Genomic DNA, 56,432 nt, shown 5'->3' with positions numbered 1-56,432 from the left:
GCCCAGCACCGGCGCGGTCGTCCGGGTGTCGGGCTCGCCGTGCGCGGTCTACCGCGACGAGAACGGCGATGTGCACGCCGTCTCGGCGACCTGCACCCATCTCGGGTGTCTGGTGGCCTTCAACGATGCCGAGCGCACCTGGGAATGTCCCTGTCACGGTTCGCGATTCACCATCGACGGCGCCGTCATCCAGGGCCCGGCCACCCGCCCGCTCGAACGGAAGCAGATCGATTAGGCGCCGGCGATGGATTCCGATTCCGGGCACGACGCCCCGATTCTGATCGACGCCGCCGAGGACGACCTGCCCCGGTTGCAGGATCTCGACCAGCTCACCGAGTTCATCCTCGGTCACGACCAGATCTATCTGCGGTATTCCGAAGGGCCGTGGGCCGACCGCCGATCCGGGCCGAGTCGCGATTTCGAAGCAGGGGTCGACCTGCCCGGCCTGTCGGTGACGACCGTGGTGCCGGAGAACTGGTGGCCGCGGCCGGCTCGCGAGTGGGTGGCGCGCAGGCTGTGCAAGTACGCCGAGGTCGGCGAGCCGGGCGGACGTTATCCATGGCTGTTGACCGGTACGGTCGTCGGGCGCGGGCCCGACCACGAGCCGATCCTCGTACGGGCCAGGCCGCTGGCACGGATCGACGAAACCGTGGTCGACGAGGCGAAAGCGGTGTATGTCGAGAGGTTCGATGTCGGCCGGGATTCGACCGGCTGACACCGCGCACGGGCCCCGGCGCGGACGCCCGGAGTTCGCCGGGCGAAAACGTCAATTGCACCTGCACGGTGCAAATGTTCTTGCATTCGCACAATGGCATTCGGAGAATTCGAATTCTGCTCGCCCAGTTCGTAATCCACCCGCACGAAATATGGCGAGTCCGGCTCTCTGCGCCTACCGGATGCTGTAACCTTCAACTCCCAGTCGATGGAGAGGCAGAGCCGTGGCCCTGGCCCGCAGTAGCGCATCCTGCGCGGTGAACGCGACAAGAGAAAAAGTGTGGGCGTTGATCTCGCGTCCGGACCAATTGAAGGCATGGGTGCCGAACCATGACTTCTGGATCGGTGCGGTCCCAGCGACATTCGCCCTCGGCGTCACCGTCCGCGCCCAGACCACCATCGCCAGCATCATCCACGAACTCGATCTCACCGTCACCGAATGCATCCCGTTCGAACGACTGGAACTCAGCGGCATAGGACTCACCGGTAACCATTTCACGTATTCGATTTCCTTGACCGAGGCCAGGAACTCACCGACAGTGGTCACCCTGGAAACCTGCTACACCGGCGCCGCCCGCAACGGCACCGACTATTCCAAGATCATGCCGATCGTCGCCGACGAGATGAACCGCAGCGCAAAACTTCTCGCGGCCCAATTCCCGGCGGGCGGGCACCGCGATCACCGGCCGCCCGCGACCCTCACCCCGGCGCCGCGGGTGCTGCCCGAGGACGACGATCAGGTGGGCCGCACGATCATGAGCACCACCACGACGGTCCACAGCAGGTTGTAGATCCCGGCCAGCATCGACAGGGTGCGCAGGCGCCGCCCGTCGTCCGGGGTGCGCAACGCCTCGCGCTGCAATGGGTAGATCTGTGCTCCGAGCAGCCCGCCGGCGACCGCGGTGAGGATCATGGCCGCGGTGATCCACCCCTCCCCCATCCGCTGCTGCACCGCCGCGAGCACGATGCCGACGACCGGCACGATGATCGCGCAGGCCGCGTACCCGCCCGTGATCCGGTGTAATGCGCTCGCCACCGCGGAGTTTCGCACCGACGACTGGTCGGCTGCTGCCGCACCGCCGACGACAGGCGCGTAACGCGGAAACAGACTCGTCGCGATGGCCGAACCACCGACGAACACGATGCCCGCGAGAACGTGCACCGACAACAACACATGCTCCACCATCGACTCCACCCTTCAGACTGGTTGAAGAATAGCCACATCCTTCAATCAGGCTGAAGCACGAGTGGCGCAGCTCACACCCCGCCGCTCAGGACGACATCGCTTCGGAGAACGCCGCTATCACCGCCGACCCGATCTTGCGCTGGATCGGGTCGGCCTCCGGGCCGAACATGGTGTCGTCCACCGTCGCCACCGCCGTCCGCGCCTGTTCGAGCAGGCGTTTCCCTTTCGCCGTCAGCTCGATCGTCGACGCCGAACCCGCACGCGCGGTGCGATCGCGGACCAGTCCGGCGCCTGCCAGCGTCTTCACCGCTGTGTGCACGCTCTGCACACTGATGCCCGACATGCGCGCCAACTCACTGAACGACGCACCGGGCACGCCGGAAATATGGCCGAGCAGCCCGAGTCTGCCGACGGTGAGATCCAATGGCGCGAGCGCGGCGTTCAGCTCGGACTCCACCCGGCGCGCGAGCGTCAGCACCAGGATGGAGGCACTGGTCCCGGGCGGGCCCGGCCGGTCGTTATCGGAGGTCACCGACCCATCTTCGCGCACCCGGGCCGGCGACGAGGCGTGGCGTCCCGGCATTTCGCTACCCTGCGTGAGTGACCGAGCGATTCCGGCTGGTGCCTGCCGTGTACGTGCTGTTGCGGCGGAACACCGCCGACGGTGAGGAAGTGCTGCTGCAATTGCGGCACAACACCGGCTTCATGGACGGATTCTGGGCGCACGCGGCGGCCGGGCACGTCGAGCTCGGCGAGTCGGTGTTCACCGCGGGCGCGCGCGAGGCCGCCGAAGAACTCGGCGTCGACGTCGCTCCGTCGGATCTGTCGCCGCTCACCGTGCTGCACCGCCGCTACGGCGACGGCGCCGCGGATATCGACCACCGGGTCGACTTCTTCCTCGAATGCCGCACCTGGCGCGGTGAGCCACGGCTGATGGAGCCGGACAAGGCCGCCGACCTGCGCTGGTGGCCGATCGAGAAACTGCCCGAACCGCTGGTCGAGCACGAGGCGTTCGTGATCGAAGGCTGCCGCACCGGCGAGCTGCCGCGACTGGCCGCGATGGGTTTCTGACACCGCATCGCCGGGCGGATCAGCCCGTGACGGCGTCGGACTCGGCGATGGTGGACCGGGCGGTGAGATACCGCGCGGCGGCGGTGCAGATGTCGTCGAACACCTCCGCGACCGGCTGACTGCTGGTGACCAGGCCGATGCCCTGGCCTGCGTCGATCGGCTCGAGCCGCGGATCGTCGGCGTCGATGGCGGCGGCCAGTTCCGCGCGGGCGCGCGGGTCGGCGGCCAACGCGGCTTCGGCGCCCTCCCATCGGTCGGTGAAGTCGTTGCGCAGCACGCGCGCCGGATAGCGTGCCGGCCACGGCAGGCCCTGGCCGATATCGAAGACGCGGGTGGTGATGGTGTCGGTCGCGTCGGCGCGCAGCAACGCCGCTCGCGCGCGTTCGGTCGTGAGCGCTTCCGGGCACACGGCCAGCCGAGTACCGAGCCAGGCTCCGGCCGCGCCGGCGCCGAGCACCGCGGCCAGCGCATGACCGGTGGCGATCCCGCCGGCCGCCAGCACCGGCACCTCGACGGCCTCGCAGACGATTTCGAGCAACGGCAGTGTCGCCAGCGTGGGCTCGCCGTGACCGCCGCCTTCGGCTCCCCTGGCCACGATGACGTCGATGCCCGCGGCCTCGGCCCGCAACGCCTGCTCACGATCGTAGACCTGGGTGGCGGCGCGGATCCCGGCCGCGTGCACCCGCTCGACCCAGGACAGATCGGCGGTGAAACTGATCGAGATCAGTGCGGGGCGCGCCGCGAGGGCGGTGTCGAACAGATCCGGTTCACGGTCGAGGACCCAGTCGATCATCCCGATCCCGAACGGCCCGGGGTCGGTCCCGAGCTGTTCCAGTTCGGCCGACAGCCGTGCCGCCGAGCCGGCGCTGCCCATCCCGATCATGCCGAGTCCACCGGCCGCGGTGACAGCGGCGGCCAGCCTGCCGCCGGCCACGCCGCCCATGGGCGCGTTCACGATCGGAACCCGCAGGCCCATCGTGCGTGACCACGCTGTCGACAACATCCGGGTTCCACCTCCACTGTTTCCGGCCCGGGGCCGGACCGGGCTCCTCGTGACAGTAGCTCGCCCGCGGGCCGCCCATCACTCTGGCCGATGCGGGCACGCCACGGCCGGTTCGAGACGTACACACGCGAACGCGGCACCGCCCAGGGAACGGTGCCGCGTCGCTCATGCGCGCATCGTGCTCATGCGCGCCCGGTGTTCACTCGTAGGCGACTTCCCAACGCTTGATGCCGTTGAGCCAGCCCGAGCGCAGCCGCACCGGCTCCGACAGCTCGCGCAGGTTCGGCATCACATCGGCGATGGCGTTGAACATCAGATCGATTTCGAGCCGGGCCAGATTGGCGCCGACGCAGAAGTGGGTGCCGGTGCCGCCGAAGCCGACGTGCGGGTTGGGATTGCGCAGGACGTTGAACTGGAACGGATCCTCGAACGAGGCCGGGTCGAAGTTGGCCGCGCTGTAGAACATGCCGATGCGCTGGCCCTTCTTGATCTGCTGGCCGCCGAGCTCGGTGTCGGCCGTCGCGGTGCGCTGGAAGGCGGTGACCGGAGTGGCCCAGCGGACGATCTCGTCGGGCGCGGTGCGCGGACGCTGCTCCTTGTACAGCTCCCACTGGTCGGGGTTGTCGACGAAGGCCTTCATGCCGTGGGTGATGGCATTGCGGGTGGTCTCGTTGCCCGCCACCGCGAGCAGGATGACGAACCAGGCGAATTCGTCGGAGCCGAGCGCCTCACCGTCGAGGTCGGCATTGACCAGCGTGGTCACGATGTCGTCCATCGGACACTTGCGCTTTTCCTCGGCCAGGTTCCAGGCGTAGCCCATGACCTCGGCGGTGGCCATCTTGTGGTCGCCCTCGAAATCCGGGTCGTCGTAGGAGATCATCTGGTTGGTCCAGTCGAAGATCTTGCCGCGATCTTCCTGCGGCACGCCGATCAGCTCGGCAATGGCCTGCAGCGGCAGCTCGCAGGCGATCTGCTGGACGAAATCGCCGCGGCCCTCCTTCTTGGCCTCGTGCACGATGCGCTCGGCGCGCTCGGTGAGGGCCTCGCGCAGGCTGTTGACCGCACGCGGGGTGAAGCCCTTGGACACGATCCGGCGCATCTTGGTGTGGTTCGGCGGATCCATGTTGAGCATGAGCATGCGCAGCATTTCGATCTCTTCGCGGGCGATGTCGCCGTTGAAGCGGATGATCGCGGTGTTCTCCTCCGAGGAGAACAGGTCGGGGTTCTTCGAGATCTCCTTGATGTCGTCGAGCTTGGTGACCACCCAGTAGCCGCCGTCGTCGAACCCGCTGCGGCCCTTCTCCTGCGGGCACCACCACACCGGTGCCACCCGGCGCAGCTCGGCGAATTCCTCGATCGGCAAGCGCTGGGCGTACAGGTCGGGGTCGGTGAAATCGAACCCGGCGGGGATGGACGGTGCGGCCACGAGTACCTCCTTGCGGCCTGCTCCGGTGCAGACCTCACAGCGTTGTGTAGAACACGTTCCACCACCGATTAGATCACAGGAACCGGGTTTGTGAACAGGATTTAGTAATACCTGTTTAGCAGACGTCGGGTGCTGCCGATCGAACCGCGTCAGTCCTGCGTGAGTGGGTGCCGCAACGCGGTCACGGCGATCCGGGCGGCTTCGGCGATGGCGGCATCGACGACGGCCAGCTGCGGGTCGGCCCGCGCCGCCCGGGTGAACACCGCGACCGCTACCGGATACTCGCCAGGAAACTCCACCACGGCGACCTCGTTGCGGATGACGCCGATGGTGCCGGTCTTGCCCGCCACGCTGACGCCCCGATGCGGAAACGCCGCCGCGATGCGATGCGGCCACACCTGCTTGCGCATCACCGCGCGCACGAATCCGGTCTGCTCCGGCGACAGTACGCCGCCCGCCCAGACCAGGTGCAGAAACCGGGTCATCTCCTCCGGGGTGGTGGCGCTGGCGTAGGAGGGGTCGTAGGCCGAGACCGACCAGGCCTCGTCGTTGTCGGCGAGCGCGGCAAAGGCCTCGGCGGTGCTGTGGGTATCGGTGTCGCGGACCAGGCTGCGGTGCACGTCGGCGGTGCCGCCGACGATCCGGGTCTCGGTGAGCCCCAGTTCGTCCAGCAGGTCCTCGACCGCGCCGAGACCGATCTCGCCGAGCAGGACGTCGGCGGCGGCATTGTCGGAGACCGTCATCATCGAGGTGGCCAGATCGCGGCGGCTCATCGTCACCGGATCGTGCAGTGCGGCAATGCCGGTGGGGCCGGGAGTGCAGTCGGCCGGGTGCACGGTGAGCTGTGCCCGTGGATCGATCAGCCCGGCGTCGACCCGCCGGCAGAACGCCACGAACAACACGAGTTTGTAGACCGAGGCGGTGACCACACGATCACGGCCGTCGATCGAGATCTCCGCCGCGCCACCGCACCGGCGAGCGTGCAACCATCCGGTGCAGCCGGCGTCGGCGAAGACCGCCCGGATCCGTTCGGTGACCTCGCCGCCGGCATCCGCGCCCGGCCACCGCGAACCGGATCGGGCGCGGCTCACCGCAACCGCTCCCGGTACAGCACCCGGTCGAGTGCGGCGGCGTGCGGCTGCGCGTCGGGGCGGTGGACCACCCGAACCCGTAACGCGAGGGCCTGCGGGGCCATGGTCAACCAGGTCACGCCCGGAGTGGGAGTCGGCGCCATCGCGGTGAGCCCGAAACTGGCTCCGGCGGCGACCGCGGCCAGCACCGCACGATCGTCGCGGGCGGTGCCGAGTCGCACGTCGAGCCCGCGTTCCCGCAGCAGGTCGAGCACGGTGTCGATGGCGGGCGGATTGCCCGCGCGCGGCGGATGCGCGAACGCCAGGTCGGCGAGCATGCGGAAGGTGGGGCGTTCGGCGGTGGCGCTGCGATGATCCGACGGCACCACCAGCCACCGCGGGATCTTGATCACCGGCCCGGCCTCGACGCCGTCGACCAAGGCCGGATGGTCGATGACCGCCACATCGCAGAGGCCGGCTCGCAGGTCCCCGAGCAGGTCCGCGGTCGACCCGACCGTCGTGGTGACGGTCGCATCGGGGCCGGCGGAGCCACGCAATGCCGTCACGCAGGCGGTCACCAGCGCATCCGGTAGGGCCGCGGCCACACCCCAGTGGATGTCGCCGCGGGCGTGAGCGATGCGCTGGGATTCGGCCAGCAGCCGTTCGGCGTCGTCCACCAGCAGCCGCGAGCGCGGCAGCAGGTGCCGTCCGGCGGAGGTGAGCACCGCCCCCTGCGGCGTGCGGTGCACCAGTTCGACACCGAGGAACTGTTCGAGTCGCCGCAAACCCTGCGAAACCGGTGGCTGGGTCATCTCCAACGCGGCCGCCGCCCTCCCGAAATGCCCCTCGTCCGCGACGGCGACGAAGAAGCGCAGGTGGCGGATGAGGTCCATGGCGGTCATTGAACCAGTTGGTCGCTTCATCCCGGTTCCATCGCCCGTTGGCGGTGTGCATCTGTCCGCAAAAAGGGTTGACGAACTGCGGCGATATCGAACGCGACTCGGCGCAGCCGGTGACCGCTATTGGCTGCGACGATCGTCGCGGTGGTGTCCTTCAGCGGTGACTTTCTCAGTTCTCACCTTCCGCCGGCCCGACCGCAAGCGCATGCTCGCCGCCGCACTCGCTGTCAGCGCGCTGACGTCGATCGCGGCCTGCGACTCCGGCTCCGGTTCCGCTACCACTTCCAGCACCGGCACGGTGACCACCTCGGCGGTGGCCGGACCCCGGTTCGCCGAACTGGAGACGACCGCGGGAGCCCGCGTGGGCGTGTTCGCCGTCGACACCGGCTCCGAGCGCACGGTCGCCCACCGCGAGCACGAACGTTTCCCGATGGCATCCACCTTCAAGGGTTTGGCCTGCGGCGCGCTGCTTCGTGAGCATCCGTTGTCGACGGGCTACTTCGATCAGGTGATCCACTTCTCCGCCGCGGAATTGGTCGAGTATTCACCGGTGACCGAAACCCGGGTCGAAACCGGCATGACCGTCGCCGAGCTGTGTGATGCCGCCATCACCGTCTCCGACAACACGGCGGGCAATCAGCTGCTGAAATTGCTCGGCGGTCCGCAGGGCTTCACCGCGTTCCTGCGCTCCCTCGGCGACGACACGTCCCGGCTGGACCGCTGGGAGACCGAGCTGAACACCGCCATCCCCGGCGATGAACGCGACACCACCACCCCGGCCGCTCTCGCCGCCGATTACCGGGCGCTGGTCGTCGACGACGTCCTCGGCGAACCCGAACGCGCCCAGTTGACGTCGTGGCTGGTCGCCAACACCACCGGCGGCACCCGGATCCGCGCGGGGCTACCCGCGGACTGGACCGTCGGCGACAAAACCGGATCCCCGGCCTACGGATCGGCACTCGATGTCGCTGTGGCCTGGCCGCCCGGACGCGCGCCGATCGTCATCGCGGTGCTGACGACGAAGTCCGAGCAGGATGCCGAACCCGATAACGAGTTGGTCGCCGATGCGACCCGAGCGGTGGTCGGCGCACTCGGATAGCGCTCGTCGGGCCGGGCTCGGGTCCTCGCCTACTGCGTGATGCGGCAGGAATCGTCGATCGGCCGGGTGATCGACCAGATCCGATCGAAGCGGCAGGTCGCGATCTTCCAAGCGCCGTTCTCGATGACGTATTCGTCGGAGTATTCGCCGGTGGAGACGGTTTCGGTCTTCTCGACCAGGTTCACCTGCCGGAATTGCAGGGTCCACCGGCCCGCGGCGGTGGTGTCGTCGATGATCGTGATGTCGGGGTGCAGGCCGTGGTGCATATCGAGGATGACGTGTTTGCCGTCGACCTGCTTCAGGGCGATGGATTCGAAGACCGCGGCCATGCCATCCGCGTCGAAGGCGCCGAGCTCGCCGTAGTCCAGCGCCGAGCCCGCGGCGATGAAGCAGTCACGGAAACCCTTCGGGTCCTTGGCATCACAGGCCCGGAAATACCGGTGCTTGAGCGCCTTGATCGACTCGACGGCCTCCATCCTGGCCAGGCGACGCGCCAGATCGGCGTCCAGCGTTTCCGGCGACGGTGAAACGGACATCGATGTCCTCCTTGTCGGCTGTGCTCGGTCGCTGCCGAGACGCACTACCTGCGTGGGCTGAACCTAGCCGGGACCACCGTGTGGAAACAGTGCGTGTCCCGGAGAGCGGACGACACCCGGGCCACCTCTCCCGGCAGCCCCGGCGAGGCGGCGGGCGGCCTGCCGCGTTCCCGCGGCGGGCGGATCAGGGCATGCTGGACGGCATGGATCTGTCTCGTCGGCAGTTACTGCGTATCGGTGCCGCCGGAACCGCGACGGTGCTGGCCGGAGCCGCGGCGGCGAGCAGTGCGCGCTTCCCGGCGCCGCGCTGGCTGGGCGACCCGTTCTCCCTTGGTGTCGCCTCGGGCGATCCCACGCCGGACGGCGTGGTGCTGTGGACGCGGCTGGCACCGGATCCGCTCGCGCCCGACGGTCTCGGCGGCACGCCGCTGGCGCCGGTGAGCGTGGACTACGAAGTCGCCGAGGACGAACAGTTCCGCCGGGTGGTCAGCCGCGGGACGGCGGTGGCCACGCGCGAGCTCGGGCACAGCGTGCATCCGGAAGTTCGCGGTTTGGCCGCCGATCGCTGGTACTACTACCGATTCCGGGCGGGTTCGGCCACCTCCCCGGTCGGTCGCACCCGCACCGCGCCGGCGCTCGGGCAGCAGATGTCACGCATGCGGTTCGCGTTCGCATCCTGCCAGTCGTGGAGTTCGGGCTACTACACCGCCTACGACCACATGAGCGCCGAAGACCTGGATCTGGTGGTGCATCTGGGCGACTACATCTACGAGAAGTCCTGGCGCCTCGGCCGCGAGGGCGCGACGATCCCGCCGCAGCTGCGCGACGAGGCCTACGATCTGGCCGGCTACCGATTGCTGTATGCCCAAGCCAAATCCGAGCAGCCGTTGCAGGCCGCGCACGCCGCCTTCCCGTGGCTGGTCACCATGGACGACCATGAGGTCGACAACAATTGGGCCGCCGACGCGCCCGGCCTCGGCATCGATATCTACCGCATCCCGGCACTGTTTCGCACCCGCCGGGCGGCCGCCTTCCAAGCACTCTACGAACATCTCCCGCTGCGCTCGGCGCAGCTGCCGTCCGGGCCGGATATGCGCCTGCACCGGCGCTACGCTTTCGGCGATCTCGCCGAGTTCACCATGCTCGACACCCGTCAGTACCGGGATCGGCAGGTCTGCGGTGACGGCGGCCTGGTCACCGATTGCGCGCACCGTTTCGATGCCGACCGCACCATCCTCGGCCGCCCGCAACGGGATTGGCTGATCGACGGCTTCGGCCGGTCGCCGGCGCGGTGGCAGATCATCGGCAACCAGGTCGCCATGAGCCAGAGCGATTACGACCCCGGCCCCGACCTCGACGTCGGCACCGACGCATGGGACGGCTACGTCGCCGAGCGCGCGGCGGTACTCGGGGCCGCCGCCGATCAAGGGGTCCGCAACCTCGTCGTCATCACCGGAGACCGGCACGAGAACTACGCCGCCGATCTGCGCCGCGACCCCGCCGATCCGGCAACGCCGGTGGTGGCCGCCGAGTTCACCGGCACCTCCATCAGCACCGGCGGTGACGGCGCCGACCTCCCGCACCGGGGCCGCCTGCTCCTCGACGCGAACCCGGATATGAAGTTCTACAACGGGCAGCGCGGGTATGTGCGGGTCGAACTCGATCAACAGCTGTGGCGCAGCGACTTCCGGGTGCTGCCGTACGTACGCCGGCCCGGCGCGCCGATCGAAACGCGGGCGGCATTCGTGCTGGAAGACGGGCGCCCCGGTGTCGTCGAGGCGTGGCGGCCCGATGCCGAGGGGACCGGCGGGAACATCGCTCGCGCGGAACAGACGACAACCGGCGGGAATCGCGCAGCGCAACCATCACCGCCCGGCGAGCACGACGGGCCGCGGTGAAGCGAATCCCGGTGGTACGCCATGACGCGGGACCAGTGCCCCGACGCCTCGCGTCAGGTCAGCCGCGGTAACCGTCCTTGCCGTCCGTTCCTGCCCACACTCCCCCGGCTCCGGCCAGGGCCGGGATCCGCTCGTCCTCGGGGCCGGCGATCGCGGTGGAGATCTTCGGCAGGGCGTAGGGGTGATTGCGGCCGAGCCAGTCGAGCAGCTCCTCACGCACCGCGCACCGCAACGTCCATACGTCATCGGAATCGGCGGCCGACATCGCCGCGCGCACCACGATATTGGTCGGGGTCGAGTCGGTGACCAGCAGATTCCACGAGCGGCCGTCCCAATCGGGCCGCTGCTTCAGATATTCGTGCAGGTGTTCGCGCAGCAGCGGCACCGGCGTGCTGTGATCCAGGTGCAGGAACACCGTGCCGGTGAGTTCTGAGCCACCGCGCGACCAGTTCTCGTACGGCTTGCTGTTGAAATAGGACACCGGCATCGTCAGCCTGCGGTCGTCCCAGATCCGCACCGTCAGGAACGCGAGGGTGATCTCCTCGACGGTGCCCATCTCCCCCTCCACCACGACGGTGTCGCCGATCTTCACCGAGTCGCCGAACGCGATCTGCAGGCCCGCCATCAGGTTGCTCAACGTCGACTGCGCGGCCACACCGGCGATGATGCCGATCACACCGGCCGAGGCCAGCAGCGAGGTGCCGAGCGTGCGTAGGCCGGGAAACAGCAGCAGGATCGCCACTGCTGCCGTGGTCACCACCAGCACCGAAGTGACGATGCGCCGCACCAGCGCGAGCTGGGTGCGCAGCTGCCGCACCCGCGCCACGTCACGGGTGCGCTGGGCGTAGCGGCTCAACGTGTTGTCGGCCACCGCGTCGGCGGCCCGGATCACCAGCCACACCGCGGCCATGATCGCCATCGTGGCCAGCACATTGCGGATCACCGCATCCTGGCGTAATTCCAGCTCCGCCAACGGGTAGGTCGCGTGCAGCGCCACCGCACCGAGCAAGACCTGCAACGGCATCCGCACCCGCCGCAGCAGCAGTGGTAGCCGGGTGTCCGGGCGCTTACGTGCGGAAAAGCGCATCAGCCGATCGAAGAGCAGACCGGCAACCACGGTGAGCGCGATGGTCCCGCAGAAGACGATGAGCGGCCGTAATACATCCTCCAAGGCGAAAACTCCTTGTCGTTGGTCGTCAGGACGTCCAACGCACAGGCTACCGATGACGCGCGAGGACGCCATGACGGCCGACGACAGCGGGTGGGCGCGACCCGCCGACCTGCGAGGCAGCCCCGCCCGGTCGGCGTGCCGCGAATCGAATGCCGGTCAGCGCACTGGTATTACGGCGCTGCCTCCACGGTTTTCGCGCCACGGCGCTCGACCGCCGCCAATTGCAGACCACCGCCATCGGCATCCAAACGCACGGTGTCACCGGGCTTCAGATCGCCGTCGAGCAGCAGTCGCGACAGCTTGTTGTCCACTTCCTTCTGCACGGTGCGGCGCAGCGGCCGCGCACCGAATTCGGGTTGGTAGCCGTGTTCGGCCAGCCAGTCGACGGCCGGTTCGGTGACGTCGAGGTCGATGTCCTGGGCGTGCAGCAGCCTGCGGGTGCCGTCGAGCACCAGGTCGACGATGCGGTGGATCTGGGTCTGATCGAGCCGGTGGAAGACGATGGTGTCGTCGATGCGGTTGAGGAATTCGGGCCGGAAGTGTGACCGCAGCCGCTCGTTCAAGGTCGGGGTGATGGAGTCCAGATCACCGTCCGGCGCGGACAGGATCAGGTCGGAGCCGATATTGCTGGTCATGATCACGATGGTGTTCTTGAAGTCCACCGTGCGGCCCTTGGAATCGGTGACCCGGCCGTCGTCGAGCAGTTGCAGCAGCACGTTGAACACATCGGGATGCGCCTTATCGATCTCGTCGAACAGGATCACCGAATACGGCTGACGGCGAACCTTGTCGGTGAGCTGGGCCGCGTCGTCGTAGCCCACGTATCCGGGTGGGGCGCCGACCAGCCGCGAGACGGTGTGCTTTTCCTGGAACTCGCTCATGTCGAAGCGGATGAGCCGGTCCTCGTCGCCGAAGACGGCCTCGGCCAGCGCTTTGGCCAGTTCGGTTTTGCCGACTCCGGTGGGTCCGAGGAACAGGAACGAACCGATGGGCCGGTTGGGGTCCTTGAGCCCCGCCCGCGCCCGGCGCACCGCTTCGGCGACCGCGACGATGGCTTCGTCCTGACCGATCACCCGTTTGTGCAGCACATCCTCGAGCCCGAGCAGCCGCTGACGTTCCTCGGTGGTCAGTTCGGACACCGGGATGCCGGTCTGGCGGGAGATTACCTCGGCGATATCGGTGACGGTGACCTGCGGTTCTTCGGTGTGCCCGGCGTCGGCGAGTTGTTCTTCGGCGACCGCGATCTCGGATTTGAGTTCCTTGGCCTTCTCGTAGTCCTCGGCGGCGACGGCGGCGTCCTTCTCCCGGCGCAACCGCGCCACCTCCTCCTCGCGTTCGCGCACGTCGGGATCGGGGGTGCGGGTCCGCAACCGCACCCGCGCGCCGGCCTGATCGATCATGTCGATCGCCTTGTCGGGCATGAACCGGTCGGTGAGATAGCGGTCCGACAGTTCGGCGGCGGCGATCAGCGATTCGTCGGTGTAGTGCACCTGGTGGTGTTCTTCGTAGACGTCGGCGAGTCCGCGCAGGATCTCGATGGTGTCGGCCACCGACGGTTCGGACACCATCACCGGCTGGAAGCGACGCTCGAGGGCGGCGTCCTTTTCGATGTGGCGGCGGTATTCGTCGATGGTGGTGGCGCCGATGGCGTGCAGTTCGCCGCGCGCGAGGGCCGGCTTGAGCAGGTTGCCCGCGTCCATCGACCCTTCCGAGCCGCTGCCCGCGCCGACGATGGTGTGCAGTTCGTCGATGAAGACCACCAGTTCGTCGGAATGGGCGCGCACCTCGTCGAGGATCTTGGTCAGCCGTTCCTCGAACTCGCCGCGGTATTTGCTGCCCGCGACCAGCGAGCCGACATCGAGGGCGACGACGCGGCGATCGGCGAGGGTGGTCGGCACGTCCCCGTTGACGATGCGCTGGGCCAGCCCCTCCACGATGGCGGTCTTGCCGACGCCGGGATCGCCGATGAGCACCGGATTGTTCTTACGCCGCCGCGACAGGATCTCGACGGTCTGCTCGATCTCCTCGGCGCGACCCACCACCGGGTCCACCTTGCCCGCCCGCGCTTCGGCGGTCAGGTCGCGGCCGTATTCGTCGAGGGTGGGGGTGTCGCTGGTCTTACGCGGCCCGTCGGTGCCCGGCAGCTGCGCGCCCGCCATGGCCTGTGCGGCGGGGGTCTCGGTTTCGGCGATGCCGAGCAGGATGTGTTCGGGGCCGATGTAGCTGCTGCCTGCTTCGGCGGCGCTGCGCTGCGCATTGCGCATGGCGCGTTTGGCGGCGGGGCTGAGCGCGATGGCGCCGTTACCGTTGCCGTTGTCGCCGCGATGCCCGGCGACGGCGTCGCGCATCTTCATGCTCAGCTCGTCCGGGTCGTGGCCGAGTTCGGTGAGAATGCCGCGGGTGGGCTCGACCAGGGTCGCCGCGTAGAGCAGGTGTTCGGGGGTGAGTTCGGGATTGCGCCAGTCCTTGGCCGCGGCCTGTGCGGTCGCGACGAGTTGTTTGGCGTTATCGCTGAGCAGCCGGCCCAGATCGGTGCGTTGCACCGGCGGCCGGGCCGCCATTCCGGGTCCGAAGAAGCGCTGGAAGATGTCGTCGAACGAACTCATCGAACTGGGCCAGGACTCGGTCATGGTCACATCCCATCTCGGCGTTACCGACTGCGGTCATCCGCGCCGGCGGGCCGTGGCCGGCGCCTGCTGCACAACGCGACACTCCTTTCGGCTCGCACCTTCCGCTTGCCCTCGGGATCCGCACGGTGCCCGGCGCGATCCGGCTCCGCCGCGCGACTCCCCGGTAGCGGCGGGCGATCAGTGCGTTCGACGGCGCCCACCCACCCGGTGGGAAACTCTCGGCGACCGCGATCCGCAGGTACTCGCCCACCTGTGCCAGTGCTTCGGCAACTGGGCGTCAGCTTACGCGGTTCGTCCTCGGCGCGTGGCTATCCGGGAGCAACCGGGCAGGCATCCTCACTGCGCGTGCGGTGCGGTTTCGGCCAGCAGTTCGGCGAAATCCTTGGCGGGGTGGCCGGTGAGCCGGGGCACGGTATCGGTGACGACGTCCAGCTCGCCGGTGGCCATGGCCTGATAGGAGCTCACCCAGCCGGCGACCTCCCAGTCCTCGGCGCCGTAACCCGCCCGGCTCGCATACGCCTCGTCCAGGGATTCGGCGTGGTAGGTGACGGTGCGGCCGGTCACGTCGGTGATCATGGCGGCGGCTTCGGTCAGGGTGATGGCGCGCGGGCCGGTCACGTCGTAGGTGTGGCCGTCGTGGCCGGTGCCGGTGAGCACTGCCGTCGCGACGTCGGCGACATCGTCGCGGGCGACGGCGCCGATCCGGCCGTCACCGGCGGGACCCCGGATGACACCGTCCTCGCCGACCAGCAAGGGCAGCATGTCCTGGTAGAAGTTGTCCCGCAGGAAGGTGAAATCCAGGCCGCTGGAACGGATTTCCTGCTCGGTCCACCAGTGGTCGCGGCCGAAGGTGAAGGTGCACTCGGGCGCGGCGCCGACGAAGGAGACGTAGACGATGCGGCGCACACCGGCGTCGACCGCTGCGCCGACCACTGCCCGCTGCTGATCGGCTCGGTCGCGTGACTCGCTCGCCGAGACGAACAGGAAGGTGCCCACCCCCGCGAGCGCCTCGCGCACACTCGCCGGATCGGCGTAATCCGCGGCGACGAAATGCGCGCCGGGCAGCTGCGGCGCCCGGGCGGCATTGCGGCCGAGCAGCCGCTGCTCGATGCCTTCGGCCGCCAGCCGGCGCGCCACCCGTCCCCCGATCGCCCCCGTCGCCCCACTGACTGCGATCAGCTCGCTCATGGGGTCGATCGTATGGGTGGGCGGCGGCAAACCCGCGATCATCGAGGCGGCGGCGCGTCGACATATCGCGGTGCGGGCCCGCGGCCGGTTCTCGCTCGGCCTCTACTGCCGGTAGGTGGCCAGGAACCGCCCGATCCGCTCGATGATGGCCTCGAGGTCGTCGGCGTGCGGCAGGGTGACGATGCGGAAGTGATCCGGCCGCGGCCAATTGAAGCCGGTGCCCTGCACGATGTGCAGCTTCTCTTGCAGCAGCAGATCGAGCACCAGCTTCTCGTCGTCGACGATCGGGTACACGTCCAGGTCGATCTTGGGGAACGCGTAGAGCGCGCCCTTGGGCTTCACACAGGAAATGCCCGGGATGGCGTTGAGCGCCTCCCACGCGCGATCGCGCTGCTCACGCAACCGTCCACCGGGCAGGGTGAGATCGTAGATGCTCTGATGCCCGCCGAGCGCGGCCTGAATCACCTGCTGGCCCGGCACATTCGCGCACAGGCGCAGCCCGGCGAGCATGGTCAGCCCCTCCAGGTAGTTCGCGGCGTGCTGGGTGGGACCCGACACCACCATCCAGCCGGACCGGAAACCGGCGCAGCGGTAGCCCTTCGACAGGCCCGAGAAGGTCAGGCACAGCAGGTCGGGGGCAAGGGCGGCGGTCGCGGTGTGGGTGCCGCCGTCGTAGTAGATCTTGTCGTAGATCTCATCGGAGAACACGATCAGGTTGTGGCGCCGCGCCACTTCCAGGATCTCGCGCAGGACCTCTTGCGAATACACCGCGCCGGTGGGGTTGTTCGGGTTGATGATGACGATCGCGCGGGTGCGTTCGGTGACCTTGGACTCGATATCGGCGACGTCGGGGAACCAGTCGGCGGATTCGTCGCACATATAGTGCACGGCCCTGCCGCCGTTGAGCGCGGTGGCGGCGGTCCACAGCGGGAAATCCGGTGCGGGAACCAGCACTTCGTCGCCGTTTTCCAGCAGCGCCGTCATGGCCATCATGATCAGTTCGGAGACGCCGTTGCCGAGGAATACCTCCTCGACGTCGACATCGGGCAGTCCGAGCGTCTGGTAGTACTGCACGACCGCGCGCCGAGCCGACAGCAGCCCTTTGGAACTCGAGTAACCACTCGAATTCGGCAGCGTCCGCACGATGTCCTGCAAGATCTCGTCGGGTGCTTCGAACCCGAACGGCAGCGGGTTGCCAGTATTGAGTTTGACGACGTGATGCCCCTCGGCTTCCAGGCGCGCGGCATGCTCGGCCACCGGGCCGCGAATCTCGTACGACACTCCCGACAACTTGCTCGACTGCTTGACCTGCATGGACATCCTCTTCTCGAAACGGCTGCCGCTACTGTACTTGGAAATCCCAAGTATGCACTTTGATTTTCCAAGTCCTGCGTTAGAGTGGCCGGGTGCCACGCCGAAGTTACGACCACCACTGTGCGGTGAGCCGCGCGCTCGAGATCGTCGGGGACCGCTGGAATCTGCTGGTAGTGCGCGAACTCACCGCGGGCCCGCGCCGTTACAGCGATCTGTTCGCCGACCTGCCGGGCATCAGCACCGATGTCCTCGCCGCCCGGCTCAAGGACCTCGAACGCGACGGGATTCTCACCAAGCGCCGGGTCGGGCCGCGCGCGACGACCGCACTGTACGAGCTCACCGATACCGGCGCGGAACTGCGCCCGGTGCTGGAAGCGCTGTCGGTCTGGGGGACGCCGCTGCTGGGCGAGCGCCGCAGCACCGACGCGGTGCGCGCGCACTGGTTCGCGTTGCCGCTCGGGCGGGCCGTCGCGGAGGTGATGCCGAGCGGGACGGTCACCGTGCACATCGGCGACACGAGCTTCCACTACATGATCGACGAGACCGGTCTCACCCATCACGACGGCGCGGCCGACGATCCGGATCTCGAAGTGCGCCTGGACCTGGAGATGGCAACCGAGATCGCGAAAGGCACCCGCGCGCTGGCCGACGTACTCGCGGAAAGTCGTTCCTGAACCTCGACGCGGGCAGTCCGGCACGCGCGTTGTGATGCGACCCAGCCGGATTCTCGCTGTTCTGGCGAGGTTCCCAACAAATCCTCGATCGCCGTTCATCCGGCTCACGCTCCCCTACCGTCGGTGCCAGCGACAGGCCTATTCGGAGGTGTCCGGTGAGCATCGGTTCCAGCCGCATCCGGTGGCGGGCGATGAGCGTGCTGATGCCCTTGACGGTGGTCGCCGCGCTGTGCACGGCCGGCGAATCGGCGATTGCCTCGGGCGCGCCCGAGATACCGACTCCGTCCGCGACCCAGCAGGCACCCGATGGGTCCCGCATCGTCGCGATGAGCCGCGGCGACGGCGAATTCCTCGATGTGCGTGTGCATTCGACCGCGATGAACGCCGACATCACCGTGAAAGTGCGTCCGGCGCCTCGCGATTCCGAACCGGCGCCGGTGCTGTATCTGCTCAACGGCGCCGACGGTGGCGCCGACCGGAACTGGACCAACGCCACCGATATCGCCGATTTCTTCGCCACCGAACAGGTGACCCTCGTGGTCCCGATGGGCGGGCGCGGTAGCTATTTCACCGACTGGCGCGCCGACGACCCGGTGCTGGGCAAACAACGCTGGACCACATTCCTCACCGAGGAATTGCCGCCGATCATCGACAGCGCCTTCCACGGGACCGGTAAGAACGCCATCGCCGGAATTTCCATGGCGGGCACCGCGGTCTTCCAGCTGGCTCTCGCAGCTCCTGACCTGTACCAGGCCATCGGGTCCTACAGCGGGTGCGTGCAGACCAGCGATCTGAGTGGCCGCGCCCTGATCACCGCGGTGGTCGCCAGCAATGGCGGAAATCCGGCGAACATGTGGGGCGCCAGCCGCGAGGTCTGGGCCGCCAAAGACCCCTACCTGCACGCCGCCGACCTGCGCGACACCGCCATCTATGTCGCCACCGGCACCGGCCTACCCGGCCCGCTCGACAATCTGCCCGCCGCGGGCGACCCGCTCTCCCTCGCCTACCAGCTCGTGTTCGGCGCACCGCTGGAACAAGTCACCAACGTCTGCACCCAACGCCTGCGCGACCGCTTCCAGGAACTCGCCATTCCCGCCACCTTCGATTTCCGCGACACCGGAACGCATTCGTGGGGGTACTGGGAACAGGACCTACACCGGTCGTGGGAGTTGTTCCGCACCGCACTGGCCGAGTAGTCGCTATTCGGCCGCCACACCCCGATCCCGGGGATCGGTCCGCTAGGAACCGGCCGAACCGGAGCCGAGCAGCACGGGCAGGTCGATCAGCAGGAATTTCACCAGCGGGCTCGTGCATCCGTGCGCACCGCAGCCGACATCGGCGGAGCCGAGCATCGGGCCGTCGACGAACGCCTGGCGCGGTGCCGCGGCGGCGGGCGCCGAGGTGGCGAGCTGGGCCGCCGGCAGGAGTGCGGCGGTGACGGCTACCGCGGCGAACGTTCGTTTCAAGATGACCTCCAAGTCGTGCCGGATTCCCGACCACGTCGAAGGCTAAGGATGGCCAGCGGCCCGCGGAAGACCCCAATGCCCTGGGCCGCCGGCCGCTAGTCGAGGGGCCGTAGGCCGATCATGGTGCGCGCCGACGCGAAGACATAGCGGCCGTCGCCCGTCGCGGTGAGTTCGCCGTCGCCGGCGAGCGCGTCGAGGTCGGCGTCGATGGCGCGAAACGGTGTTTCCCAGACGATGTCGCCGGTGGCCGGGTCGACGGCGTAGATGCCGTTCGAGTCGGTGAACACCGCCGGGCCGTTGTCCGAGTCGTGGATGGTGCCGTGGCGGTCGTACGGGGTGCGCCACAGGAGTTTTCCGGTGCGCAGGTCAAGGCCGGACATGGTCGCGGCGACGGGGTCGTGCAGCAGGGCGATATCACCCAGAACGGCGATCGCGGTGGTGTCGACGGCGCTGCCGTCGGGTGTGGTGTAGAGCAGGTCGGGGCTGGTCCAGCGGAGGCTTCCGTCGCGGCGGTCGTAGGCGGCGTCGCCCAGCAGGATCGGCGTCGTGTCGGCGGGGCGGTCGAAGGTCACCGCCTGCACGCCTGGGCGGTCGGTGCTGACGAGGGTGCGGCCGGTGCGGTCGAGTAGGTCGGTGGTGCTGACCGCGTGCTCATCGCACGTGGTGTCGGTGCGCACAACGAGGGCGTCGGTCACCGGCGTGGTGTGCGAACATCCGTCGAGCCGCGCGGTCCAGCTGGTTTCGCCGGTGCGCAGGTCGAAGCCGGCCGCCTCGGCGCCGAGGGTGAACACGCCCTGGCCGTGCGTGACATCGAGCGCATCCCACGGCAGGTCTTCCCAGGAAGTGCCCATGGCGAACGGCCGGGACCAGTGGGCGTCGGGGTCGGCGATGCTGCCCGAATGCACCCGCACATCATCGGATTCGACGTCGCCCTCCGCGACATAGAGGCGATCTCCGGTGGCGGCCAGCGCGAAGACGGACCAGTCCAGCGGCGTGCGGATCACCGTTCCGTCGGCGATGTCGAACCCGATGAGCGCGGAATCCTGTGCGGAGAAACCGGTATGGCAGACGAGCATGCCGGCGACCGGTTCGCCGGCGCAACCGCCGAGACCGGCCGCGGGGGCCTCCCACTTCTTCGCACCGGTCGCGGCGTCGAAACCGTAGAGTTTCGGATCACCCAATGTCATCGCGTCGTGGTCGGCGACACCGATCACCGTCACCAGCGTGTCACCGCCGTCGACGAAACCCGGACCGGCATAGTCGAATTCGGTGCCGCCGACCGGATCGCGGAACTCGGCGGCGGACGCGCCGTAGATCGCGGCGGCCTCGATCGACCAGCCAAGGCCCGGTGCCGCGGCATTGGTTCCGGTGATCTTGCGGGTCGTGTCGTCCGGAGACATCAGTACCGCCGCCGCGCCGGCGCTGGTGACGACTGCGGCGACGGCGGCGAGGACGAGATTGCGAACGCCAGGGGCCCACGCCATTACGACGCCTCCAGGCCGGGAGTCAGAGCGATGGTTTCGAGCTGGGCCGCCGGCAATGGTTGCCCGGGATCGTCGGCGCGCGAGGACACTTCGATCCTGGTACCGGAGGGGTGGGTCACCGTCACACTGCGGGTCCGTTCGGTTCCCGGCACACCCGACTGTGACGCCACGCCTACCGTGGATTCCTCGTTTTCCACGACCGATCCATCGGCCAGTGTCCGGCGGGTGGCGACTCGATCACCGAGCGAGGACGACGGCTCGGTCTCCGCCGGCACGGTGTGCCCGGTGGTGATCGTGATACTGAGCCGAGACTGCTGCCCACCCGCGTCGGCATGGACGGTCTGGCAGAGCCCGCCGTCGTCCCATCCGCCCGGCCGCAGGTCACCCAGCGGACGATCCAACGTCACGCCGTCGAGCCGGATGCCGGCCAGCACCGCGTTCAGGCGGCGAGCGGTAGGTTCGGCGATGGCCGGTGTCTCGTCGAAACCGGTGTGACAGGCTTCGGGCGGACCCGGGGTTCCGGGCGGCACCGGGGCGGTCACAGCGAGCCCGGGGGCGGTGACGAGGGCGACGAGTTCATCGATCGTCAGCGGCACTTCTCCGGAGGGACCGGAATCGCCCGCCGCGTTGGTCGCGTACGCGCCGATCACACTGCCGTCCGGCAGATAGGCGGTGGCGCTGCGTGAGAGCGTGCGCACACCGTCGGTCTCCGTCCACGTGTCCTGGGTATCGACGGTCGTGCCGTCCGGAAGGTGACGGCGTTCATCGAGTTCGCCTGCGACACATGGCCGGACCGGACCGTTCGACTGCCATACCGTCACCGACATCCATCCCGCTCGATCACCCCGCCGCACAGTGCCGTCAGCGGAGGTGAAGCCGCCGAGTTCCGCCGGTTCGGGCGCCTCGACGATGGGCTGGAAGAACAGTGACCGATCGGCGGGCGCGAAGTCGATGGCGACTCCGTCCGGCAGCGCCGCACGCAACGCCTCCGACATCGCCACCGCCTTGGGCCCGGAGAACCACGGATACGCCGGGTTGTCGTACTCGGACTCACCCGTCGAGACCCAGCCGAACGCCCCGCCCTCGCCGGGCGGGTCCACCACCGGGCAGCCCGGAATCTGCGTCGGATACGTGACCGGCGGAGTCACATAGGTCGGTTCACGATCCGGCTGCCGCGAAGCGCTCGTCGTGGTCGGCGGCGCCGTCGTCAGCTCATGCTCCGGTTCATGCAACAACCCGCCGGCCATCACCCCGCCGGCCACGATCGCGACACACACCAGCGCGGTCGTCCACCCGCTGATCGCCCGCGACGGCGCACCCGGGCGCTCATCCCCCGTCGACTCCCGCACTTCCGGCTCCTTCCGATCCCGCCATTAGATCAGCCGGGTCCGCACCGCGCGTCCTCGGTCGAGATCGCATGCGGCACCCGGGTTCCCCGGCTAGCGCGCAGAGCGCCACGTTCGGTGCACTCAGCCGGCCGCTCCGGCCGATTCCTCCCGCAGGCGCCGCATCCGCTCGTTGAGGTAGCGCTGTTCCGGCAGGCTCGTGGTCAGGCGGGCGGCTTCGGCGTAGCTCGCCAGGGCCGCCGCGTGCTCGCCCGTCATTTCGAGTAGGTGGGCGCGGACGGCGTGGGTGCGGTGGTGGCGGCGCATGGCCGGGTCCTCCAGCAGGGGGCCGATCAGGGCGAGCCCCTGGTCAGGGCCGGCGGCCATGGCGAGGGCGACGGCCCGGTTGAGGGTGACGACAGGGCTGGGGGCGATCCGGGACAGCATCGCGTAGAGAACGCAGATCTGCGGCCAGTCGGTGGATTCCCAGGTGGGCGCCTCGGCGTGGACGGCGGCGATGGCGGCCTGGAGTTGGTAGCGGCCGACGTGGCCGCGCGGCAGGACGGTTTCGAGTATCCGCACCCCCTCGGCGATCAGCGCGCGATCCCACCGGGTGCGGTCTTGTTCGGCGAGCGGGACGAGCTCGCCGTGATCGCTGCGGGTGCCGGCGCGGGCATGGGTGAGGAGCATGAGCGCCAGAGCCCCGGCCACTTCATCGTGATCGGGCACCAGAGCGTGCAGTTGGCGGGTGAGGCGAATGGCTTCGCGCGCCAAGCCCGGATCCAGCAACGCGGTCCCGCCGGTACGGGTGTGTCCCTCGGTGAACATCAGGTGGCAGACGTCGAGAACGGCCGCGATCCGGGCAGGCAGCTCGCCCACCCCGGGCAGATCGAAAGTGGCTCCCGCGCCGCGTAATACCGCTCGGGCACGGGAGAGTCGCTGCGCCATGGTGCGTTCCGGCACCAGATAGGCGGCCGCGATTTCGGCGGTGGCCAGGCCGGCCACGGCATGCAGGGTCAGCGCGACCTGCGAGGGGCGGCTCAGACTCGGGTGGCAGCAGAGCAGGAAAAGCCGCAGGGTGTCCTCGCTCGCGGCCGACGGATCGGCGTCCGATGGCGGAGCAAGGTCGTCGTCGGCCGGGCGCGCTCGCGCCACCGCCACCTCGCGGTCGGCACGGGTGCGGTCGGCGCGCTGCCGATCGATCAGCCGGCGCGAGGCGACACGGATCAGCCAGCCACGCGGATTGTCCGGCAGGCCGTCTCGCGTCCACTGCACGGCAGCGGCCTCGGCCGCCTCCTGCGCGGCGTCCTCGCAATCACCGAGATCGCCGTGCCGACGCAGCAGGGCGGTGAGGACGTGCGGCGCCTCCCGACGCCACACCTGCCCCACCGCCTCCGCGCTCATTGGTCGTCGCCGCCCGGCCACATGGTGGGACGCAGTTCGACCGTTTCACCCGGGCCCGCGAACTGCGCGGCGAGCTGTTCGGCACGCTCGCGACTGTCGACGTCGATCAGGAAGAAGCCGGCCAGATGCTCCTTCGACTCCGAGTACGGCCCGTCGGTGGGTAGCGGTTTCCCGTCGTCCCAGCGGTAGAGCCGGGCGGATTCCGGGGCGCCGAGCGCCTCGCCGCCGACCAGTTCGCCGTTGTCCTGCATCTCGCTGAGCAGCCGCTCGAAATCGGTGTTGATCCGCTCGCGCTCTGCGGCGGGCAAGGCCTGCACCTCGGGCAGGAAATCTCCGGTGGGATGCCCCCACGGCTGCGGATTCGAATGAATCAGGATCACGTACTTCATGGATGCGCTCCTTGCCTTGCTGCGATGACGGACCCGATCTGGTCCATCCTCACCCGGAACGTCGGAGCCACGGGCACGGGAATCGACATCGCACCGGAATTTCTCGCGGATTTCTTCGCGACCGCAGCGCTGTGATCGGGATAACCCGTCCGCCAGTTGCCAGATACCCCCTGTGGGTATACGTTCATGGCAACGAACAAGCCAGCGCAGACCACGAGGGTAAGGACGACGACCATGAGCACCACTCCCCACGCCAACCACCAGGGCCACCACACCGGAGCCACGGCGCCCGCGACACACGGCAACCACGGAGCCCACGCCGGTCACGGCACGCACCAAGCGCACACCACCACCGGTGCTGCAGCCTCCAGCGATCACGCAGCTCATGGCGCTACTGCGCCTCACGGTGACCACACCGCCCACGGCACGCACGCAGCGCACACCGCCACAGGTCCCGCGACAACCGGTGGTCACGCAGGTCACGGCGCTACTGCGTCCCATGGTGGTCACGCCGGACACGCTGATCACGCCGCTCACGGCGCCGCCGAATTCCCCGGCGGCCTCCTGATCACCCAGGACGGCTACACCCTTCAACTGGCCGACACGATCCTGCGGCCGGGCGACGTCGATTTCCGCTTCCGGATCATCGGCCCGGACGGGCGGCCGGTCACCGAGTACTCGCCGATCCATGACAAGGAGCTGCATCTGATCGTGGTGCCGCGCGAGCTGACCGGGTTCTGGCATGTCCATCCCGAGCGCGCGGCCGACGGCACCTGGTCGGTGCGCCTGAATCTGCCGGCGGCCGGTGCGTATCGGGTGTTCACCGATATTTCGCCGCTGGCGCTGGGCAAGACCATCACGCTCGGTGCGGACCTGGCGGTCGCGGGTGCCTATGCGCCGCAACCGGTTCCGGAATCGGTACGCACGTTCGAGGTGGACGGCTACGAGGTCGAGCTGACGGGTGATCTCACCACCGGCGCGGGCAGCCTGCTCACGCTCACCGTGCGCAAGGACGGCGTTCCGGTCACCGATTTGCAGCCCTATCTCGCGGCGTTCGGTCACCTCGTGATCATTCGGGCCGGCGATCTCGCCTACGTCCACGTCCATCCGAATGGTGAGCCGGGCGACGGCATCACCGCTCCCGGACCGGACGTCTCGTTCCACACTGCGGTCCCCGGCCCCGGCACCTACCGCCTGTTCCTGGACTTCAAGCACGGCGACACCGTCCGCACCGCGGCGTTCACGTTGTCGACCCCGGCGGTGCACCACTGAACGGGGTTCGGTCGGCTGCCCTCGATGGCAGCCGACCGGACCTCGATCCGGACGGATCCTCGATCCCGCCCACAGCTCGGTTCGATGGGCCGATCGCAGGATTAGCATCGGAGACGTGAGCCTCGGAGGCCTGGCAGGCGAGGGCTGGCGCGGCGCGGAGTACTCGGCCGCCGCCGAGCATCATCGCGCGCTCGACGACTGGTTCCTGGCCCGTCGTTCGCCCCGGGCCTGGGATACGGTGGTCGATCTCGGGTGCGGCACCGGCGAATTCACCGCGAAGATCAGTGCGCTGGTCCCCGACGGGCTGGTCATCGGAGTCGATCACGATCCGTCCATGCTCGCCACCGCGCGGCGGCGAGCCGGCGCCAATCTGGAATTCGTCACCTCCTCGGCCACGAACTTCGATCGCCTGATCCCCCCGGGGACGGTCGATCTCGTGGTGAGCCGCGCCATGCTGCACTGGCTGCCGATCTCGGCGTACCCGCAGGTCTTCGCCGCCGTGCACCAGGTGCTGCGCCCCGATGGCTGGTATCACTCCGAATCCGCCGCCGCCGGGAACGTACCGGGAGTGATCCACCTGCTCGAGCGCGTCGCCCGTGCCAACGACCTGCGCCCACCCGAGCCGTTCCCGGAACCCGCGCCCGTCGCTCGAATGCTCGCCGACGCCGGGTTCGACGTCCCCGCCGATGGCGTGCGGGCGGTCCCGCAGCATCGCCCGTTCACCCGCGACGAACTGGCCGCCATGCTGCGCACCACCGCGGCGATATCACTGACCCGCCAGGCGCCCGCCACCGCACACGCTCGCCTGGCCGACCAACTCGCCGACGCCGTCGACGAGTTACGCGCCCCGGACGGCACCTACGACCAGACCTTCGTCCGGCTGGAAATCCTGGTCCGCAGACCCGTCCCCTAACCGGCCGCGGGCTCCATTCGCCGCAGAGCGCGAGCCGACAACAGCACAGCGCAGGTCAGATAGACCGCGGCGATGACGAGGTCGAGCACCCCGGCACCGGCCTGCTCGCGATGGAATCGGTCGAGGGCCGCAACGGTGATGACGCCGGAGCCGAAGAAGAATCCGGCGGTCAGGACGGGCACCGCGCTGCGGGTGGGCAGGAACGCCGCGATCAGCAGCACCGTGGAGAAGGCGACATCAGGTGCGGCGAAGATGTTGCCTGCGCGGTAGCCGGCATCGACGGTCAGCTGGACGATGAGCCAGGCACTGACGGGTACGGCGGCGATCCGGGCGAACACGATCGTCGACATGATGACTCCTGCGGGCTGTGGTGAGGGGGTCAGCGGGGCGGTGATTCAGGTTCGGACAGGGCGCAACCTGACCACCACCATGCGCGCTCTCGAACAGCTGCGCTGACAGGACCACAGCATCTACGTCTGCGCACCGACGCCCCGGTTCCGGTACCCGCCGAGGGCGAGGTGCTGATCCGGGTGGATGCGGCGGGAGTCGACTTCGCCGATGTCATGCAGACACTCGGCACCTACGACGGCGGTCCGCAGGCGGGACCTGAACTTCCGTCACCAGATCCACCTGATCGGCCTGCATATCCGCGTGCTCATCGAGCAGGCGCCCGAGGTCTTCGGCGAGCTCATGCGCGAACTCGCGGCACTGCGCGCGGCAGGCGTCTACCCACCGGGGACGCCGACCGTCCACGATCTCGCCGACGGTCCGGCCGTCCTCACTGCCCTGGCCGAGCGCACCACCATCGGCAAGCTCGCCCTGCGGCCGTGACGCGGTAGCACCCGGTCAGCGCTGCTTGCTGGTCCTGGCGCGGCGACGTGCGGCCTGCATCTCGGCGAGTTCGCGCTCGAGTTCTTCGGCGATGCGGAACTGGCCGGTGTCGTAGATGCTGGTGGCCTGGACGACCTCGTGCAGCGCCGGTTCGGCCTCGGACGCCTTGCTCTTGGACTTGCGACCGCGCAGCGCACCGACCTTCGGGCTGTCGGTGGCGGCGAGGGCGCTGAACGCCGGAGCCGGCTCGGGGCGGTCGATGCTCACCGTCGGCTCGGCCGGCTTCGGCGCCGCGGCCGAGCGGAAGGCCGTCGACGTCGAGCGCGGTTCCGCAGCCTTCGCGGCGACGGGCTTCGAGACCGACTGGGCGGCACCGTTCGACGGCGCCCCCGCCTTCGCGGTCGTCGTGGCGGCGCCGTTCACCGGCTCGCTCGCCACGCTCTTCACCGGGAGCTGCTCGGTCTTCCGCGCACCATCGGACGCCTTACCCTCGGCGGCAACACCATTGGACGCCGCACGCGCCACCGTCTTCTCGGTGGAACCGAGGAACACATCGTCGTCGAACGACACCGGGATCTTCGGCGTCGCCGGCTTGCCCGAGCTACGGAAGGCGGCCTTCGGTGCGGGCTCTGCCGCGGGCTGCGGCGCCGACTCTCGTTCGAGCACCTCGGTCTCGGCCTCAGCACCCTCGCCCTCCGGCTCGACCGCCTCGGCCGGAACCTCCTCCCGCACTGCGGGTTCGGGCTCCATCGACACCGGCTGCTGCAACGCGTAATCGGGCGCGCTCAACCGGAAGCTGTTGATGTCCGGCAGCCGGCTGCGGATCTGCTCGGCCGGATCGGGCAATTCCTTGACCTGCTCGGTCGCCCGCGCGATGGCCAGCCCGTACCGGGCGCTGACGGCGTCGTGGATGAGCAGCGCGACGCCGATCATCACCGGCGCCACGGCGTGCACGGCCGCCTCGTACCACTGCGCATCACGCACATACGGGTAGGTGTTGAGGCTGACCGTCAACGCCAGCAGCGCGATTTCGGCGGCGGCGACCTTCTGCCGGTTGTCGACCACACCCCATTCCGCCACCTTGTTGGTGCCGATCATGATGATGATGAGGCAGACACTGATCATCGCCTCGATCAGATAGCTGAACCAGTACAGCGGGTCGCCGGGCCCGCCGGGGGCGATGTTGTGCTGCACATTGACCGCCGACCACAACATGCCCGCCGCCACCACACCGGCCAGCGCGCGCAATGACCACGAGCGGTGTCGGTAGAGCGAGGCCAGTTTGGCGTGCGGGCTGGATTCGCGCTGCTGGTTGGCGATTGCCTTACGGGCGAGCAAGAGATCTCGAATGTCGGCCTTCTCGATTTCTTCGGTGGTCTGCCTGGCACGGTCGGCGGCGGCGGCCGCGGCCTGGGCCTGTTTCCAGCGTTGCGCCCGGTCCTGGACCCGAATGCGCTCGGCGAGTTCGCGTTCGGCGCGCAGTTCTTCTTCCGACAGGGCATCGGTGAGCGCCGGATCGAACTGATACGCCAGCCGGCCGCGGGCCTTCTCGACCCGCTGCGCCAGCTGGGAGACCTCGTCCTCGACGGGCTGCTCGATGGGGTGCTCGATGGTCACATCGACTCCCGGCGGCACAGATCGGAAGGCGGGCAGACGATCACACGTGGCTGTGGCACCCCACATTCATAGTCGATGCACCGTTGTCGGCGAAACCATTGATTCCCATCGACGGCGCGCGCGGGGACGGTCGCACCCGGTGACGGCCGACACACCCGGCGATTGTATAGTTGGCCGACGCAACTAGTTGCTGTTGCTAAACAATTCTGCTGGGGCGCACAGCCTGATCACGCGCCGCCGATCCGGTCCACGGCCGCGCCGCAGCGCGCGCTCCCCAGCCACGGCTACCAGATCAGAATCAGGGCTCACATGACCACATCGACCACCCGGGCGGACGCGGGGCCCCCGGAGACCGGCGAGAGCACCACTCTGTCGCATCGGCAGATGCTGACGATTCTCTCCGGCCTGTTGCTCGGCATGTTCCTGGCCGCGCTGGACCAGAACATCGTGAGCGTCGCGATCGTCAAGATCGCCAACAGCTTGCACGGTTTCGACGAACAGGCGTGGGCCACCACCGCCTATCTGATCACCGCGACCATCACCACACCGCTGTACGGCAAACTCGCCGACATCTACGGCCGCAAACCGTTCTACCTCCTGGCGATCGGGCTGTTCGTCCTCGGTTCGGTGGCCTGCACCTTCGCCACCTCGATGTATCAGCTCGCCGCGTTCCGCGCCTTCCAGGGCCTTGGCGCCGGTGGCCTGATGTCGCTGGCGTTCACCATCATCGGCGATATCGTCCCGGCCCGCGAACGCGTGCGCTACCAGGGCTATTTCATGATCGTCTTCGGTGGCGCGACCGTGCTCGGCCCGGTGCTCGGCGGCTTCTTCTCCGATTACGACCTCCTCGGCGGCATCGAGGGCTGGCGCTGGGTGTTCCTGGTGAACGTGCCGGTCGGGGTGCTGGCGATGATCGTGGTCGCGAAGGTGCTCAACGTTCCGCATCAACGGCAGAACCATCGCATCGACTGGCTCGGCGCGATCGCCCTGGCGGTCTGCGTGGTGCCGTTGCTGATCGTGGCCGAACAGGGCAGGCATTGGGGCTGGGATTCGCATAAGGCGCTGACCTGCTACGGCATCGGCGCCGCCGGTTTGCTGCTGTTCGTGCTGATCGAATTCCTGATGAAGGACGCCGCCCTGATTCCGCTGCGGTTGTTCAAGAATTCGACGTTCAGTGTCACCATCGCGGGCGGATTCATCGTCGGTGTCGCGATGTTCGGCGCGATCACCATGGTGCCGCAGTACTTCCAGGTGGTGCGCGGGTATTCACCCACCAAGGCGGGCCTGCTGATGCTGCCGCTGGTGCTCGGCATCATGATCGGTTCCGGGGTGGCGGGCCAGATCACCAAGCGCACCGGCCGCTACAAGATCCTGCCGGTGGCGGGCACCTTCATCATCGCGGTGGGCGCGGTGCTATACGCGCAGGTGCACTACGACAGCGCACTGTGGCAGCCACTGGTCTATGGCGGCGTCATCGGGCTCGGGCTCGGTGCCTGCATGCAGACGTTGATCATCGCCGCGCAGAACGCGGGCCCGCGCTCGGATATGGGGGTGTCGACGGCATCGGCGACGTTCTTCCGGCAGATGGGCGGCACCCTCGGCGTCGCGATCTTCCTGACCATCCTGTTCAACCTGCTGCCGCGCAAGATCACCGACGCCTTCGGCGGAACGCTGCCGCCCGGCTTCGACGCCGCCGCCCTCGGTGACCTGCAGAGCAATACCAGTGTCATCGCCACGCTGCCGCCGGAGGTCCGGGTGCCGATCCTGACCGGTTTCACCGACTCCATGCAGGGCGTGTTCTACGCGGCGGCCGCGGTCGCGTTGCTGGCGTGTGTGGTGCTGATGTTCATGAAGGAGATCCCGCTGCAGGACGCGCCGGTGCCCGCGACCGCGCCGGATGCCGAGGCAGCCGATACCACCGCCTCGTCCTGGGATGAGGATCAGGTGTGGGAGGGCGCCGCACAGGCGCTGTCGGAGCCGGAGCCGGTGCTGGCCGCCGCCGCGCTCAGGCATGCCGAGGCCAACGGTCACGGTGCGCGCGAGGGCACGGTGACGGCCGCATTCGATGCCGGCAGCGGCTACGGCGAGGACGTCGCGATCAGCGGACGGGTCCATCGCGAGGACGGACGTCCGGTACCCGAGGCGGCGCTCACCCTGATCGATCCGAAGGGCCGCCAAGCCGCACGCGTCACCGGTGACGCCAACGGCGAGTTCGTCTTCCCGGCCGCGGACGCCGGTAGCTATGTGCTGATCGCCTCGGCGAACGGACATCAGCCGACCGCGGTCAACGTGGCGGTCGGGCCGCAGCCGCAGCGGTTGGATCTGACGCTGCTGGGCTCGGGACGGCTGTCCGGTGTGGTGCGTTCGGCCGGTAGCGGCGATCTGCTCGCAGGCGCGACGGTGACGTTGACCGATCAGCGGGGCGAGGTCGTGGCCGCCGCGGTGACCGGCGCGGACGGCACCTATGTGTGCGAGGGGGTCGTCGCGGGCTCGTACACGCTGGTGGCGGTGGCCGACCATATGCGCCCCGACGCCGGCACCCTCGCGGTGCCCGACACCGGTGTGCTGCGCCACGACATCGAGCTGACACCGATGGCGGTGCTGGTCGGCACGGCCGAAACCGCGGACGGCCACACCGTCGCCGACGCCCAGATCACCGTCCTTGACGACACCGGCGAACTGACCGCGACCACCCGCACCGACGAACACGGCCGGTATGTGGTGCCGGATCTTCCGGTCGGCCGGTACACGATCGTTGCGCGCGGCTATCCGGCGGTCACCGGGCAGGTGACGGTGTCCGGCGGTGAGGTGACGCACGACGTGCGGCTGGGGTACGACAGCGGCGACTGACCGTTCGGACGGGTCCGGCGGCGACTGTGATCAGCTGTCGCCAACGCGCCGAGCCGCACCTCACGGTGGTTCGCCGGCCAGGCCGACAGGTCGCGTTCGAAGCGCCGGCACCCCTGCCACGCACGGCGGAGTCGACGACCGTCGCCCCTCCTATCGAGCGACCGGAAGTTGTTGCGATTCCCGGGTATTCGCGTGCGACTCACCCTCCCCCAGCACCGCCGCCGGCCGCAGATCCAGCCGGCGCAGCAGCTGCGCGTTGATCGCGACGACCACCGTGGACGCCGACATCAGCAGCGCACCCACCTCCATCGGCAAGGTGAACCCCCACGGCGCCAGCACGCCGGCCGCCAGCGGCACCGAGATCAGGTTGTATCCCGCTGCCCAGGTGAGGTTTTGGATCATCTTGCGGTAGGTGGCCCGGGAGAGCGCCATCACCGACAGCACGGTGCGCGGATCGTCACCGGCCAGCACCACCCCGGCCGAGGCGATGGCCACGTCGGTGCCTGCGCCGATGGCCAGACCCACATCGGCCTGCGCCAGCGCGGGTGCGTCGTTGACACCGTCGCCGACCATGGCAACGGTGCGTCCCGCCGCTTGCAGCGACTTCACCTTCGCGCCCTTGTCCTGCGGCAGCACACCGGCGAACACCTCATCGATACCCAATTGGCGGGCCACCGCATGCGCGACCGGCGCGGCGTCACCGGTGATCATGGCGACGTGGACGCCGCGCTCGTGCAGGGCGTCGACGGCCTGCCGGGATTCCGGGCGGATCTCATCGGCCAGCGCGAGCGCGCCGATCACCGCCTCGTCGCGGATGACATGCAGCACGGTGGCGCCCTGGTCTGCCCACCCGGACGATTGCGGCAGTTCGGACAGGCCGTGCTCACCGAGCATGCCCGGCCCGCCGACGCTGACCGACGCCCCCTCGACGCGCGCGGTGACGCCGACTCCGTTACGTGCCGCGAAATCCGTCGCGGCCGGAATGCTCATGCCGCGCTGTTCGGCCGCGGTGACGATGGCGCGGCCGAGCGGATGTTCGCTGTCGCCTTCGACGGCGGCGGCCAGCGCCAAGACCTGGTCGGCGCCGTATCCGTCGCTGCCGGCGACATCGACCACCGCGGGCTCGCCCTTGGTGAGCGTGCCGGTCTTGTCGAAGAGCACCGCGTCGACGGTGCGCATCGCCTCCAGCGCACGGCGATCGGTGATCAGCACCCCGGCCTTGGCCGCGCGCTCGGTGGCGATCGACACCACCAGCGGAATGGCCAGCCCCAGTGCGTGCGGGCAGGCGATCACCAGGACCGTGATGGTGCGGGTGACGGCGGCGTCGGATTCGCCGAGGGCCAACCAGACCGTCGCGGTGATGACCGCGGCGCCCGCGGCGAACCAGAACAGCCAGCCCGCGGCGCGGTCGGCGAGCACCTGCGCCCGCGACGACGAGCTCTGTGCCTCGCTGACCAGGCGCTGGATACCGGCCAGCGCGGTGTCCTCGCCGACCGCGGTGATCCGCACTCGCAACGCGGAATCGGTGGTGACGGTGCCCGCGACCACCCGATCGCCCGGTGCGCGCCGCACGGCGACCGATTCGCCGGTGATCATGGATTCGTCGACGTCGGCGCTACCGGATTCCACCACGCCATCGGCGGGCACCCGGCCGCCGGGCCGCACCACCACGAGGTCGCCTTCGGACAACTCGGTGACCGCGACGGTGGTGATGTCATCGCCGTCGACTCGTTCGGCCTCGTCGGGCAGTAGCGCCGCCAGCGATTCCAGCGCACTCGACGCCTGCCCCAGCGACCGCATCTCGATCCAGTGCCCGAGCAGCATGATCACGATCAGCAGCGCCAGCTCCCACCAGAAGTCCAGCTCATGCGAGACGATCCCGAGCACCGCGGCCCAGGACGCGAAGAACGCCACCGTGATGGCCAGCGCGATCAGCAGCATCATGCCCGGTTGCCGCGCCCGGATCTCGCTCACCGCGCCGGTGAGAAACGGCCGCCCACCCCAGACGTACATGACCGTCCCGAGCACCGGCGAGATCCAGGTGACCGGCCCACTGTGTGGCAGCTCGTAGCCGAGCAGGTCAGCGAACATCGCGTTCGCCCCGACCACCGGCACCGCCAGCACCAGCATGTACCAGAACAACCGCCGGAACTGAGCCACATGGTCGCCATGGCCGCCGTGCGCTGCGTGACCAGCATGGCCGGCGTGGCCAGCATGACCGGCGTGGCTTGCCTGGCCGTCGTCGCCGCCATGGCCCTCGTGGCCGGCGGGATCCTGGTGGCCGGCGGGGTGCTGGTGGCCGGCGTGGCCAGCGTGGCCGCCATGGCTTGCGTGACCGGCGTGACCTTCTTGGCCACCGGGATCGCCATGGTCTCCATTGCCACCGGCGACTCCTTGGCCTTCGCGTCCGCCATGGCCGTCGTGCCCACCATGGCCGTCGTGCCCACCATGGCCGTCATCGCCACCGCGGACTTCTTGGCCACCGTGACCGTCCTGGCCACCGGAGCCGCCGCGGCCTACCTGGCCGCCATGGCCTTCCTGGTGAGTGTCGTGCTCGGCGTCCTTACCGACGCCCGCCCCCGCGTCGCTGTCCGGCATCTCCATACTCCCCTCGACGGGTGCGTGATGGTCGTGGTGGGGTCCGTGCTCGGAGCCCATACTCGAAGGGTACCCAGCCGGGGTATTTCTACCGGTCGATCCGGTCACACCGGCCGGATCCGCGTGGGCGCACCGGTACGGAGACCGCGGCGGCTCCTGCTGCCGATTGACCACGACCTCACCGGGTACGCGGCAAGCATGGAGCTACTCGTGATCCTCGCAATACCCGTGGCGGTCGCTGCGGTGATCATCTACCGCAAGGCGACCGGAAAACATCCGAATGAGCCGTTGACCCCGGACAACGACGGTGAGTAGGCCTGTCATGACATCCATGGATCCCGACCCGTCCCGCACCCCCGATCTCGAACCCGGGGGCGGAGTACCGCCGGGCGCCACACCACCGGATACGCCGCAGACCTCCGGTCTGTCGGCGCCCGAGCCCGACACCCGCCATCGATTTCCGTTCACCGGAATCGCGGCGATCCTGGTGACGGTCGTGGTCGTGGCCGTATTCCTGGTGGTGGCGGTGGCGTTGGTGATCTCTCTGGGGTGAGCGGCGGGCCGGCGATTGAGCACGGCGAACCCGGGTAGGCCCCGAACATGGCACCGACGATCGACCAGCTGCTGCACGCGCTCACCCGCGCGGCGAACGCACTGACCGGGGCCGGGATACCGTTCGCGGTGGCTGGCGGCTGTGCGGTGTACGCGCGCGGCGGGCCCGCCTCCGACCACGATGTGGACCTGTTCGTCCGGCCCGCCGATATCGCCGAGGTGCGCAGCGTGCTGGCTCGCGCTGGGCTGCGGGTGGCCGACGCCGCCGAGGACTGGCTGACCAAGGCCTACGACGGCGACACCCTGATCGACGTCGTCCATCGCCCCAACGACCGTGAGGTCACCGATGACATGCTGGCGCGCGCGGAGACGATGCCGGTGGGCCCGACCAGGGCCCCGGTCATCTCCGGCACCGATCTGATGGTCGACAAACTGCTGGTTTTCAGCGCGCACCGGCTCGATCTCAGCCCGCTGCTGCGGATCGCCCGAGATCTGCGCGAACAGGTGGATTGGCCGTCGGTGCGCGCCCAGACCGAACACTCGCCCTACGCCAAGGCGTTCCTCGGGCTCATCGATGATCTCGGGATCGCCGACACCGGAAGAGGCAACTGATGTCCCGGACCCACGAACCCGGATCCACTCCGCCGCAATACCTGGTCGCGAGGCTGCGCCGCGCACTGGCCGAGGATCCACGCACCGCCGAGCTGGGTGTGCAGATCCATATCCGCGGCGGTGTCGTCGTCCTCGACGGCGAAGTCACCAGCGCCGAACGCAAACAGCGGCTCGAAGACGCGGTGCGCGAGCTCGTCCCCGACGCCCGCATTCACAACGAGGTCCGAGTGGGCACGCCGGCACAGCCGGGGCCGAGCGAGGAATTGCGCTGAGGGCAGGCCCATCGAGCGGAAGGAGTTGGCAGGCATGCGGATCGCGGCGGTCGGAGACATTCATCTGGGGACCGATTCACGCGGATTGCTGCGTCCGGCGCTACAGCAGCTGCCCGAGCGCGCCGATGTGCTGCTGCTGGCCGGTGATCTCACCAAACACGGAACCGTCGACGAGGCCTGCGTCGTCGCCGAGGAATTCGCAGATCTGCCGGTACCGGTGATCGCCGTGCTCGGCAATCACGACTACCACAGCGACGCGCAGGACGAGATCACCGATCTGCTCGGCGGTCACAACATCACCGTGCTCGAAGGTTGCGCCACCACCGTCGACATCGACGGCTCGACGCTGGCGGTCGCGGGCACCATCGGCTTCGGCGGCGGGTTCGCCGGCAAATGCGCGAGTGTGTTCGGGGAGCGGATGATGCGTGATTTCGCCGGACGCGCAGTGGCACTGGCCGATTCGCTGCGGGTGGCCCTGGCCGGCTGCGACGCCGACGTCACGGTGGCGTTGACCCACTACTCCCCCGTCACCGACACCCTGCACGGCGAACCACCCGAGATCTATCCGTTCCTAGGTTCCTATCTGCTCGGCGAGGCGATCGACGACGCGGGCGCGGATCTGGCCCTGCACGGGCACGCGCACGCCGGACGTGAACACGGCACGACACCGGGCGGGATCCGGGTCCGCAATGTCGCCCAGCCGGTGATCCGGGCCGCCTACACCATCTACGACCTGCGCTCGGCACCCGAGCCGGCGCACGTCGGGCGGCCGGGAGCGGTGCGCTGAGGACCGGTTCGCCCACCGCACAGGCACCATCGACAGGAGGCAAGCATGCAGATCGGGTACAAACTGGCGGCCGAGGCGTTCGGCCCCGAGGAGCTGATCCGCCAAGCGGTGCAGGCCGAGGCGGCGGGCTTCGACTTCGTGGAGATGAGCGACCATTTCCATCCGTGGCTGGATAACCAGGGCCATTCCTGCTTCGCCTGGACCGCGCTCGGCGCCATCGCCGCGCGCACCGAGCGGATCGGTCTGGCCACCGGCGTCACTTGCCCGATCATCCGGTACCACCCGGCGATCGTGGCGCAGGCGGCGGCCACACTCGCGCTGATCTCCCAGGGCCGGTTCACCCTCGGCATCGGCTCCGGCGAACGACTCAACGAGCATGTGGTGGCGCGCGAATTCCCCCCGATCGCGGTGCGCCAGGACATGCTGCGTGAGGCACTCGAGATCATCCGGTTGCTGTGGCGCGGCGGCTACCAGTCCTATGACGGCCGGTATCTGTCGATTTCCGATGCCAGGGTCTTCGATCTACCGGAGAGCCCGCCTCCCATCGCGGTGGCAGCGGGCGGCCCCGATGCCGCCCGGATCGCCGGCGAGCTGGGCGATGGCTTGTTCGCCACCGAGCCCGAAGCCCGCATCGTCGAGGATTACCGCGCCGCAGGCGGGACAGGACCGCGCTACGCCGAGGTCGGCATGGCGTGGGCGCCCGACGAGCAGACCGCCGCCGAGGCCGCCCACGAAACCAGCCGCTGGGCGGTGACCGGCTGGAAGGTGATGAGCGAGTTGCCGAATCCGGTGAACTTCGCGGCGGCGACCACGACCGTGCGCGTCGACGACATCCGTGCGGCGATGGCCTGCGGCTCCGACCCGGCCCGTTATCTGGAGGCGGCGCAGGACTACGTCGATGCCGGGTACGACCATCTGGTGATGCAGAACGCCGGCCCCGACCCGGACGGGTTCATCGACTTCTATCAGCGAGAACTGGACAAACCGATGCGTGAGCTCACCCCACGGACCTGAGCCCGGCTCCGCACGCGACTCGACGAGTGCCCGCCGGTGACCTGCGTATCCGCCGACGGGCCGGGTATCGCTGCGGTATGACCCACTTCAGGCGATGGGGCGCTGTGTACCTGCTGGTGCTGTTGTTCGCGGGCTCATGGGCCGCGCAGTTCGTCACCCAGCTCAGCGATTACCGCAGCACCCAGCAAGCACTCGGGCAGCCCTTCGAATGGGGCGGCTACCTGCACAACTTCTTTGCCAGCACCTTCGAGAACTGGCAGAGCGAGTGGCTCCAGCTGATTTTCCAGGCGATTCTGCTGCTCGGTGCCAAGCATTGGCTGTTCGCCGTCGATGCCGAGGATCTCGAACGAATCGAGAACAAGATCGATGGTCTGCAGCAGACCCTGGCCCGCAGCGGGCCGGTTGTCTGAGCCGTTGATTGTTCATGCGCGAGGCGGGTACCCGTCCCGCAGACAGGAGGTGTGTCATGCCGAAGGAATGGACCGATAAGCAGGAACGGCAGTACGAGCACATCAAGGATTCGGCCAAGGATCGCGGTGCGGGCACCAAGCGCGCCAAGGAGATCGCGGCCCGCACGGTCAACAAGAACCGTGCCCAGTCCGGCCAGTCCAAGACCTCGAGCCGCTCATCCACCCGCGATGTCTCGCCGCAGCATCGTGGCGGCAAGCGGTCACACAGTGGCTCGAAGGGCCCGACCCGCGACCAGCTGTACAACGAGGCCAGGCAGCGCAATATCAAGGGCCGGTCGAAGATGTCCAAGGCACAGTTGGCCAAGGCCCTCGGCCGGTCGTAGGACGCGCGGATGAGCACCACCGCGCGGCGCACAGCGCAGAAACCGCCCGGCGCCGCCGAGTTCGTGCCGCCCGACGCGGATCTCGAGCAGCTGCGCGAGGCCGCGGTGGGCTGCCGCGGCTGCGAGCTGTACCGTGACGCCACCCAGACCGTCTTCGGTGAAGGCCCGACCGCCGCGCGGGTGGTGATGGTCGGCGAACAGCCCGGCGATCAGGAGGACCGCGCCGGCCGGCCATTCGTCGGCCCGGCGGGCAAGCTGCTCGATCGCGCCTTGGGCGAGGCCGGTTTCGACCGGGACGAGGTGTATGTGACCAACGCGGTCAAGCATTTCAAGTTCGTCGAACGCGGCAAACGCCGCATCCACAAAACACCGAGCCGCACCGAAGTGGTGGCCTGTTCGGCCTGGCTCAGCGCCGAACTCGATCTGATAGCACCGGATCTGGTCGTGTGTCTGGGCTCGGTGGCCGCCAAGGCGGTGCTCGGCCCCTCGACCACGGTCGGGGAGTTGCGCGGAGTCGTCATCGATGGTCCCGGCTATCAGGTGACGGCGACGGTGCATCCATCGGCGGTACTGCGCTCCACCGACCGCAAGGCCGCCTACGCCGAGTTCGTGGGCGATCTGGCCCGCATCCACGACCTGGCACTGCACTGACCATTCGAACCGGATCCCTCCGGCAGACCTCGAGACGAAGGAGCCGGCCGTGCGAACCGACCAGCTGACCCACCCGAATCCCCCGCGCGAACCCGATCCGGTGCCGCCTGCCCCGCCCCCGCATCCGATACCCGAGCCCGAGCCGGTGCCGCCTGCGCCGCGGCCGGGCGATCCACCGACACCGCCGATCCCACCGCCGCCGGACCCTGGGCCCTCACCGGATCCGGTCCCGCCGACGCCGGTGTGAACCGACGCCGCTCAGTCGCGCAAGGCTTGTTCGCGCACCCAGTCCAGGGTGCGCGACAGGATGCGGGATACGTGCATCTGGGACACGCCCAGCTGTTCGGCGATCTGATTCTGGGTCATCGATTCGAAGAAGCGCATGCGCAGCACCTGCTGCTCGCGTTCGGGTAGCTCGGCGATATACGGCTGCACCGCCAGGTAATCCTCGACGTACTGATAGGACGGCTCGTCCACGCCGAGCGATTCGGTGAGTGGCAGCGGTGCGTTCTCGGAATCCTCCCCACCGGTCACCGTGTCGATCGAGGAGCTCTGGTAGGCATTGCCCGCGATCAGCGCCTGGGTCACTTCGACCAGGTCGACGCCGAGCTCTTCGGCGAGTTCTCTGGCGCGCGGCATCCGGCCCAGCCGCTGCGAGAGTTTGTCGGTCGCCGGTCCGATGCTGAGCTGAATCTCCTTGACTCGCCGGGGAACTCGCACCGACCAGGTGTTGTCGCGGAAGTACCGGCGAACCTCGCCCATGATCGTCGGGACCGCGAAGGACAGGAACGACGATCCGCGCGCGGGGTCGAACCGGTCGATCGCATGCAGCAGCCCCACCCGGGCCACCTGCAGCAGGTCTTCGAACATTTCGCCGCGGCCGGCGAACTTGCGCGCGATGTGTTCGGCCAGCGGCAGGCAGCGCTCGACCACCTCCTCGCGAGTCCGATCGTGGCGAGGGTCGGTTCCGGGAATCGCGGCGAGTTCCTCCAGCAGCGGCTCGATGTGGTCGTAGCTGTCCTCGCCGGTGTGGCGGCGGGCCTGACGAGGCCGCTGCCGCTCAGCTGCCATCGGAGCCCCCGCGCACCCACGTGAACCGTGCTGTGGTGGGGTATCCGCCCGCGTTCTGATCGAAGGGACGTTGTTCGGTGCTGATCGACTCGGTCAGGGTGCGCACGATATGCCAGCCGAAGCTGTGCCGCTCGCCCACCGATTCGGTGGCCGCCACCGACGTCACCGCGACGGTCATCCGGTTGTCGCCGTAGTTGAAATCGCAGGTGAGCTCGGAACCGGGGACGGCGTCCAGAATCAGCGAGGTGGCCACCTCGTCGAGCGCGAGGCGGATATCGGTCACCTCGTCGAGGGCGAAGTCCGCGATCAAGGAGACGGTCTCGGTCAGGGCGCGCAGCATCAACAGCTGGTCCAGTTCCGCGGGCACGCGAACCCCCACCGTCGTCGTGGGGTCCGCGGTTATGCGGGAAACATGCTCGGTCATGCGCACCACCTTGTCCGCCCTGATCGGGTGTCATCTGCTCGCTTACCCGGCATCATCCACGCGAAACGCGCGGCGGGGCTAGCCGGGGATGCGTTGGTGCACGGTGAGCAACAGATGGTCGAATTCCGAGCGAAGTCTCGGTGGCGTGTTGCGCAGTGTGGGCAGCTCGGCGATCAATTGCGCGGCCAGCGATCGCACCTTGACGTTGGTTTCCTGCGAACGCCAGGTCAGTACCCGGAACGCCTGATCGGCGCTGATGCCGTAGACCAGCATCAGCACCCCTTTGGCCTGTTCGATGACCGCGCGCGCGGACATCAGTTCCGGCAGGGTGTCGTCCAGGGTTTCCCTGCGTTGCTCCTCGAGGGTTTCGGTGACGTCGATGTAGTAGCCGGCCGTGCCGATCACCCCGCCGCCATCGTCGGTCATGGTGTCGGCGACGACGATCACGTGATGGGTGCGGCCCTCGGTGTCGATGATGCGGTGCTTGCTACAGAACGGTTCCCCGTCGGTGAGGGCGTGGTCGAGCAGATCCGCCACGTAATCGCGGTCGTCGGGATGTTTGTGGTCGAGCAGCAGGTCGGTGGTCGGGGTCACCGCGCCCGGGTCGTACCCGTGCATGCGGGCGACCTCATCGGACCATTCCCAGCGTTGCTCGTCGAACCAGAACCGGAAACCGCCCACGTCCTCGACGCAGCTGGTATCGGCGAGGTGTTCGAACGCCTCGGTGTCATCGGTGTCGATTCCGCTCGCGGAGACCGATCCATTGTCCGTCACTGTTCGATTATCGACCGTGAAGTCGGCGCATGCGATGAATTCGACGGGCGAGGATGCCGCCGCAGGTCGGCGGTGGTGTCGGGATCGCACAGGTCAGCCGCCGAGCGCTGCCTGCATGGTGGGGTAATGACGGAACAGGTGGCGGACTCCGGTCACCTCGAGCACCCGCTCGACTTCCTTGCGACCGCACACCAGGCGCAGGTCCAGCCCCCGTGCGGCGGCGTCGGCCTTCGCCGAGACCAGCAGCGCGGCCGACCGGATGCTCATGAAACCCGCGGCCCGCAGATCGAGCACGACGATGGATCGATCGGTGTGCATGCACCTGCACAGCAGGTTGTAGAAGTCGTCGTAGAGCGCGGCATCGAGTTCGCCCTCCACCCGCGCGACAGCGCAGCCGCGGCGAACGCCATCCTGCTGGGTCAACCGCCGGATATCGCGACCGTGCTGTGGCCTGGCCAGCCGGTGCAGTTCTTCGGCGTGTTGATGTTCGGTCACCAACGACATCGAATCCTCCTGTTGGACAGGGGCTTCCGATTCGTCTCCGTGCCAACAGCCGGAACGGAGCGACGGCCGAAATGGCGAGCTCGACAACGGTGAGAACCACCGCTACCGAGCTTCGAACATTCTGGCTATGGAACCGGGTTCGGCTGGGGTCTCAACCTGGACCCATTCTGGCACGCGAACCTGCCCCTGTCATCCGGTCAGGCGGGGATCCGATCGGTGACGCGCTGCCAGACGCGATGCCCGGCCAGCGCCTCGGCGAAGGCGGCGACGAATCCGTCCGGGATACTCGCGCCCTCGGCCGCGGAGACCACCACGCCGTCCACGGCGAAGTCGGTCTCGCCGGGATTGAACTCACCGGGCAGGCCCGCGGCCCGCAATACCTGCGCGCCCGCGCCGACCGCACCGACCGGTTTCGCGTGCTTGAACGCCTCGAGCACGAAATGCACCGCCGGTCCGGATTCGGCCAGCGTGCCCGCGGAGTCGCCGCCACCGGCGACGATCACGCCGTCGTAGAGCACCGAGGCCATGGTCGGAAGGGCCCGGTCCACCAGCACCGGATCGCCAGAGCCGTCGGCCCGCAACCGGCCGCCGTGCGGGGCCAGCACCTCGGCCGTCGCACCGCGTTCGGCCAGCGCGGAGCGGAGGGTGTCGATGCCGGTCGAGTCGGCGCCGTCGGCGGCCAGGATCGCGATCTTGCGGGTGGCGATGCTGTCGGGTGCCAGGTTCAGCTGCGACAGGGCAGGTGAGACCGGCACGTCGTCGACGCGTTCACCCTCGGGCACGGGCAGCCCCAGTTCCACCGCGACCCGGCTCGCCAGTCCGGGGTCGATGCGCACCAGATGGTCGAGCACCCGGGAGCGGATCTCCACCCGCCGGACCTTGCCGAGCTCGAAGCCGAAGGCCGCCACGATGTGCTCGGCCTCCGGTGGCGACATGCTGCGCCAGAACATGCGCGGCTGCCGGTAGTACTCCTTGAAGCTTTCCGCGCGGATCCGCTGGGTCGCACCGTCGACGCGGCGGGTGTAGTGCCGGAAGACGTCGGCGTCGGCCAGGGCCGGGCAGCCGCCGCCGATGGAGTTCTTGGTGTAGAACGCCTCACCGCGCGGCACCGCGTGCTGGCCGTAGCCGTCCTGCTGATGGGTTGCGCACATCGGCCAGCGGCCGGTTGACCGGCAATTGCGCGAAGTTCGGGCCGCCCAGCCGGATCAGCTGCGTGTCCAGGTAGGAGAAGTTGCGCAGCTGCAACAGCGGATCATTGGTGAAATCGATGCCGGGCACCAGGTTGGCGGTATGGAAGGCGACCTGCTCGGTTTCGGCGAAGAAGTTGTCGGGGTTGCGATTGAGCACCATCTCCCCCACCGGTCGCACCGGGACCTGCTCCTCCGGGATGATCTTGGTCGAATCGAGCAGATCGAAGTCGAAATCGAATTCCTTGTCCTCGGGAACCAGCTGCACCCCCAGTTCCCAGCTCGGGAAATCGCCCGCCTCGATCGAGTCCCACAGATCGCGGCGGTTGAAGTCCGGGTCGCGGCCCGCGACCTGCTGGCATTCGTCCCACAGCAGCGAATGCACGCCGAGGCGCGGCTTCCAATGGAATTTCACGAACGTGCCCTTCCCGTCCGCGTTCACGAATCGGAAGGTGTGCACGCCGAAGCCCTGCATCATCCGGTAGCTGCGCGGCAGCGCCCGATCCGACATCAACCACATGATCGCGTGCAGCGTCTCCGGCTGTTCGGCGACGAAATCCCACAGCGTGTCATGCGCGGACTGCGCCTGCGGAATCTCGTTGTGCGGCTCGGGTTTCACCGCGTGCACGAAGTCGGGGAACTTGATGCCGTCCTGGATGAAGAAGACCGGGAAATTGTTTCCGACCAGGTCGTAGTTGCCTTGCTCGGTATAGAACTTGGTCGCGAAACCACGCACGTCGCGCACCGTGTCGGCCGAGCCACGCGACCCGGCGACGGTGGAGAACCGCACGAACACCGGCGTACGCACCTGCGGTTCGGTGAGGAATTTCGCCACCGTGTAATCGGCGAGCCAACTGTCATAGGGCCGGAAGAAGCCGTAGGCGCCGGCGCCGCGGGCGTGCACCACCCGCTCGGGGATGCGCTCGTGATCGAAATGGGTGACCTTTTCCCTGGCGTGGAAATCGTCGAGCAAGGTGGGCCCGCGCTCACCGGCCGACAGCGCGTCGTCGGTGTGGTCCACCCGTACGCCCTGCTGGGTGGTCAGGTAACCGCGGTCGCGGTCCTGCCTGACCGGCTCCAATTGTTCGCTCTTGGCGTCCGGAATCGGTGACTTCTCGGTCGGCTGTTCGGTGCGTTCGTCCACGATGGGCCTCCAGGCTGGTCGAGGCAAACCCTGTCGTGGGGCGGCTTCCCCGGACAACGCGCGTTAAACCGGCACGCGCGATTCGCGACCGCCCACACACGACAGCGGTTGCCGGGCGCACTGCCACGGCAACCGCTGTTCGTTACCACCGATTCGAGTCGACGGGCTTATTCGCCCTGATGCGACCGCTGTCGCGCCTCGTCGAGATCGGCTTCACGACGCTGCTTTTCGGCTTCGGCCTCCTTCTTGGCGGCCTCGCGCTGAGAATCGGCCTTCTCCTGCTGCGCACGGCCTTCATCGCGCAGCTGGTCGTTACCCATTACCGTCCCGGCGGTCTCCTTGACCTTGCCCTTGACACCTTCGACGACGCCTTCGACGCCCTCGCGGGGACCGCTGTTGGACTCCGACACGATAGTCACCTCCGTGTTATCGGTTCCTGCTGGACAGTCGCCGCATACCCGGTATGAGCGGGCTCAATCCGAGCGTGGCCGCCATCACGGCGTCGTGTTTGTTCCGGCGGACGCCGGGTAGCGCCTCGGTGACGGCGAAATGCGCCGTCGAGGTCATCACCGACGACGATCAGTACCGCCCAGGAGGTGCGGAAACAATGGCCATCGAACAGGAAACCGGGCACATCACCGGAACCAAGGACAAGGACTACAACCTCATCTGGTTCGCCGAAGCCTCGATGAGCAACGCGCTGCGGATGGAGGTCTACTGTCAGGACGCCGAACGCGCGGGCGACACCGAACTGGCCGAATTCTTCCGGCGCGCCCAGGGCGAGAGCCGCAAGGGCGCCGAGCAGGCCAAGGCGCTGCTCGCCAAGCGCTTGAGTTGATCACCATGGCGATCTGCGATACCTGCGGCAACGACTACGACAAGGCCTTCACGGTCAGTCGTGACGGGCAGTCGTGGACGTTCGACAGTTTCGAATGCGCCGCGAACCGGCTGGCACCCGCCTGCGCGCACTGCGGGTGCCGGGTGCTCGGGCACGGCGTCGAAGCCGCCCAGCAGGTCTACTGCTGTGCGCATTGCGCCCGCCGGGCCGGCCACGACGCGCTCGTGGATCACGCGTAAGACCGGTATCCGGCGGGCTCGGCCGGTGGCCGATCAGCGTCGCGCGACGACGCGGATGGTGCGCAACGACTGGTCGGCGGCATCGGGGACGTTCATCCCGGCCGCCACCCCGGATCGGAGGTAGTCCACCACCGCGTCGTCGATCAGCTCGCCCGGTACCACCACCGGAATACCCGGCGGGTACGGGGTGAGCTGCTCGGCGGCGATCCGGCCGGACGCCTCGGCGGCGGGCACCGATTCCAGCGGGCCGAAGAACGCATCGCGCGGCAACATGACCGTCTCCAGCTGGATCTCCGACGGTGACGGCAACCGGATCGGCGGCGCCGCGTCGCCGGGATCGAGCTGCTCGCGCCAGGCCCGCACGCCTTCCACCAGTGCGTCGATGCTGGTGTCGTCATCGACCATGGACAGGGTCGCCAGGATCCTGCGGTGATCGCTGAGTCCGAGGTCGAGCAGGCGGTGCTCACGCAGCCAGTCCGCGGCCTGATAACCGGTGGCGCCGGTGCCCTCGATGTCCATCAGCACCTGCAACCGGTCCAGGTCGTGTGAGGCCTGATGACCGAGCAGCACGTCATCGAGCACCTCGATATCGGGGATCTGATCCAGTTCCCGGCGCGCACGTTCGGCGACTCGCAGTGCGGCGCCGAGCAATTCGCGGCCCTCCTGCACCATCTGCCTGCGCCAGCCGTCCAGCGCCGAATAGATCAGCACATTGGGGCTTGTGGTCATCAACAGGTCCGCGCAGGCACTCAACAGCGCGCGGTCGATGAGATCGCCCTGGACGTGGAACACCGAGCCCTGCTCGAAGCCCATGCCCATCTTGTGCACGCTCACCACGCAGACGTCGGCGCCCACGTCCATCGCCCAGGTCGGCAGGTCGGGATGGAACGGCAGGTGCGCACCCCACGCCTCGTCCACGATCAGCGGCTTGCCGCGTTCATGACAGACCTCGACGATGCCGGCCAGATCGGCGCAGGTGCCGTACGGGCTCGGACTGACGATGAGCGCACCCGCCGCGTCGGGGTGGCGTTCCCAGGCCTCACGCACCTGCTGCGGCGACGGCGGATGCGACATATGCCGTTCGGCGTCCCAGCGGGGCGTGATCCAGCGTGGTTGCACCCCCGAGAACACCAGCCCGGCCACGATCGACTTGTGGCTGTCCCTGGCGACCAGCAGCCCGCCGTCCTTGCCGCCGGCCACCGCCATCATCGCGGCCTTCACCGACAGCGAACTTCCGCAGGTGGAGAAGAAGGTGGTCTCGGCGCCGACCGCTTCGGCCATCAGCGCTTCGGCGTCGGCCAGATAGCCACCGCGCATGAGCCGGTCGTCGAGTCCTGGCCCGGCGAGTACGTCGGAGCGGAAAGCGTCGAGGCCGATGGTCTCGGCGACCCGTTTGTCGATGCCGCGTCCCTGCCGATGACCGGGAGGTGTGTACCCGTATCTGCCCGCGCGCCGGTACTCGGCCAGCGCGTCGAGCAAAGGTGCTCGTGCATGGTCCATGCTGGTTGTCCTACCCGATCGCCCCGGAAATATGTCGGCACCTGCCGTGAGCGAGGCGAGTAACCTACGAGAATGGACGCGGCCTCATCGTCAGTCGGCGTTGAAGAGGAATTTCTCCTGGCGGATCCGGACAGCGGCGCACCGGCGGCGAAAAACGTCGAGGTGGCCCGGTCCGCGAAGGACATCGGTATCGATCTGCAACTGGAATTGACCCGCTGCCAAGTGGAGACGTGCACCGGCGTGCACACCGACACCGGCGAATTGCTCGCCGAATTGCGCGCCCTGCGCGGCGGTGTGGCCGGCTGTGCCCGCGAACACCACACCCACCTGCTCGCGGTCGCGATTCCACCGACGGTCCCCGAACAATTCCCGGTCACCGATACCCCGCGCTACCAGCGGATCGCCCGCAGTTTCGGGATGCTCGCCCATGAACAGGGCCTGTGCGGCTGCCATATCCATGTCGGGGTACCGGATCGGGAGACCGCCATCCAGGTCAGTAATTTCCTGCGGCCCTCGCTGCCGATATTCTTGGCGCTCACCGCCAATTCCTCGATCTATCGCGGCTCCGACACCGGCTATGCCAGTTGGCGCAGCGTGCTGTGGCGGCGCTGGCCGAGTGCCGGGCCGCCACCGTATTTCGCCGACGCCGACGCCTACGACGCGATGGTGGACATGATGCTGTCCAGCGGCAGCATTCTGGACAAGAAAATGGTCTATTGGGATATCCGGCCCTCGATCACGTTCCCCACCGTCGAGATCCGGGTCAGCGATGTACCGGCGACGGTCACCGAGACGGCCATGCTGGCCACTCTGGTCCGCGCGACGGTGATGACCGCGCGCGCCGACATCGATCGCGGCCGGCGCGCGCCGATGGTGTCGGCGGAGGTGCTGCGGGCCGCGTACTGGAAGGCCGCGCGGTCCGGACTTGACGGTGACGGCGTCGACCCGCTCGACTGCCGGGTAGCACCCATGCGAACGCTGCTCGGCGAGCTGCTCGACCGGGTCGGCCCGGCGCTGACGGCGCTGGACGCCGACGGCTTCGTCCGCGAGACCATCGGCGTGGTACTCGAGCGCGGGAACGGTGCGCACCGCCAGCGGGCGGCCTTCCACGCGCGGGGTGAGATCCATGATGTCCTCACGGTTTTGCAGGACGCCACGCTCGAAGGGTGTGTGCCGGCGTAGCTCGAAGGCACCGCATCGGCTGAGCTCGGTGTCAGCGCATCGGCACAGCGGCGAGCGCGGGCCGCACGGTCCTCGATCGCTCGCGCCGGCCCCGATGGGCTCGCTTCGGCTTGCTGCGACCGACGACCGTCGGCGAGCTTATTCGCTGAGGTCAGTGCAGGATTCGCCGTGCACGCTCGCGGGCGTCATGCGGGGCGGTCGCTTCGAGCACCGCGGCGGCGGCGGATTCGCACTCGGCCAGCGTGACCGCCGCCAGCTGCGCCCCGACACCGGCGACCGCGGGCGCGGCCGCGGACAACGACGTGACACCGAGCCCGGTCAGCACGCACGCCAGCAGCGGATCGGCCGCGGCTTCACCACACACGCCCACCGGTTTGCCCGTCCGCCTGCCCGCGGCGGCGGTACGGGCCACCAAGGCCAGCACGGCCGGCTGCCACGGATCGGTCAGCGCCGCCAGATCCGGTGACATCCGGTCGGCGGCCATCGTGTACTGCGCGAGATCGTTGGTGCCGATCGACACGAAGTCGACCTCGGCCAGGATGGCGTCGGCCAATAGCGCCGCGGCGGGCACCTCGATCATCACCCCGGCGATCAACCCCCTCCCCCTGACCTTGCTCGCGAACGCGCGAGCTTCACCGACGGTGGCGATCATCGGCGCCATCACCAGGGGCGGAGCGGCGCGTCCCGCGGACGCGGCGGCGATGGCGTCGAGCTGACGGTCCAGGATGCCGCTGTCGCGGGCGGCGATGCGGATACCCCGCACGCCGAGCGCCGGATTGGCTTCCTCGGGGTGGTCGGCGAAACGCAACGGCTTGTCCGAGCCCGCGTCCAAGGTGCGGATCACCACTTTCGCGGCCGGATAGGCGTCGAGCACCGCGCGGTAGATGCCGGCCTGCTCCTGCACCGATGGTTCGCCATCTCGGTCCAGAAAACACAATTCGGTGCGGAACAGGCCGATGCCCTCGGCGGGTGTCTCGGCTGCGGCCCGCGCACCCGCGCCGTCCTGGACGTTGGCGAGGATCTCGACGCGGTGGCCGTCGCTGGTGGCGCCGGGGCCGGTCCAGCGCGCGTTTCTGGTGGCGGTCGCGCGGTAGTCGGCGACGGCGGCAAGCGCGAGGGCCTGGTCCGGATCGACGGTGACGGTGCCCGCCGCGCCGTCGATCAACAGTTCGGCGCCGGCCTGGACCTCGTCCAGGCCGGCCACCGCGACCACGCAGGGGATGCCGAGCTGGCGGGCGATGATCGCGGTGTGGCTGGTCGCACCGCCGAGCGTGGTGGCCAGTCCGACGATGCGGGCGGGGTCCAAGCCCGCGGTATCGGCAGGCGCGAGGTCGCGCGCGATGAGGATCGACGGACGGTCCGGGGCCGGGACGCCGGGCTCGGGCAGTCCGAGCAGCTCGGCCACCACCCGATCGCAGACGTCGCGCAGGTCGGTGACCCGTTCGGCCATCACCCCGCCGAGCTTGGTGAACATCGCGGCGAACTGTTCGGTGGCCGCGGCCGCGGCGGCGGGCGCGGCGAGGCCGGTGGCGATCAGCTTCTCGGCCGCGCCGAGCCAACCGCGATCGCCGGCCATGGCGGCATTCGCCGCGAGCACCTCGGCCGCCGCCCCGCTCGCGGCACCGGAGCGGGCCCGCAGTCGCTGCGCGACCGCCTCCGCCGCCGCGTGCAGGGCAGTGATCTCCGAGGCCCGATCGGGCTCCGAAATCGTGTCCGATCGGGCATCGATTGTCGCCCGCGGATTAGGCCGGACCGCGGGCGCAGCTGCCACGCCCGGCACCGCCGGCGTGCCGCGCAGAACCGATTCAGCGGCCTCTAACTGCTGTGATCGGCTCATTTGCGGGTCTCCTTCGCACCGAAATCGGACTGTGGTGTTCATATCACCGATGGAGTGGATGTGATCCAGAATACTCCACACCATTGACAAAGCAACACACTCAGACGTAAAACAACATAAACCAACATCGGCAGGAGGATCGGGATGTACGCAGAGGAGCGGCAGCAGGCCATCGCCACCCTGGTGGGGCAGCGCGGTCGCGTGTCGGTGACCGATCTGTCCGAGCAGTACGGCGTCACCAGTGAGACCGTGCGACGAGATCTCGCGGTACTGGACCGGATGGGCCTGGTGCGCCGGGTGCACGGCGGCGCGGTTCCCGCCGCCGCCCTCACCGCGATCGAACTGGGCACCTCCGAACGCGAAACCGCGCACACCGCCGAGAAGGAGCGCATCGCCAAGGCCGCCGTGGAATTCCTGCCACCCACCGGCGGCAGCGTGCTCTTCGACGCGGGCACCACCACCGCGCGGGTCGCCGCGCTGCTGCCCGCCGACCGCGAGCTGGTCGGGGTGACGAACTCCCTGCCGGTGGCGACCCGGCTCAGCGGTCACGCCGGTGTGCAGTTGCATCTGCTCGGCGGGCGCGTGCGCGGGGTCACCCAGGCCGCCGTCGGCGCCGAGACATTGCGCGTGCTCGCGGGTTTGCGAGTCGACATCGCGTTCATCGGCACCAATGCGCTCACCCCCGCGCACGGCCTGTCGACCCCGGACGTGGACGAGGCGGCGGTGAAGCGGGCCATGGTCGCCAGCGCTCATCGCGTGGTGGTGGTGGCCGATTCCTCCAAGATCGGCCGCGAGGACTTCGTCCGCTTCGCCGGCATCGACGAGATCGATGTGCTGGTCACCGATTCCGGGATCCCCGCCTCGGTGCGCAAGGAACTCGACGGCAGCGGTATCGAGGTGGTGGCGGCATGATTGTCACGCTGACCGCGAATCCGAGTATCGACCGGACGGTCACCCTGGCCGAACCGCTGCTGCGCGGCGCGGTGCACCGGGCACGCGGGGTCGCCACCCATCCGGGCGGCAAGGGTGTCAACGTCTCCCGAGTGGTCGCCGCCGCCGGAGTTCCCACCGTCGCGGTGCTGCCGGGCAACGCCGACGATCCCCTGCTGCGCGCGCTCACCGACGCCGGCATCGAGCACCGCAGCGTCCCGACCGCCGGCTCGGCCCGCATCAATCTCACCGTCGCCGAAGCCGACGGCACCACCACCAAGATCAACGAGCCCGGCCAGCCACTGACCGCCACCGCCCAGCAGGCGCTGGCCGATCTACTGACCGACCTTGCCGCACAGGCCGATTGGGTGGTGCTGTCGGGTTCGTTGCCGCCCGCTGTGCCCGAGGACTGGTACGTCGAGTTGATCGAACGCCTGCCCGGCACGCGCGTCGCCGTGGATACCTCCGATGCCCCGCTGCGCGCGCTCGCCGACCGAACCCTCTCGGCCGCACCGCAATTGATCAAACCCAATGCCGAAGAGCTCGCACAACTCACCGGCGCACCGGCCGAGGCCCTGGACCACCCGCTCGCCGCGGCCCGCGCGGCTGCCGCACTCGTCGACCGTGGAATCGGTGCGGTCCTGGCGACGCTCGGCGCGGCGGGCGCGGTCCTGGTCACCGGCGAGGGGGCCTGGCATGCCGCCGCGCCCACCATCCGCCCTCGCAGCACGGTCGGAGCGGGCGATTCCGCCCTCGCGGGCTACCTGCTCGCCGACCTGGCCGGCGCCACCCCCGCCGATCGGCTCCGTCAGGCGGTCGCCTATGGCAGCGCGGCAGCGGCGCTGCCCGGTACCGGCCTGCCCGGCCCGCACCACACCGACCCCGACGCCATCCCGGTGACGTCGCTGGACCTCCTCCCCCATTCCTGAAGGGCACGAAGCGATGGCCGACTCGATCATCATCCCCGAAACGATCACGCTCGACGCCGATCTCGGCACCTCGAAACAGGCCGTGATCGCCGCTCTCGCGCAGCGTCTCACCGACGCGGGCCGCGCCGCGGACGCCGCCGCCCTCACCGCTGCCGCCCTGGCCAGGGAGGAGCAGTCGGCCACCGGCCTGCCGAACGGCCTGGCCATCCCGCACTGCCGAGCGGCCACCGTCACTGCCGCGTCTCTCGGTTTCGCCCGCCTCGCCCCGAAGGTCGACTTCGGCGCCCCCGACGGCCCCGCGGATCTGGTGTTCCTGATCGCGGCACCCGAGGGCGCGGGCGCCGAGCATATGAAACTGCTGTCGAGCCTGGCTCGGGCACTGGTCAAACCGGAGTTCGTCGGCAGTCTGCGGACCGCCGAATCACCGGAGGCGATTGTCGCGCTGGTCAATTCGGCAATCGCGCCGGCACCGGGCGCCGCAACCAGCTCGACCGATAGGCCTGCTACGACTCCCGATTCCGCAACGTCAACGGCCGCACCAGCACCCGTGCCGACATCCTCGACCGACGGTTCGGCAGCGCTGTCGGCATCGACCGCTACTGCGGCCGAGTCTTCCCCCCGCTCCATCGTCGCCGTCACCGCCTGCCCCACCGGCATCGCCCACACCTACATGGCCGCCGACGCGCTCGTTGCCGCTGGTGAGCGAGCGGGTGTGCGGGTCCAGGTCGAAACCCAGGGTTCCAGCGGCACAACAGCACTCTCGGCCGCCACCATCGCCGCTGCCGACGCGGTCGTCCTCGCCACCGACGTCGGGGTGAAGGGCCGGGAACGTTTCGCGGGCAAACCGGTCATCGAATCGGGCGTGAAACGAGCCATCAACGAGCCCGACGCGATGATCGCCGACGCGCTGCGCGTGGCCCGCGATCCCGCCGCCGCCCCGGCGACGACAACGGCACCGGAAGCGGAGCCCGCATCGCTGGGCTGGGGCACCCGGTTGCGCCAGATCCTGCTCACCGGCGTCAGCTACATGATTCCGTTCGTCGCGGCGGGCGGTCTGCTGATCGCGCTCGGTTTCCTGGTCGGGGGCTACGAGATCGCCGACAACGCGTCCTCGATCGTGCTGGACAACTCGCTCACCTCGCTACCGCCGGGCGGATTGGCCACCTATCTCGGTGCGGTGCTGTATCAGCTGGGTTCGCTCGCGTTCAGCTTCCTGGTGCCCGCGCTGGCCGGCTATATCGCCTTCGCCATTGCCGACCGGCCCGGTCTGGCACCGGGTTTCACCGCGGGCGCGGTGGCCGTGTTCGTCGGGGCCGGGTTCCTCGGCGGCCTGGTAGGTGGTCTGATCGCCGGCTTCGCGGCATTGTGGGTGAGCCGGATTCCGGTGCCGCAGTGGGCCCGCGGGCTGATGCCGGTGGTGATGATCCCGCTGTTCGCCTCGCTCATCGTCGGTCTGTTGATGCTCACCGTGCTCGGCAAACCACTCGCGGTGGTCACCGAGAGCCTGACCGATTGGCTCAACGGGCTGTCGGGCACGTCGGCCGTCGCGCTCGGCGTCATCCTCGGCCTGATGATGTGCTTCGACCTGGGCGGGCCGGTGAACAAGGCCGCGTACTCCTTCGCCGCGGCGGGCCTGTCGGTGAACGACCCGGCGACGCTGAAGATCATGGCCGCGGTCATGGCGGCGGGCATGGTGCCGCCGCTGGCGATGGCGCTCGCCTCGACCGTGCTGCGGCCGAGCCTGTTCACCCCCGCCGAACGCGAGAACGGCAAGGCCGCCTGGCTGCTGGGCGCCTCGTTCATCTCCGAAGGCGCCATCCCGTTCGCCGCCGCCGACCCACTGCGGGTGATCCCGTCGATGATGGCGGGCGGCGCGGTCACCGGCGCGCTGGTGATGGCGACCGGGGTGACGTTGAGCGCGCCGCACGGCGGAATCTTCGTCTTCTTCGCCGTCGGGCAGATCGCCTGGTATCTCGTCGCCCTCGCGGCGGGCACCGTCACCGCCGCGGTCTGCGTCACCGCCGCCAAGGCCGTCGGCCGCACCCGAACGAGCACCGATGCGGCGCTCGTCGCCGCCTGAGCACCCGAAAGCCGCACCTGGCACCCGTCCACGCTGCACACTCGTATCCACCCCAACCAAGGAGTAGAAATGCCGAGCACCACCGTCACCGTCGGTTCCTCGATCGGCCTGCACGCCCGCCCCGCCGCACTGATCGCCGAGGCAGTCGCCGCGTCCGGCGTCCCGGTCACCCTCGCCCTGCCCGGCGGTGAACCCGTGGACGCGGGCTCGTCGCTGATGATCATGACCCTCGGCGCCACCTGCGGCACCGAGGTCGTGGTCACCAGCGACGATCAGCCGACGCTGGACAAGATCGTCGGCATGGTCGCCAGCGATCTGGACGCCTGAGCCGGCTACTGCGACCGTGCAGCGGCCCGGCCCGGTGCGGACGGGCCCGCGGCGCTACTTCCGTGGCCGCTTCTCGCGCACCCGCACCGAGATCCGCACCGGTGAGCCGTCGAAACCGAATTCCTCGCGCAGCCTGCGCTCCAGGAATCGGCGGTAGCCCGCCTCCAGGAAGCCGGTGGTGAACAGCACGAATGTCGGCGGACGGGTGGTGGCCTGGGTGGCGAACAGGATGCGCGGCAGCCGCCCGCCACGCATCGGTGGCGGAGTCGCGGCAACGACTTCCTTGAGCCAGTTGTTCAACCGGCCGGTCGGAATGCGCTTGTCCCACGATTCGAGCGCGGTTTCCATCGCGGGCACCAGCTTCTGCACCGCCCGGCCGGTGTGGGCGGAGATATTGACCCGCTGCGCCCACGGCACCCGCACCAGCTCGCGGTCGATCTCCTTTTCCAGCTGCAAGCGGCGGTCCTCGTCGACCAGATCCCACTTGTTGAACGCCAGCACCAGCGCGCGACCGGAATCGGCGACCAGACTGATCACCCGCAGATCCTGTTCGGTGATCGGCTGGGAGGCATCGATCAGCATGATCGCCACCTCGGAGGCCTCCAGCGCCGACTTGGTGCGCAGCGAGGCGTAGAACTCGGTGCCGCTGGCGGTGGACACCTTGCGGCGCAGGCCCGCGGTATCGACGAATTTCCAGATCTTGCCGCCCAATTCGACCAGCGTGTCGACCGGGTCGACGGTGGTTCCGGCGACATCGTGCACCACCGAACGCTCATCGCCTGCCAGCTTGTTCAGCAGACTCGACTTGCCGACGTTCGGCTTGCCGACCAGCGCCACCCGGCGCGGACCGGTCCCACCGGTGCCCTCACGCGGCGTTTCCGGCAGCACCTCGAGCACATCGTCGAGCAGGTCGCCGGTGCCGCGGCCGTGCGCGGCCGACACCATCCGCGGCTCACCGAGACCCAGCGACCACAGCGTGGCGGCATCGGCCTCGACGCGCTGATCGTCGACCTTGTTGGCGACCAGGATGACCGGCGTCTTGGACCGGCGCAGCACCTTCACCGCGGCCTCGTCGGTCGCGGTGGCGCCGACGGTGGCGTCGACGACGAGCAGGATCGCATCGGCGGTGTTCATCGCCAGCTCGGCCTGCCTGGCCACCGACTGCTGCAACCCTTTGGCGTCGGGTTCCCAGCCGCCGGTGTCCTGCACCAGGAATCGGCGGCCGGCCCAGTTCGCCTCGTAGGAGACGCGGTCGCGGGTCACGCCGGGAATGTCTTCCACCACCGCCTCTCGACGGCCGAGAATCCGGTTGACCAGCGTCGACTTGCCGACATTGGGCCGTCCGACGACGGCGAGGGTCGGCATCGCGATATGTTCGCCCGCCTCCAGCTCACCGTCGAGATCGGTGATCTCCCAGTCGGATTCGTCGCTCCACACGCCGTCGCCGGCGAGCACGTCCTCGGTCATTTGGCCTCTCCCGTCGTGCGCACCGAAACCTGCTGCGCGACAACGCGATACAGCTCGTCGATGACCTCGTCCATGCTCAGTTCGCTGGTGTCGACCAGCACCGCGTCCGCGGCCGGGCGCAGCGGGGACACCTTGCGGGTGGAATCGAGGGTGTCGCGGCGCTGCACGTCGGCCAGCACCGCGGCGTAGTCGTCACCCCGGCCCTCGGCGATGTTCTGCTGATTGCGCCGCTGGGCCCGCGCTTCGGCGGAGGCGGTCAGATAGATCTTGGCGTCGGCGTCGGTCAGCACGACGGTGCCGATATCGCGGCCCTCGACCACGATCCGTCCCGCCGACACCGCGATCTCCCGCTGCAACGCGACCAGCGCCTCGCGCACCTCGGGCACCGCCGACACCGCCGACACCGCCTTGGTGACCGCGTCGCCGCGGATCTCATCGGAGACGTCGGCGCCGTCGAGCTGGATCAGCTCGTGGCTGGGATCGGTGCCGATGGTCAGCGGCAGATCCGCCACCGCGGCCGCGATGGCCGCCGGATCGGTCAGGTCGACGCCCGCGCGCAACACGCGCAGCGTCGCCACCCGGTACATCGCGCCGGTGTCGAGATAGCGGGCGCCCAGCCGGGCGGCCAGCCGGCGAGACACGCTGGACTTGCCGGTTCCCGACGGCCCGTCCATCGCCACCACCAGCGACGAGGACCCCGACAGCTGTTCGGGCACCTCGACCGCGCTGTCCACACTGTTCACAACGACACCGCCTCGTAGAGTTTGCCGATTTCATCGCGGCCGAGCACTCGCAGGGTGCCCGGTCGTTGATCGCCCAGCGCCACCGGGCCGATATCGGTGCGCACCAGCCGCGTCACCGGATGGCCGACCGCATCGAGCAGCCGGCGCACGATGTGCTTGCGCCCTTCGTGCAACACGATCTTGACCAGAGAGCGTCCCTCGGCGATATCGAGCACCTGGAAGCGGTCGACCTTGGCGGGCCCGTCCTCGAGTTCGACACCGTCGCGCAGCTGCTTGCCGACCGCGCGGTGCACCTCGCCGTTGACGGTCGCCAGGTAGGTCTTGGACACCTCGAACGAGGGATGCATCAGCCGATGTGCCAGATCGCCGTCGTTGGTGAGCAGCAGCAGCCCTTCGGTATCGGCGTCCAGGCGCCCGACGTGGAACAGCCGCTGTCCGGCCGCGATGCGTTCGGCGACGATATCGCCGACGCACGGCCGGCCGAGATCATCCGACATCGTCGACTGCCAGCCCTTGGGCTTGTTCAGTGCCAGATGCACCAGCTCCT

Annotated in this window: 57 protein-coding genes and 1 pseudogene; 28 read left to right on the top strand and 30 right to left on the bottom strand. The window is 68.8% G+C overall.

Going from position 1 to position 56,432, the window contains the following annotated elements; all coding sequences use genetic code 11:
- The 3 genes from RJ05_RS12845 to RJ05_RS12835 all read left to right on the top strand — a co-directional run.
- On the top strand, positions 1-235 hold a 235-nt coding region (locus tag RJ05_RS12845), incomplete at its 5' end, for a Rieske 2Fe-2S domain-containing protein (RefSeq protein ID WP_036537235.1).
- A 9-nt stretch (positions 236-244) separates the two neighbouring features.
- A complete protein-coding gene (locus RJ05_RS12840; RefSeq protein WP_051016517.1) occupies positions 245-715 on the top strand; it encodes a DUF6098 family protein in 471 nt (156 codons plus the stop codon).
- Positions 716-971: 256 nt separating this feature from the next.
- Entirely contained in the window at positions 972-1,505 is a 534-nt protein-coding gene (locus RJ05_RS12835) for an SRPBCC family protein (protein WP_158682512.1), read from the top strand.
- Here RJ05_RS12835 and RJ05_RS12830 read toward each other — a convergent pair.
- Complete coding sequence (locus tag RJ05_RS12830; RefSeq protein WP_228828974.1) at positions 1,451-1,900, bottom strand: hypothetical protein; 450 nt, start codon at positions 1,898-1,900, stop codon at positions 1,451-1,453. The two genes, RJ05_RS12835 and RJ05_RS12830, sit on opposite strands and share 55 nt — an antisense overlap.
- A gap of 85 nt (positions 1,901-1,985) precedes the next feature.
- A complete protein-coding gene (locus RJ05_RS12825; protein ID WP_036537254.1) occupies positions 1,986-2,432 on the bottom strand; it encodes a MarR family winged helix-turn-helix transcriptional regulator in 447 nt (148 codons plus the stop codon).
- A gap of 68 nt (positions 2,433-2,500) precedes the next feature.
- Here RJ05_RS12825 and RJ05_RS12820 point away from each other — a divergent pair, with 68 nt between their 5' ends.
- Entirely contained in the window at positions 2,501-2,971 is a 471-nt protein-coding gene (locus RJ05_RS12820; protein WP_036537231.1) for an NUDIX hydrolase, read from the top strand.
- Positions 2,972-2,990: 19 nt separating this feature from the next.
- Here RJ05_RS12820 and RJ05_RS12815 read toward each other — a convergent pair whose 3' ends face one another.
- The 4 genes from RJ05_RS12815 to RJ05_RS12800 all read right to left on the bottom strand — a co-directional run bounded on the left by RJ05_RS12815 (position 2,991) and on the right by RJ05_RS12800 (position 7,372).
- Positions 2,991-3,974, bottom strand: a complete 984-nt coding sequence (locus tag RJ05_RS12815) for an NAD(P)H-dependent flavin oxidoreductase (RefSeq protein ID WP_036537229.1) — start codon at positions 3,972-3,974, stop codon at positions 2,991-2,993.
- Positions 3,975-4,173: 199 nt separating this feature from the next.
- Complete coding sequence (locus tag RJ05_RS12810) at positions 4,174-5,400, bottom strand: cytochrome P450 (RefSeq protein WP_036537228.1); 1,227 nt, start codon at positions 5,398-5,400, stop codon at positions 4,174-4,176.
- A 149-nt stretch (positions 5,401-5,549) separates the two neighbouring features.
- Complete coding sequence (locus RJ05_RS12805; RefSeq protein ID WP_051016515.1) at positions 5,550-6,491, bottom strand: serine hydrolase; 942 nt, start codon at positions 6,489-6,491, stop codon at positions 5,550-5,552.
- Positions 6,488-7,372, bottom strand: coding sequence for a LysR family transcriptional regulator (locus RJ05_RS12800; RefSeq protein WP_174343931.1), 885 nt, complete (start codon positions 7,370-7,372; stop codon positions 6,488-6,490). Before RJ05_RS12800 ends, RJ05_RS12805 begins: the two co-directional genes overlap by 4 nt.
- Positions 7,373-7,574: 202 nt before the next feature.
- Between RJ05_RS12800 and bla the strand changes: the two genes are divergently transcribed.
- Complete coding sequence (gene bla, locus RJ05_RS12795) at positions 7,575-8,468, top strand: class A beta-lactamase (RefSeq protein ID WP_036537251.1); 894 nt, start codon at positions 7,575-7,577, stop codon at positions 8,466-8,468.
- 29 nt (positions 8,469-8,497) lie between these two features.
- Here the strand turns inward: bla and RJ05_RS12790 are convergent, their stop codons facing one another.
- Complete coding sequence (locus RJ05_RS12790) at positions 8,498-9,004, bottom strand: nuclear transport factor 2 family protein (RefSeq protein WP_051016513.1); 507 nt, start codon at positions 9,002-9,004, stop codon at positions 8,498-8,500.
- A 203-nt stretch (positions 9,005-9,207) separates the two neighbouring features.
- On the opposite strand from RJ05_RS12790, the gene RJ05_RS12785 reads away from it, so the two are divergent.
- Positions 9,208-10,902, top strand: coding sequence for an alkaline phosphatase D family protein (locus RJ05_RS12785; RefSeq protein WP_234012282.1), 1,695 nt, complete (start codon positions 9,208-9,210; stop codon positions 10,900-10,902).
- A 58-nt stretch (positions 10,903-10,960) separates the two neighbouring features.
- Here the strand turns inward: RJ05_RS12785 and RJ05_RS12780 are convergent, their stop codons facing one another.
- From RJ05_RS12780 to RJ05_RS12765, 4 genes are all read right to left on the bottom strand, one after another.
- A complete protein-coding gene (locus tag RJ05_RS12780) occupies positions 10,961-12,073 on the bottom strand; it encodes a mechanosensitive ion channel family protein (RefSeq protein ID WP_036537226.1) in 1,113 nt (370 codons plus the stop codon).
- A 170-nt stretch (positions 12,074-12,243) separates the two neighbouring features.
- Positions 12,244-14,703: an ATP-dependent Clp protease ATP-binding subunit gene (locus RJ05_RS12775; protein ID WP_036537247.1), complete on the bottom strand. Its 2,460-nt coding sequence runs from the start codon at positions 14,701-14,703 to the stop codon at positions 12,244-12,246.
- 336 nt (positions 14,704-15,039) lie between these two features.
- Positions 15,040-15,891 carry an SDR family oxidoreductase gene (locus RJ05_RS12770; protein WP_036537225.1) on the bottom strand — a complete coding sequence of 284 codons (852 nt, stop codon included), beginning with the start codon at positions 15,889-15,891 and terminating at the stop codon, positions 15,040-15,042.
- Positions 15,892-15,993: 102 nt separating this feature from the next.
- Positions 15,994-17,205 carry a pyridoxal phosphate-dependent aminotransferase gene (locus RJ05_RS12765; protein WP_036537223.1) on the bottom strand — a complete coding sequence of 404 codons (1,212 nt, stop codon included), beginning with the start codon at positions 17,203-17,205 and terminating at the stop codon, positions 15,994-15,996.
- Positions 17,206-17,297: 92 nt separating this feature from the next.
- Between RJ05_RS12765 and RJ05_RS12760 the strand changes: the two genes are divergently transcribed.
- The gene (locus RJ05_RS12760) at positions 17,298-17,879 is read left to right on the top strand and encodes a winged helix-turn-helix transcriptional regulator (protein ID WP_036537222.1); all 582 of its coding nucleotides are present in this window, start codon (positions 17,298-17,300) and stop codon (positions 17,877-17,879) included.
- Between the two features lie 155 nt (positions 17,880-18,034).
- Positions 18,035-19,075, top strand: coding sequence for an alpha/beta hydrolase (locus RJ05_RS12755; RefSeq protein WP_036537220.1), 1,041 nt, complete (start codon positions 18,035-18,037; stop codon positions 19,073-19,075).
- 42 nt (positions 19,076-19,117) lie between these two features.
- Here RJ05_RS12755 and RJ05_RS12750 read toward each other — a convergent pair whose 3' ends face one another.
- From RJ05_RS12750 to RJ05_RS12730, 5 genes are all read right to left on the bottom strand, one after another.
- Positions 19,118-19,345 carry a hypothetical protein gene (locus RJ05_RS12750; RefSeq protein WP_138445565.1) on the bottom strand — a complete coding sequence of 76 codons (228 nt, stop codon included), beginning with the start codon at positions 19,343-19,345 and terminating at the stop codon, positions 19,118-19,120.
- Between the two features lie 95 nt (positions 19,346-19,440).
- A complete protein-coding gene (locus RJ05_RS12745) occupies positions 19,441-20,829 on the bottom strand; it encodes an outer membrane protein assembly factor BamB family protein (RefSeq protein ID WP_036537218.1) in 1,389 nt (462 codons plus the stop codon).
- Positions 20,829-22,178 carry a hypothetical protein gene (locus tag RJ05_RS12740; protein ID WP_051016509.1) on the bottom strand — a complete coding sequence of 450 codons (1,350 nt, stop codon included), beginning with the start codon at positions 22,176-22,178 and terminating at the stop codon, positions 20,829-20,831. Before RJ05_RS12740 ends, RJ05_RS12745 begins: the two co-directional genes overlap by 1 nt.
- 120 nt (positions 22,179-22,298) lie before the next feature.
- Complete coding sequence (locus RJ05_RS12735) at positions 22,299-23,558, bottom strand: RNA polymerase sigma factor (protein WP_036537217.1); 1,260 nt, start codon at positions 23,556-23,558, stop codon at positions 22,299-22,301.
- Positions 23,555-23,947 (bottom strand): YciI family protein, encoded by a 393-nt coding sequence (locus tag RJ05_RS12730; RefSeq protein WP_036537216.1) that lies wholly within the window; start codon positions 23,945-23,947, stop codon positions 23,555-23,557. Before RJ05_RS12730 ends, RJ05_RS12735 begins: the two co-directional genes overlap by 4 nt.
- A gap of 234 nt (positions 23,948-24,181) precedes the next feature.
- Here RJ05_RS12730 and RJ05_RS12725 point away from each other — a divergent pair, with 234 nt between their 5' ends.
- Together RJ05_RS12725 and RJ05_RS29360 are read left to right on the top strand one after the other, a co-directional pair.
- The gene (locus RJ05_RS12725) at positions 24,182-25,219 is read left to right on the top strand and encodes a DUF8832 domain-containing protein (protein ID WP_036537214.1); all 1,038 of its coding nucleotides are present in this window, start codon (positions 24,182-24,184) and stop codon (positions 25,217-25,219) included.
- A 115-nt stretch (positions 25,220-25,334) separates the two neighbouring features.
- Complete coding sequence (locus tag RJ05_RS29360) at positions 25,335-26,132, top strand: class I SAM-dependent methyltransferase (RefSeq protein ID WP_051016508.1); 798 nt, start codon at positions 25,335-25,337, stop codon at positions 26,130-26,132.
- Here the strand turns inward: RJ05_RS29360 and RJ05_RS12715 are convergent.
- Positions 26,129-26,482 carry a hypothetical protein gene (locus RJ05_RS12715; protein ID WP_036537213.1) on the bottom strand — a complete coding sequence of 118 codons (354 nt, stop codon included), beginning with the start codon at positions 26,480-26,482 and terminating at the stop codon, positions 26,129-26,131. The genes RJ05_RS29360 and RJ05_RS12715 overlap by 4 nt on opposite strands.
- A gap of 208 nt (positions 26,483-26,690) precedes the next feature.
- Here RJ05_RS12715 and RJ05_RS29915 point away from each other — a divergent pair, with 208 nt between their 5' ends.
- Positions 26,691-26,963 carry a hypothetical protein gene (locus tag RJ05_RS29915; protein ID WP_199780095.1) on the top strand — a complete coding sequence of 91 codons (273 nt, stop codon included), beginning with the start codon at positions 26,691-26,693 and terminating at the stop codon, positions 26,961-26,963.
- Positions 26,964-26,978: 15 nt separating this feature from the next.
- Here RJ05_RS29915 and RJ05_RS12705 read toward each other — a convergent pair whose 3' ends face one another.
- The gene (locus RJ05_RS12705) at positions 26,979-28,580 is read right to left on the bottom strand and encodes a hypothetical protein (protein ID WP_036537209.1); all 1,602 of its coding nucleotides are present in this window, start codon (positions 28,578-28,580) and stop codon (positions 26,979-26,981) included.
- A gap of 309 nt (positions 28,581-28,889) precedes the next feature.
- Here RJ05_RS12705 and RJ05_RS12700 point away from each other — a divergent pair, with 309 nt between their 5' ends.
- A complete protein-coding gene (locus RJ05_RS12700; protein WP_036537207.1) occupies positions 28,890-31,430 on the top strand; it encodes an MFS transporter in 2,541 nt (846 codons plus the stop codon).
- A 150-nt stretch (positions 31,431-31,580) separates the two neighbouring features.
- On the opposite strand, the gene RJ05_RS12695 is transcribed toward RJ05_RS12700, so the two are convergent.
- A complete protein-coding gene (locus tag RJ05_RS12695) occupies positions 31,581-33,560 on the bottom strand; it encodes a copper-translocating P-type ATPase (protein WP_036537242.1) in 1,980 nt (659 codons plus the stop codon).
- A gap of 75 nt (positions 33,561-33,635) precedes the next feature.
- Between RJ05_RS12695 and RJ05_RS12690 the strand changes: the two genes are divergently transcribed.
- The 9 genes from RJ05_RS12690 to RJ05_RS12650 all read left to right on the top strand — a co-directional run bounded on the left by RJ05_RS12690 (position 33,636) and on the right by RJ05_RS12650 (position 38,709).
- Positions 33,636-34,343, top strand: coding sequence for a hypothetical protein (locus RJ05_RS12690; protein ID WP_138445566.1), 708 nt, complete (start codon positions 33,636-33,638; stop codon positions 34,341-34,343).
- A 16-nt stretch (positions 34,344-34,359) separates the two neighbouring features.
- A complete protein-coding gene (locus RJ05_RS12685; RefSeq protein ID WP_081597294.1) occupies positions 34,360-34,581 on the top strand; it encodes a DUF6480 family protein in 222 nt (73 codons plus the stop codon).
- A gap of 47 nt (positions 34,582-34,628) precedes the next feature.
- Positions 34,629-35,192 (top strand): nucleotidyltransferase family protein, encoded by a 564-nt coding sequence (locus RJ05_RS12680; protein WP_036537201.1) that lies wholly within the window; start codon positions 34,629-34,631, stop codon positions 35,190-35,192.
- Positions 35,192-35,464, top strand: coding sequence for a BON domain-containing protein (locus tag RJ05_RS31615; protein ID WP_036537198.1), 273 nt, complete (start codon positions 35,192-35,194; stop codon positions 35,462-35,464). Before RJ05_RS12680 ends, RJ05_RS31615 begins: the two co-directional genes overlap by 1 nt.
- Positions 35,465-35,498: 34 nt before the next feature.
- The gene (locus RJ05_RS12670; RefSeq protein ID WP_036537196.1) at positions 35,499-36,251 is read left to right on the top strand and encodes a metallophosphoesterase family protein; all 753 of its coding nucleotides are present in this window, start codon (positions 35,499-35,501) and stop codon (positions 36,249-36,251) included.
- 45 nt (positions 36,252-36,296) lie between these two features.
- Complete coding sequence (locus tag RJ05_RS12665) at positions 36,297-37,265, top strand: TIGR03557 family F420-dependent LLM class oxidoreductase (RefSeq protein ID WP_036537195.1); 969 nt, start codon at positions 36,297-36,299, stop codon at positions 37,263-37,265.
- Positions 37,266-37,342: 77 nt separating this feature from the next.
- Positions 37,343-37,675: a DUF6766 family protein gene (locus RJ05_RS12660; protein ID WP_036537194.1), complete on the top strand. Its 333-nt coding sequence runs from the start codon at positions 37,343-37,345 to the stop codon at positions 37,673-37,675.
- 56 nt (positions 37,676-37,731) lie between these two features.
- Positions 37,732-38,058, top strand: a complete 327-nt coding sequence (locus RJ05_RS12655) for a hypothetical protein (RefSeq protein WP_036537192.1) — start codon at positions 37,732-37,734, stop codon at positions 38,056-38,058.
- Between the two features lie 9 nt (positions 38,059-38,067).
- A complete protein-coding gene (locus tag RJ05_RS12650) occupies positions 38,068-38,709 on the top strand; it encodes a UdgX family uracil-DNA binding protein (protein WP_036537191.1) in 642 nt (213 codons plus the stop codon).
- A 258-nt stretch (positions 38,710-38,967) separates the two neighbouring features.
- On the opposite strand, the gene RJ05_RS12645 is transcribed toward RJ05_RS12650, so the two are convergent.
- From RJ05_RS12645 to mbp1, 6 genes and pseudogenes are all read right to left on the bottom strand, one after another.
- Entirely contained in the window at positions 38,968-39,780 is an 813-nt protein-coding gene (locus RJ05_RS12645) for an RNA polymerase sigma factor SigF (RefSeq protein ID WP_036537189.1), read from the bottom strand.
- Positions 39,770-40,204: an ATP-binding protein gene (locus RJ05_RS12640; RefSeq protein ID WP_036537187.1), complete on the bottom strand. Its 435-nt coding sequence runs from the start codon at positions 40,202-40,204 to the stop codon at positions 39,770-39,772. Before RJ05_RS12640 ends, RJ05_RS12645 begins: the two co-directional genes overlap by 11 nt.
- Before the next feature lie 78 nt (positions 40,205-40,282).
- Positions 40,283-40,978, bottom strand: coding sequence for a PAS and ANTAR domain-containing protein (locus tag RJ05_RS12635; protein WP_036537186.1), 696 nt, complete (start codon positions 40,976-40,978; stop codon positions 40,283-40,285).
- Between the two features lie 93 nt (positions 40,979-41,071).
- Positions 41,072-41,482, bottom strand: coding sequence for an STAS domain-containing protein (locus RJ05_RS12630; protein ID WP_036537185.1), 411 nt, complete (start codon positions 41,480-41,482; stop codon positions 41,072-41,074).
- Between the two features lie 197 nt (positions 41,483-41,679).
- Positions 41,680-43,813 (bottom strand): annotated as a pseudogene (locus tag RJ05_RS12625) (catalase).
- A 167-nt stretch (positions 43,814-43,980) separates the two neighbouring features.
- Positions 43,981-44,223 carry a microaggregate-binding protein 1 gene (gene mbp1 / locus RJ05_RS12620; protein ID WP_036537241.1) on the bottom strand — a complete coding sequence of 81 codons (243 nt, stop codon included), beginning with the start codon at positions 44,221-44,223 and terminating at the stop codon, positions 43,981-43,983.
- A gap of 197 nt (positions 44,224-44,420) precedes the next feature.
- Here mbp1 and RJ05_RS12615 point away from each other — a divergent pair, with 197 nt between their 5' ends.
- Positions 44,421-44,651 carry a hypothetical protein gene (locus tag RJ05_RS12615; protein ID WP_036537239.1) on the top strand — a complete coding sequence of 77 codons (231 nt, stop codon included), beginning with the start codon at positions 44,421-44,423 and terminating at the stop codon, positions 44,649-44,651.
- A gap of 5 nt (positions 44,652-44,656) precedes the next feature.
- Positions 44,657-44,890: a metallothionein gene (locus tag RJ05_RS12610; RefSeq protein WP_036537238.1), complete on the top strand. Its 234-nt coding sequence runs from the start codon at positions 44,657-44,659 to the stop codon at positions 44,888-44,890.
- Positions 44,891-44,923: 33 nt separating this feature from the next.
- On the opposite strand, the gene RJ05_RS12605 is transcribed toward RJ05_RS12610, so the two are convergent.
- Positions 44,924-46,390 (bottom strand): aminotransferase class I/II-fold pyridoxal phosphate-dependent enzyme, encoded by a 1,467-nt coding sequence (locus RJ05_RS12605; protein WP_036537183.1) that lies wholly within the window; start codon positions 46,388-46,390, stop codon positions 44,924-44,926.
- 72 nt (positions 46,391-46,462) lie between these two features.
- On the opposite strand from RJ05_RS12605, the gene RJ05_RS12600 reads away from it, so the two are divergent.
- Positions 46,463-47,572, top strand: coding sequence for a glutamate--cysteine ligase 2 (locus tag RJ05_RS12600; protein ID WP_036537181.1), 1,110 nt, complete (start codon positions 46,463-46,465; stop codon positions 47,570-47,572).
- A gap of 151 nt (positions 47,573-47,723) precedes the next feature.
- Here RJ05_RS12600 and ptsP read toward each other — a convergent pair whose 3' ends face one another.
- Entirely contained in the window at positions 47,724-49,409 is a 1,686-nt protein-coding gene (ptsP, locus tag RJ05_RS12595; protein ID WP_036537180.1) for a phosphoenolpyruvate--protein phosphotransferase, read from the bottom strand.
- 144 nt (positions 49,410-49,553) lie between these two features.
- Here ptsP and RJ05_RS12590 point away from each other — a divergent pair, with 144 nt between their 5' ends.
- The 4 genes from RJ05_RS12590 (at position 49,554) to RJ05_RS12575 (ending at position 53,675) form a co-directional block, all read left to right on the top strand.
- The gene (locus RJ05_RS12590) at positions 49,554-50,321 is read left to right on the top strand and encodes a DeoR/GlpR family DNA-binding transcription regulator (protein WP_036537179.1); all 768 of its coding nucleotides are present in this window, start codon (positions 49,554-49,556) and stop codon (positions 50,319-50,321) included.
- Positions 50,318-51,268 (top strand): 1-phosphofructokinase, encoded by a 951-nt coding sequence (gene pfkB, locus RJ05_RS12585; RefSeq protein WP_036537177.1) that lies wholly within the window; start codon positions 50,318-50,320, stop codon positions 51,266-51,268. The genes RJ05_RS12590 and pfkB overlap by 4 nt, the downstream gene beginning before the upstream one ends.
- A gap of 13 nt (positions 51,269-51,281) precedes the next feature.
- Complete coding sequence (locus tag RJ05_RS12580; protein ID WP_036537175.1) at positions 51,282-53,348, top strand: PTS fructose transporter subunit IIABC; 2,067 nt, start codon at positions 51,282-51,284, stop codon at positions 53,346-53,348.
- 69 nt (positions 53,349-53,417) lie between these two features.
- Positions 53,418-53,675, top strand: coding sequence for an HPr family phosphocarrier protein (locus tag RJ05_RS12575; protein ID WP_036537174.1), 258 nt, complete (start codon positions 53,418-53,420; stop codon positions 53,673-53,675).
- 54 nt (positions 53,676-53,729) lie between these two features.
- On the opposite strand, the gene der is transcribed toward RJ05_RS12575, so the two are convergent.
- The 3 genes from der to RJ05_RS12560 form a co-directional block, all read right to left on the bottom strand.
- Entirely contained in the window at positions 53,730-55,142 is a 1,413-nt protein-coding gene (der, locus tag RJ05_RS12570; protein WP_036537172.1) for a ribosome biogenesis GTPase Der, read from the bottom strand.
- The gene (gene cmk / locus RJ05_RS12565; protein WP_036537236.1) at positions 55,139-55,816 is read right to left on the bottom strand and encodes a (d)CMP kinase; all 678 of its coding nucleotides are present in this window, start codon (positions 55,814-55,816) and stop codon (positions 55,139-55,141) included. The genes der and cmk overlap by 4 nt, the downstream gene beginning before the upstream one ends.
- A 65-nt stretch (positions 55,817-55,881) precedes the next feature.
- The coding region (locus tag RJ05_RS12560; protein WP_036537171.1) for a pseudouridine synthase at positions 55,882-56,432 on the bottom strand (551 nt) is incomplete at its 5' end.

The sequence above is a fragment of the Nocardia cyriacigeorgica NBRC 100375 genome, assembly GCF_000308555.1.
Taxonomy (GTDB): Bacteria; Actinomycetota; Actinomycetes; order Mycobacteriales; family Mycobacteriaceae; genus Nocardia; species Nocardia cyriacigeorgica.
This window is presented reverse-complemented; position numbering and strand designations above follow the sequence as displayed.

What these genes read in the sequence shown, in the direction of transcription:
- RJ05_RS12840 (WP_051016517.1), top strand. Translation starts at nt 245, where the DNA reads ATGGATTCCGATTCCGGGCACGACGCCCCGATTCTGATCGACGCCGCC.
- RJ05_RS12830 (WP_228828974.1), bottom strand. Translation starts at nt 1,900, where the DNA reads ATGGTGGAGCATGTGTTGTTGTCGGTGCACGTTCTCGCGGGCATCGTG.
- RJ05_RS12815 (WP_036537229.1), bottom strand. Translation starts at nt 3,974, where the DNA reads ATGTTGTCGACAGCGTGGTCACGCACGATGGGCCTGCGGGTTCCGATC.
- RJ05_RS12800 (WP_174343931.1), bottom strand. Translation starts at nt 7,372, where the DNA reads ATGACCGCCATGGACCTCATCCGCCACCTGCGCTTCTTCGTCGCCGTC.
- bla (WP_036537251.1), top strand. Translation starts at nt 7,575, where the DNA reads ATGCTCGCCGCCGCACTCGCTGTCAGCGCGCTGACGTCGATCGCGGCC.
- RJ05_RS12790 (WP_051016513.1), bottom strand. Translation starts at nt 9,004, where the DNA reads ATGTCCGTTTCACCGTCGCCGGAAACGCTGGACGCCGATCTGGCGCGT.
- RJ05_RS12785 (WP_234012282.1), top strand. Translation starts at nt 9,208, where the DNA reads ATGGATCTGTCTCGTCGGCAGTTACTGCGTATCGGTGCCGCCGGAACC.
- RJ05_RS12775 (WP_036537247.1), bottom strand. Translation starts at nt 14,703, where the DNA reads ATGACCGAGTCCTGGCCCAGTTCGATGAGTTCGTTCGACGACATCTTC.
- RJ05_RS12770 (WP_036537225.1), bottom strand. Translation starts at nt 15,891, where the DNA reads ATGAGCGAGCTGATCGCAGTCAGTGGGGCGACGGGGGCGATCGGGGGA.
- RJ05_RS12765 (WP_036537223.1), bottom strand. Translation starts at nt 17,205, where the DNA reads ATGCAGGTCAAGCAGTCGAGCAAGTTGTCGGGAGTGTCGTACGAGATT.
- RJ05_RS12745 (WP_036537218.1), bottom strand. Translation starts at nt 20,829, where the DNA reads ATGGCGTGGGCCCCTGGCGTTCGCAATCTCGTCCTCGCCGCCGTCGCC.
- RJ05_RS12735 (WP_036537217.1), bottom strand. Translation starts at nt 23,558, where the DNA reads ATGAGCGCGGAGGCGGTGGGGCAGGTGTGGCGTCGGGAGGCGCCGCAC.
- RJ05_RS12730 (WP_036537216.1), bottom strand. Translation starts at nt 23,947, where the DNA reads ATGAAGTACGTGATCCTGATTCATTCGAATCCGCAGCCGTGGGGGCAT.
- RJ05_RS12725 (WP_036537214.1), top strand. Translation starts at nt 24,182, where the DNA reads ATGAGCACCACTCCCCACGCCAACCACCAGGGCCACCACACCGGAGCC.
- RJ05_RS12715 (WP_036537213.1), bottom strand. Translation starts at nt 26,482, where the DNA reads ATGTCGACGATCGTGTTCGCCCGGATCGCCGCCGTACCCGTCAGTGCC.
- RJ05_RS29915 (WP_199780095.1), top strand. Translation starts at nt 26,691, where the DNA reads ATGTCATGCAGACACTCGGCACCTACGACGGCGGTCCGCAGGCGGGAC.
- RJ05_RS12700 (WP_036537207.1), top strand. Translation starts at nt 28,890, where the DNA reads ATGACCACATCGACCACCCGGGCGGACGCGGGGCCCCCGGAGACCGGC.
- RJ05_RS12695 (WP_036537242.1), bottom strand. Translation starts at nt 33,560, where the DNA reads ATGCTGGTGCTGGCGGTGCCGGTGGTCGGGGCGAACGCGATGTTCGCT.
- RJ05_RS12685 (WP_081597294.1), top strand. Translation starts at nt 34,360, where the DNA reads ATGGATCCCGACCCGTCCCGCACCCCCGATCTCGAACCCGGGGGCGGA.
- RJ05_RS12680 (WP_036537201.1), top strand. Translation starts at nt 34,629, where the DNA reads ATGGCACCGACGATCGACCAGCTGCTGCACGCGCTCACCCGCGCGGCG.
- RJ05_RS31615 (WP_036537198.1), top strand. Translation starts at nt 35,192, where the DNA reads ATGTCCCGGACCCACGAACCCGGATCCACTCCGCCGCAATACCTGGTC.
- RJ05_RS12670 (WP_036537196.1), top strand. Translation starts at nt 35,499, where the DNA reads ATGCGGATCGCGGCGGTCGGAGACATTCATCTGGGGACCGATTCACGC.
- RJ05_RS12665 (WP_036537195.1), top strand. Translation starts at nt 36,297, where the DNA reads ATGCAGATCGGGTACAAACTGGCGGCCGAGGCGTTCGGCCCCGAGGAG.
- RJ05_RS12660 (WP_036537194.1), top strand. Translation starts at nt 37,343, where the DNA reads ATGACCCACTTCAGGCGATGGGGCGCTGTGTACCTGCTGGTGCTGTTG.
- RJ05_RS12655 (WP_036537192.1), top strand. Translation starts at nt 37,732, where the DNA reads ATGCCGAAGGAATGGACCGATAAGCAGGAACGGCAGTACGAGCACATC.
- RJ05_RS12650 (WP_036537191.1), top strand. Translation starts at nt 38,068, where the DNA reads ATGAGCACCACCGCGCGGCGCACAGCGCAGAAACCGCCCGGCGCCGCC.
- RJ05_RS12645 (WP_036537189.1), bottom strand. Translation starts at nt 39,780, where the DNA reads ATGGCAGCTGAGCGGCAGCGGCCTCGTCAGGCCCGCCGCCACACCGGC.
- RJ05_RS12640 (WP_036537187.1), bottom strand. Translation starts at nt 40,204, where the DNA reads ATGACCGAGCATGTTTCCCGCATAACCGCGGACCCCACGACGACGGTG.
- RJ05_RS12630 (WP_036537185.1), bottom strand. Translation starts at nt 41,482, where the DNA reads ATGTCGTTGGTGACCGAACATCAACACGCCGAAGAACTGCACCGGCTG.
- RJ05_RS12615 (WP_036537239.1), top strand. Translation starts at nt 44,421, where the DNA reads ATGGCCATCGAACAGGAAACCGGGCACATCACCGGAACCAAGGACAAG.
- RJ05_RS12610 (WP_036537238.1), top strand. Translation starts at nt 44,657, where the DNA reads ATGGCGATCTGCGATACCTGCGGCAACGACTACGACAAGGCCTTCACG.
- RJ05_RS12605 (WP_036537183.1), bottom strand. Translation starts at nt 46,390, where the DNA reads ATGGACCATGCACGAGCACCTTTGCTCGACGCGCTGGCCGAGTACCGG.
- RJ05_RS12600 (WP_036537181.1), top strand. Translation starts at nt 46,463, where the DNA reads ATGGACGCGGCCTCATCGTCAGTCGGCGTTGAAGAGGAATTTCTCCTG.
- ptsP (WP_036537180.1), bottom strand. Translation starts at nt 49,409, where the DNA reads ATGAGCCGATCACAGCAGTTAGAGGCCGCTGAATCGGTTCTGCGCGGC.
- RJ05_RS12590 (WP_036537179.1), top strand. Translation starts at nt 49,554, where the DNA reads ATGTACGCAGAGGAGCGGCAGCAGGCCATCGCCACCCTGGTGGGGCAG.
- pfkB (WP_036537177.1), top strand. Translation starts at nt 50,318, where the DNA reads ATGATTGTCACGCTGACCGCGAATCCGAGTATCGACCGGACGGTCACC.
- RJ05_RS12580 (WP_036537175.1), top strand. Translation starts at nt 51,282, where the DNA reads ATGGCCGACTCGATCATCATCCCCGAAACGATCACGCTCGACGCCGAT.
- RJ05_RS12575 (WP_036537174.1), top strand. Translation starts at nt 53,418, where the DNA reads ATGCCGAGCACCACCGTCACCGTCGGTTCCTCGATCGGCCTGCACGCC.
- der (WP_036537172.1), bottom strand. Translation starts at nt 55,142, where the DNA reads ATGACCGAGGACGTGCTCGCCGGCGACGGCGTGTGGAGCGACGAATCC.
- cmk (WP_036537236.1), bottom strand. Translation starts at nt 55,816, where the DNA reads ATGGACGGGCCGTCGGGAACCGGCAAGTCCAGCGTGTCTCGCCGGCTG.